The following is a 54,518-nucleotide window of genomic DNA, read 5'->3' on the forward strand; positions in this document are numbered from 1 at the left end:
TTCCGTTAAACACTTGGATCAAGGCTTCCAAAGCATTTACTCCTTTTTCAGGTGCTGCTGCTGCATGAGAAGCGACACCGTAAAATTTGATATCGACTGGATCATTTGCTAAAGATTCTGTCGTTTTCCCATAACGAAAAGCTGGATGGACACATAATGCTGCATCGACATCCTCAAAAAAACCTTCCCGAACGAAGCTTCCCTTAGCTGATCCATTTTCGCCTCCTTCTTCCCCCGGAGTACCATACACACGGATTTCTCCGCCAATCTCATCAATGAATTGTTTCACTATGCTGGCTGCTAATACGGAGTAAGTACCAAATAAATTATGTCCGCATGCATGACCAATACCTGGTAAAGCATCAAATTCTGCCAAAAAGGCAATTGTCGGACCTGGTTTATTGGAAATATAACGTGCATCAAAGCCTGTTCGGTGCCCAGCTACTTCTTTTTCTACCCAGAATCCTTCTTTTTCCAATTGTTTGATTAAAGCTGCTGAGGAATAAAATTCATAATTACTTACTTCAGGATGGTCGTGGATAGCTAGTGCAAGTGCTTGATATTCTGGTAAACGGTATTGAATCAGATCCTTCAATTGATTTGTTGAGAGTGTGGTTGTCATAAAAATTTCCTCCTATGCTAGTCGTTTTTTCTTATTTTCTCCCGAATGTTTCCCATGCAGGTACGCTTGAACCTTTTGATGTTTTTTCGATTACTTTGGCTGTTTCTTCTGTTTGATAGGCATCTACTATTTTTTGATACGTTTTATTGTCTTCATCTTCTTTTCTTGCAACGATGATATTGACATAAGGACGTGCATGCTCATCGACTGGTTCTAAGAAGATTGCATCAGAAGCGGGATTAAATCCAGCATCTACAGCTACACCGCTATTGATGACTGAAATATCTACATCTGACAAAGCACGTGCTGTTTGGGAAGCATCTAACTCAGAAATGTCTAGATTTTTTTTATTCTCGGTAATATCAGAAACGGTAGGCGCTTGGCCTTTTGCCTTGTCCACTTTGATCAATCCAGCAGTTTGCAATAACAGAAGAGCTCTGCCGCCATTCGTGACATCATTAGGGATTGCAACTTTTGCTCCATCTTTGATATCAGCCACATCTTTTAACGTATTGGAATAAATTCCCAACGGTGCATTAACCGTATTCCCAATCGATACTAAATCAGTTCCGTGTTCTTCATTGTAATTGTCTAAAAAGAATTGATGTTGGAAGGAATTCAAATCGATCGATCCATCTGCTAAAGCCGCATTTGGCTGATTGTAATCTGTAAATTTCACATATTCCAAATGGATGTTTTCCTTTTTCAAACGGTCTTTCACATCGTCCCATACATCTGTATCTTCCCCAATGATCCCTAGTTTTACGGTCGTTTCTTTTTTGTCAGTTGTAGCTGCTTTTCCTTGGCTGCATCCTGCCAACCAAATAATTGCTACAAATGTAATGACTGCAAAACGAATAATTTTTTTCATTTTTTCTCCTCCACTTTCAATGTGTGACTTTTTTAATCAGTTGATTACTGATAAATTGACTCAAAAAAACTAAGACCAGAATCAATAATGTAGCGACAATCGTTACATCTGTTTGGAATCGATTATATCCTCTCGATATAGCAAGATTCCCTAATCCTCCGGCACCTACTGCTCCAGCCATGGTAGTCAGTCCGATCACATTGATGATCGTCAACGCTGAGACCCGAATGATACCAGGTAACCCTTCTAACAAATAAACACGTAAAATGATGCCGATTGGGCTCGTGCCCATCGCTTCTGCTGCTTCGATCACCCCAGGATCAACTTCTAGCAGTGCATTCTCGATTTGACGGGCAAAAAACGGGACAACGCCAAAAATCAAAGGGACTAAAGCTGCTTTGGCACCAATCGTCGTTCCAACTAAGAAACGAGTAGTCAAAGCTAAAAGAGAAAGCAAGATAATGAAAGGGATGGAACGAATGATATTGATCAACTTATCAAGTATTTCGAACAGCAGCCTGTTAGCTAGTAATCCATTTGGACGTGTCACTACTAACGTCACACCTAAGATGATTCCGATGATCCCACCAATGAATGCCGTCCAAAAAGACATATATAGTGTTTGCTTTGTCGCTTCGATGAATTCATCCGGAATCAAATAGACATTCGGCAAATATGTTTTAAAAAATTCAGTCATTTTAGTTTCCTCCTTCGATTACTTTGATACGGTTATCTAATTCATTTTTTTGTAAAATAGTTACTTTTACACCAGATTTAATCAAATAATCCAATGCTTTTTGCCGCTGTTTGGTTTCTCCAGCTAAAGTAACGATCAAACTTCCTAAGGGTGTTTCTTGTAATAGCTCTACATTACCGTATAAGATATTCGCTGTTACTTGGTACTTGCTGTAAAGATGAGCGATTAGAGGTTCGTTCGTCTGGTTGCCGATATAACTTAATTCCACCAACCATTTATTTGCAATCTGATCGGCAAAAGCAGCATGGGCACTGATTGTTTCCAATGCTTGGTCAAGGTGTGTCGCTGTCCGAATAAAATCTTTAGTCAATTCTTCTTCAGGATGACTGAAAATCTGGATGCTGCTACCTTTTTCAATGATTTTCCCCGCTTCCATAACCGCTACCTTGTTGCAGATTTCTTTGACAACTTGCATCTCATGAGTGATCAGGACGATTGTTAGACCTAGCTGACGATTTAGTTTTTTTAACAGTGCAAGGATCTGAAGGGTCGTTTTCGGATCAAGTGCACTAGTTGCTTCATCGCATAACAACACTTTAGGTTCATTTGCCAGAGCTCGTGCGATTGCCACTCGTTGTTTTTGCCCCCCCGACAGTTGTTTAGGATACGCAGATGCTTTTTCTTCCAGACCGACAAGTTCCAGTAGTTCATTCACTTTTTGACGACGTTCCTGTTTTGATTTTCCAGAATACTTTAGAGAAAAATCTACGTTGTCAAAAATCGTTCGACTTTCCATTAGATTGAAATGCTGAAAGATCATACCGATGGCCTTTCTTTCTTTTCGCAATTCTTTTGGAGAGAGCTGGCTTAAATTCGTCTGATTGACGATGACTTCTCCTGCTGTTGGTTTCTGCAACAAATTCATCACGCGGACTAACGTACTCTTTCCTGCACCTGAGTAACCGACGATCCCATAAACATCCCCTTTTTCAATCGTTAAATCTACAGAATCTACTGCCTGTATCTCTTTTTCTTTTTGTTTGAAACATACAGAAATATCTCGCAATTCAATCATTAACATTCCTCCTTGTCTATAAAAAAAGCATCCTCAAGAAAATGAAAATAGTCATTTTCTTGAGGACGCCTTTTTGCGTGTTACCACCTCATGTTCAAGCTGTGTTCACACACAACTCCTCTTCAAGTACCATCATACTCTAGCAAGATATCGGTCGCAGCCGTCACCGCCTTACATCTATGCTCGGGATGAATTGCTCGATGGCCATTTTCCAATAGTCGTTCCTTGCTTCTTCTCAGCTACCGAAGCTCTCTGTCAAAGGTTCTTCTATCGTACTTACCATTTCAATGCAAATAATATTCAAAAAAAAAATCCTTTTACTAACATAAACTATGTCAGTAAAAGGACGACGTATCGTGGTACCACCTTTTTTCGGAAGTTTCCTTCCCTCAAGCCCAACATCTCAAAAAGAGAGATTGGCGTTCGTTTTAACGGTCGAACATTTCCGAATTTGCCTACTTATCGACAAATTATTCTCCAAGGCCATTTTTCAGCTTTTCTTACTTGACTCTTCTCACCAGCCAGAGCCTCTCTGCAAAGTTTCCAAGCTTACTTTCCTTCTCAACGAAATCAATATTTTGTTGTTGGGAATAATCTACAGGAGGAAAACTGAAAAGTCAAGCATGAAATCCAAATTATTTTTTCTATATTTATTTTTCTGTTTTTTTATCTAACATTTCAATAACAGTTCGAAGATCTTTTCCTTCCGCAAGAAGGTTCAATTTTTCCTTCTCTTCGACGCTATAATTTCGAACAAAACTGGAATCGGGAATCAAAACAACGCCTAGTCCTGCACGTGAAGCGGCTGTCGCTCCTACTAAAGAATCTTCCACTGCAAAAGCTGAAAGAGCTTCTAATCCTGTTCGTTCCAAAGCTGTCAGATAAGGGACTGGTGAAGGCTTGTTCTCCGATACTTCATCTCCGAACGTAAACGTATCAAAGTAATCGGCTAATTGAAAGTGATCCAAGATATCTGTTGCTCTTTTCGTAACAGTTGTCGTAGCAATCCCTAGTTTCATATGACGTTCTTTTAAGTCTGTCAATATTTCTTTTGCGTAGGGTTTCAATTGGATAGCTCCACTTGTCAGCTGTTGATAAAAATATTCTTCACGCTTTGCTCGGACTTCCTGCACTTTTTCAGGACTGCCTGCTGCCTGCACTAAAATATCAAAACTTTGTTTCCAGTTTTTTCCGCCCCAAGCGTCAACGATTTCTTTCGGGATATGAATATCAAATTGCTGGAATCCCCAAAGCCAACCATCCCGATACGTTCTTTCCGTATCCACTAACAAACCATCTAAATCAAATATTGCACCTTTCATCTATACATTAATCCTTTCCAAAACAATACACCTAGTTTAGCATGACTGATCCAAAATGAACAGAAGCATAGAGCCCAGCCGCATCACTTATAAGAGTTCTTGGAATCGACGGATATAGATTTTCTTCACAGCTGTCACAAGCGCCAGATAAGCGACGACTGTTATAAACAACCATAACCAGTAATTGCCAGGGAGCGGCATCAAGCCTAACTCAGCACCAAATCCTGTGAATGGAAGGACTGAACCGACAATGATTCCTAATGTAGTGATAACCAGCATGGCAAATGTTGCATTGCTTTGGATAAATGGTATTTTCGGTGTACGCAATGCATGGAGTACTAATGTTTGTGTCCACAGGGATTCGACAAACCATCCTGCATGGAATAATGCGATAAAAATCACTTGTTGTGAGCTATCCAATGTATGGAAACTTCCACCAACTACAGCAGGACAAATAACAAAATACATCAACAAGTAAGTAGTGATATCAAAAATCGAACTTGTTGGACCAAAATAAACCATGAATTTTCCAATACTAGATGCATTCCATTTCTTTGGCTCATCCAAATATTCTTTATCCATCCGATCCCATGGTAAGGAAATGCAAGAAACGTCATAGATCAGATTCAAAAATAGAAGTTGCAAAGGCAACATTGGTAAAAATGGTAAGAACGTACTGGCAATCAGTACGGAAAACATATTGCCAAAATTAGAACTTGCTGTTGCCTTGATATATTTCATGATGTTTCCAAAAGTTTCTCTTCCAGAAAGAAGGCCTCTTTCCAAAATCGTCAAATCTTTTTCTAAAAGGATCACGTCTGCTGATTCTTTTGCGATATCCACAGCTGTATCCACGGAAATACCGATATCAGCCACTTTCATTGCTGGAGCATCATTGATACCATCTCCTAAAAATCCGACAGTATGCCCATTTTTACGTAAAGCTGTCGTCAATCGTGCTTTTTGCTGAGGATTCAATTTTACGAATACTTCGTGTTCTTCAGCTACTTGCGCTAATTCATGATCATTCATTTCCGAGATTTTCTCACCAGTAATCAATTCATTGATTTCTAGGCCTACTTGACGGCACACAGACCGTGTGACTAATTCATTGTCCCCAGTCAGAACTTTTACAGCTACACCATGTTCTTTTAAAGCTTTCAACGCTTGTTTTGTTGTTTCTTTTGGTGGATCAAGGAAAGCAAGATAACCAATCAGAACCATGTCTGACTCATCTTTGACTGAAAATTCTCCAACAACGCTTGGATTGGTCTTTTGTGCGACACCAATCACTCGCAAGCCGTCTTCATTAAGTGATTGTACTTTTGCAAGCACCGCTTCTTTTCGTTCTTTTGTTAATGGTGCGACAGTACCACCAAGATCAATAAATTTAGAAATGTTCAACATTTCTTCAATCGCGCCTTTTGTGATCATCTGTGTTTTGCCAGCCGGATCAGCGACTACAACACTCATACGGCGACGTTCAAAATCAAAAGGAATTTCATCTACTTTTTGATAATTGATTGTATCTGTATCTAAAGTTTCTGCTGCTTCATCAATGATAGCCACATCTAACAAATTTTTCAGCCCTGTTTGATAGTAGCTGTTTAGATAAGCATGGCGCAAAACACGATCATCTTCATTTCCTTCACAATCCATATGATATTCAAGAATGATTTTGTCTTGTGTCAATGTTCCCGTTTTATCCGTACATAACACATCGATCGCACCAAAATTCTGGATAGCATTTAAATTTTTGATGACTGTTCCTTTTTTGGCCATCACACTTGCTCCTTTGACCAAATTCGTCGTAACGATCATTGGAAGCATTTCAGGCGTTAAACCAACTGCCACAGATAATCCAAAAAGAAAAGCTTCTAACCAATCTCCTTTTGTAAGCCCATTGATAACGATAACTGCTGGAGCCATCAATGACATAAATTTGATCAGCAGCATGGATGTTTTGTGGATGCCTAATTCAAAACTTGATTGGATGGGTTTTTCAGATAGCGTTTCTGCTACATGCCCAAATAGTGTGTCATTTCCGACAGAAACAATGATTCCTTCCGCGCTTCCACTGATGACATTGCTTCCCATAAAGACAAGATTTTCATAACTTGTTTCACTTTGCTGATCGTCTTCACATACTTTCGCATGCTTTTCTACTGGATAGCTTTCCCCTGTCAATGCTGCTTGAGAAATGAATAGATCCTTTGCGGACAATAAACGCATATCCGCTGGTATCATATCTCCTGCTGAAAGCCGAACAAGATCTCCACAGACGATTTCTTCCATAGGAATCTCTGTATACTCGCCATTTCGTTTGACAGCTGCCGTTACTTTCACAAGTGATTTCAGTTTTTCAGCTGCTTGATTAGAACGCACAGACTGGATTAACGTCATCGTCCCACTGACGATAACCATAGTGAAGATAATGGCTACACCAAAGAGATCTTTATCTCCTGGAGCGGCTAATACGTATTCCGTAATGAATGAAATAATTCCTAATGCAATCAACACTAATGTAAAGGGTGTGATGTATGCTTTCAATATTTCTATAATGAATGGTGTTTTTTTGCCATATGAAATCGCATTTTCACCATAAGTTTCTCTTGAACGCTCGATTTGTTCTTCTGACAATCCATTTGGTGATGCATGGAACAATTCAAATAATTCTTGCTTCGTTTTTCCAGCAAAAGCTGCATAGATTTTTTGTGTATCTTTCTTTTTTTCCATCTCGATCTCTCCTTTGTGTCCAAAAGACAGCTGTTCTCGCTGTTTTTGGTCTTTTGCTATTCATCGGATCGATAGAGAAAATGCTGAAAGGGGCTGAGAACAGATAGATAATAGCCCTGGCCTTTCCTCTAAATCCTTGTTTTTCGAATGACTGTCATCCATTTGTTCTCATCTCCTTTACTAAGTAATTTTAATTCATGACTTCCAATCATTTTTCGAATAGTTATTTTCCCAACTCGCTCACCTCCCTTTTTGTTTTTTCACCTATGGGATTTGCGGCAACAAAAAAACCTCTCGCCAAATACTCAGCGAAAGGTTTGAAAAAGCAAATCAAAAAAAGCTTCTCAGATCTCATCGTTGAGTTTTGACACTGTACAACGTAAAAAGCAAATATCTGCTTTTAGCTACCTTATGAAAAGCCTTATCTCGACAATTCCTGTTCTACCCATTGGCGTCTCTCGACGTTTTTGGGCAGTAGCCTATGTTTGTATAGGAGCCTCACCTAACAAATCCTATTCGGTTTTCCCTCGTTAATATAACAACTAAAAAAGAGGATGTCAAATCAATTTTCCATGTTTTTCATACTTTTTAAAATACACGCGTTATATTTCCTGTCTCACGCAGTTTTATTTGTCTCATTTTCCACCTCCCGCTATAATAGAATTATAGTAGGAAACGAGGTGCTGTTATGGAACGAACACTTGTTATTATCAAGCCAGACGGCGTAAGACGCCATTTGGTCGGAAGCATCATCCAACGTTTTGAAGCAAAGGGACTGGCCATTGCTGAAATGAAATTTGCAACGATGACACCTGAACTAGCAAAAGAACATTATCAGCACTTGACTGAACGTAGTTTTTTTGATGAGCTTATCGATTACATGACTTCTGGACCGGTCGTTTATCTTGTGCTGGTCGGCGAGGAAGTGATCGATATCGTCCGTAAGATGGTCGGAGCAACAAAAGCGGCGGATGCCGTTCCAGGTACGATCCGAGGAGATTATGCACTGCCGGGGACTGAAAACATCATCCATGCTTCTGATTCCCGTGATGCTGCAACAAAAGAGATCGCCCGCTTTTTCCCGCTATTCGATACAAACAAACCGTCTGAAAAAGCGGCGAAGTGATACAAATCCTAAACTGTTGGTCTAACTGCTGGGTTTAGCAATGGCCAGCAGTTTTTTCTCTAAAGAATTCCTTTGATTCTTCCCTAATGTATATTCGATCACTGCGAAAAACTCTTGGTGATTTTCCGATTTTTCTTCCCCTAAAGCAGCAGAAATCAGTCGTTGGTAATAATCCGCCATCAATGTTTCATAAATCACTGTACTTCTTTCTTTATGCGCTAAACTCCGTTTCATATCTTCATTCACGCTACGTGCCTTTTTTAAGCGACCATTTTCTATATAAAACAAAGTCAAGTTCGTCAAAAAAGTAAAGAGATACTGCTCGTGATTATTCAGTTGCGCGATCCGTCGCATTCTTTTTTTGATTTTCAAATAATTATTCTCAATAAAACGATCACTGAATATCCAAGGAAAATCTGCTAGAATAGATACTTCAAATTGCCCATACTCTGGTACTTGCATCAAATATTCTTCAATGATACGACATTCATAACGCAAAAATTCAAATTCCGTCTCAGATACTTCTGTTTTTTTGGACATGTGCAGATTCAAAACCAAATAGTACAGATCTTCTGTTTTCTTATAGTGCCTGCGGTTATTAGCAATTTCTTTGTAAGGATCAAAGCTGTCTTCTTGAATCCGATCTAGCATTCGTCTTTTTTTCTTTAATTTTTTTGGCTCATCAAGCTGATTTCGTATCCATTCATATTCGGCAAGTGTCATGTTCATTCGCTCTAAAAATGATTTCAATGTTCCAAACGATACTTTTTTCACTGAATTTGTCTCGATCCCGACTAGCGAAGTTTTAGAACAGATTCCTTCCGCTAATTGGGTCTGTGTCAGCTTTTTGTTGACTCGAAGCTTCTTAATCAATTCTCCATCATACATAATAGTTCTCCTTTTTTAATTGAAATTAACCTTTGGCTTTTCCAGAATGCTTGCCAATAAGAGGAATGATTATTTCAATTTAAATTTTCCGCATTCAATAAATAGATACGTTAAAAATAAAAAATACACGAAAAAAATAAAAAAATGTTTTTCTCATAAAAAATACCAACCTTCAAGCATGAGACTGCTGTCTAATCCCTGAAGGTTGGTTTGATTGTTTATTGATCATTTTTTTGCTGCTCCGCATTGGTTCCTGTTACTGGATATAGGATAGTCGTTGTTTTATTGCCGTTTTTTGAAAAGACACTGGTCGAATGTTCACCTTTTTGCTTTTCGATTGCTTCATTACGTTCCGCTTCGTTTTTATAGTCATATTTTTTCGGATCAATCGTCTCAAATCCGTTTGGCACATAAAACCGCAAGAGATTTTCCTGATTCAGCTTATCTGAAAGACTTAACGCAGTCTTGACTTTTTCCTGATCTTTGGAGATTTCCTCGTCGATTCCTGCTGCTTTCGTATCGATGATTTCTCCTGTCTGATTATTGTAAGCTTTTCCTCCTAGGACGGTGTATTTGGGCGTCACGAAGTTCCCATTTCGAAAAGCAACTACTTGATCGTGCTGAGAAGATAATAAGTCTGTACCAAAATGAAGATAATCTTTATCATCGATTCCCAATAGATGTAGTAATGTCGGCAAAACATCGATTTCTCCACCGTATTCATGATTGACTGTCCCTTTAGTGTAACCAGGCATATGGATCATCAATGGCACTCGTTGCATCTGTGCGTTGTCAAATTCATCCCATGTATCTGGATCTTTACCAAGAGCACTTGCTAAATCTTTATTATCTGTATTCGAGATCCCAAAATGATCCCCGTAAATCACAAAGATTGAATTTTGATAAATACCAGATTTTTTCAAATACGTAAAAAATTGTTCCAATGATTGATCCAGATAATGGGCCGTTCGAACATAATTATCTACTGTGCTATTGCCAGTATTCAAAGATGGAAAGTCGAAATTCTTGTCATCCGTATAATAAGGCGTGTGGTTGGTTACGGAAAGAAATTTCGTGTAAAACGGCTGTTGTAGATGTTCAAGATATTGGGCAGATTCTCTGAATAAATCTTTATCTAATATCCCATAACCTAACGTTTCATCGGATTCATCAAAATAAGATCGATCAAAGAAATTGTCATACCCTAAATTTTTATATACATGATCTCTATTCCAGAAACTAGCTACATTCCCATGGAAAACAGCGCTTGTATAGCCTTCTGTTTGACCAAGGATCGCTGGTGCTGCTTGAAAGACATTATCTGACCCAAGTTCTGTGAATAATGAGCCTTGAGGTAAACCAAATGTGCCAGTTTCCAACATGTTTTCAGCATCACTTGTCTTTCCCTGTCCTACTTCATGAAAGAAATTGTCAAAACTGATCGTTGCTTGATTCTGGAAAATACTATTTAAAAACGGCGTGACTTCTTGTCCGTCTACCTTCATATTGATCAAAAACTGTTGAAAACTTTCTAAATGAAGAACAATCACATTTTTTCCTTTAGCAATCCCAAATGTTTCAGGATTTGGCTCTGCATAATGTTTCTTTGTATAGTCTAAAACTTCATCAATTCCATTACTGCTTGCATGCGCGCGAACACTGCTAGTCATTCCTGTTTTGATTCCGTCATAAATAGTGTACGCATCGATTCCTAGATATTTGACAATATAGGAACGGTCAAATGTCCGCTGTAGCAATTGGGGACGGTTGGCTTCGCTCAACGCTAAATTTCCTGAAAAAATCAATCCTGAAAGACAGGTAACAGCGATAGCCATCGGTTTGCTGACAGGGTTGCTTTTGATAGGTATTTTCTTGACCTTCAACCAAACCAGTAGCCCAATGAACACAGCGATATCCAACCAATAGATGACATCATGGGGTTTCATCAAAGAAAAGGAGCTTCCAGACAACCCTTGTGACACTTTCGAAAAGCCTAATACAGATTTGACTGTAATGAAATCTGTGAATTCCCGATAAAAAATAATATTCAAGTACAACAAAAGCGTATTTAAAATATCAATGATCAAAAGAATGGCTAACGCTGGCTTTGGATTTTTAATGTACAAAGAAAGGCCAAAAAACAATAAGGTAGTCGCAATCGGGTTGATCCACAAGATAAAGTACTGGATCGTACCTTCCACACCTAATGAAAAATCTGCATAGTAGGCAATGATCGTCTTCAGCCAGAAAAAGAAAACAGCTGTCAAAACGATTGCTAAACGATTTTGGCACAATTTTTTAAGTTGTGTCACGTATATCACTTCTCTCTATTCACATTTTTTCTTATTTTGCTCCTGAAAAATGAAAATTTCCTAAAAAAGTTGTTATCTTAAGATTTTTTTATTCTTTCTAAAGATTATTCCATTCATTTTTCACAGCATAAAATTGCTATGTTGTAAGCGGTTAAACTAGTAAGGAGATAAAAATCTTGTGGTGACCGATTTACTCTATAGTATTCAAAAGTAGTTTCTCGGTATTCGTACAAAAAAAAGAGGCTGTGACAAAATTCTTGTCGCAGCTCCCTATTTCTTGATGCAGGACAGCTTTTTCACAACCTCTCCACTAAACGGTGTTCAATCAGCTGACCTTCGGTATTAGCTCAAAAAACGGCAAAATATGAGGAGCTATTTTCCCGTTTTTTTCTCTAATACTCAGGTCAAACCGCTGATTTCACAACCTCTGATTCACGGTGTTCCAGAAGTAGCTTCTTCGGAAATAAGCCGAAATTTTACAAAAACTTGAGAAGCACTTTTCGTAAATTTCTTCTTATTTCTTGAAGCTGACCACTTCTGTCACAACTTCTGTTTTTCATTGTCCATAGGTTTGATATTGTCCTTCTGATGACTCATTCGTAATGATTGAGGCTTGATTTTCTTCATTTCCCGTTATCGTTTGTCCACTGCCAGAATCTGAAGGGCTTAGTTCTGTCGACTCGTTTTTTTGAGAAGAAGCAGTTGTTTTCTTGACTTGTTCGTTGGTCTTTTTCCATTCCGCTAGTCGATCGGCCACCACTTTTTTGTCCACTTTTTCAGAATAAGCTGTAACCACTTTTCCATTTTTCAAACGTGCTACCTTGTCGCCATCATGAGTCAAAAGCAAAACGACCAAATGTTTGTCTTTGAATTGATATTGTCTGAGAGAAATCGCACTAAGTACGTCATCGATATTGATAAATTGATTTTCTTCTTTTCCTTTTGGCAAATAGATGTCCAATTCACCTTTTTCGTAATTGGCAGTTAATTTATATTCCTCCCACCAATAAGTTGAGAATTCTTTTTTGAAATTATCTACTGATTCTTTGCTTGCTACGATTTTTTCTGTTTCTTTCTGAGCAAGATCTGCTGTCATTTTTCCTGAAAATGCTGCGGATAAAATAAGCAGTAAGAAAAAACCGAATAACCAAAAGAGAAGAAACGGTCTTTTTTTCCTCATGCCTTCCTCCACTCCTATTTAATTTTGACTATTCTATTATATACAAAAAATGAAATAGAAAGACAAAAAAGTTGAAAAAGATCGTAAATAATTGAACTTCTTTTTCCTGAAGCGGTAAGAACGGGAATTTTCATACATTCTCTCTTGGCTATTCTTTAAGCTTCAAATCCATTTCTGTCTGATACATCTTTGAACCAATGACCCGATTTCTTGATCGTTCTTTTTCCATCTTGTGCTAAATCTACTGAAATAAAACCGTAACGATTCTTATAGGCATTGGTCCACGACCAGTTATCCATGCATGTCCACATATGATAACCTAAACAATTGGCACCTTCTTGAATGGCTTGATGGACATATTTCAGATGAGATTGAACAAATTCGATCCGATAATCATCGTGGATCATACCATCTTCCTTGATAAATCGTGCTTCATTTTCTACACCCATGCCGTTTTCAGAAATAAAACAGTCGATATTCCCATAATGATCTCGTACATTGATCAAAATATCATAGATTCCTTTTTCATAGATCTCCCATCCGCGATAAGGATTCATTTTACGACCAGGCATTTCATAATTGTCGAAGTAATCCTCAGGCATAGGACCGTTTTTAGTATCGATTGGTGTTTCTTTTGCTTTTATTCGGCGTGGTTGGTAATAATTAATTCCCAAAAGATCTACTGTATTTTCTTTAATGATCGTCAAATCATCTGGATGAATCTCCGGCATTAGATCGAGTTCTTTTATTCTCTCAATCAATTCACTGGGAAACTCGCCTTTTACAGCTGGATCAAGGAATGAACGATTGAAGAACGCATCTGCTATTCGTGCTGCTTTAACATCTTCGGGATTTGATTCGTCTCTTGGATAACTCGGTGTTAAATTTAAGATGATTCCGATCACACCGCTTTGATCCATTTCATGGTAAGCTTTGATGGCTAATGCTGAAGCCAACGCTTCATGATAACCAACTTGGATTGCCTTTTTCATATCTGATTCTTCCGGATAATGCCATCGATACAAATAGCCTGCCTCGACTGGAACGATTGGTTCATTATGGGTAAACCATTTTTTTACTTTCGAGCCAAACAATTGAAAACAACTTTTTGCGTATTTTTCATAGGCTTCAACCGTTTCTCGGTTCAACCATCCGCCTTTTTCTTGCAGATACATCGGCATATCGAAATGATACAGATTAACAAAGGGTTCGATACCGTTTTCAATCAACTCATCAAAATAGTGATGATAGAAACGAACGGCTTCTTCGTTGATTGTTCCAGATTCATCAGGTATCAAACGGCTCCATTGGATAGAGGTTCGAAATGAATTATGCCCAGTCTGTTTCATCAACTGTACATCCTCTTGATACTTCGTATAAACTTGCGAGGTTTTTTCAGGTCCTACTTGATCAAAGAACTTTTGCGGTTCATTTTTGTACCAATAATCAAAAATGTTCTCTCCTTTTCCATCGCCTGAAATTCTTCCTTCTGTTTGTGGACCACTTGCTGCAGAGCCCCACCAAAAATTTTTTGGAAATTGATATCTTTTCATCAAAGCACCTCTTTTTCTTTTTTAGTTGATTCCATGTATGATATTTTCCATCACAATCACTTTTTCATTTTCTTCCTCTTCTTTTTTGATTCGTTTCAACAGCTGTTCTGCTGCTCGTTCCCCGATTTTATCTGTTGGTGGCGTGATCGTGATTTTTGGAAGGATACTCAGATCGTTTTTATCTAAATAATCATAGTGACTGAACGCAATATCCTTCCCGATTCTGACACCTTCTTGATTGAAACATTCGATGGCACCAATCGACATGTTGTAATTGCTGACAAAAATAGCAGTTGCCCCTTTTTCTAATAATGCTTTTGCCCCGTAATAGCCGCTTTTTCTAGAATAGTCTCCTGTAAAGATCTCTAAATGGATAGACGGATCCTTTTGTACCGCTTCTTTGGCTCCAGCTAAACGTTCTCTTGCTACGTAATCTGTTTGAGCGGCAGCAATAAATCCTATTGTTTTATGTCCTTGTCCGCCATGATGAGCAATCACTTTTGCTACACTTTCTCGATCATTCACTACTATTGTATCAATACCTGCTGGCCCATCCGGACAATTCAATGCGACAACTGGGATACTCATTTTTGTCAGCATTTCAAATCCAGACCACTCTTCTTCTGATAAGAAGACGATCAATCCATCGATCGCATGCTTCATCAGGTATTCGATTTTTTGTTCGATTTTTTCTGGCTGATCGGCAAACCCGCTTAATAATAAGCTATACCCATTTTCTTCAGCTACTCTTTCGATCCCTGAAACAACCTCCGAACCAAATCGGCTAGATATCCCGTTTATCAACAGTCCAATAGAGAAACTTCGATTATTCTTCAATCCTTTAGCAATGATGTTTTCTTTATAGTCCAACGCTGAAATCGCTTCTGATATTTTTTCCATATTCTTTTCCTTCAGCTGCTGACCGTTTAAATAGCGGGAAACTGTTCCCACTGAAACACCAGCCATCTTAGCCACGTCACGGATCGATGCCATACATTTTCACTCCTGCCAGTTACATTTGATTTCTTTTTCTTGTTGTTCGACCATGATGACCGCTTTCTTTGCATAATGCCGCTTGTCATCAATATCCATATAACTAAAGTCTTCAGAAGTGAGTTCAAAAACAAGCAGTCTTTCCTCTTGAGACCGCAATTCATCTTTACGAAAAGCTTTCAATAATTTCGTTCTTTGGATGACAGCGCCGTCAATTAATCGGACATAGACAAGAGTACTTGTTTTACCTGAAACACTTCCTGTATTTTTAACTTTAATTGATATTATTACTTTGTCAATATCCGTTTTGACTTCCATCTGACTGTATTCAAATGTTGTATAGCTTAGACCATGTCCAAAAGGATAAAATGGACTTCCGCTTAAATCATAATAATTCTCTTGTTTAGAAGCAGCACGCTGATAGTAATAAACAGGTAGTTGCCGACTATTTCTAGGATAAGACAAACTCAATCGTCCGCTTGGGTTATTTCTTCCAGAAATCATCTGCGCAATGGCTTTTCCACCCTCCTGTCCAGGAAACCATGCTGTTGCAATGGCATTCGTAAATGACTCGATTTTCATCAAATCGTAGGGTCTTCCTTGCACAAGTATCGTGATGATTGGCTTGCCTAGTTGATACAATTGTTCAATCAGCTGTTCTTGGTATCCACCTAAAGAAAGAGAAGCAACATCTACATTTTCTCCAGAATCCATGTTGATCCCTTTCGATGAAACTGCCCCGTTACGAAGAAATTCCATATCAAAGTTCCGCGCACTTGATCCACCTAGAACTGCAATGATCACATCTGAGTTTTGAGCAAGGGTCACCGCTTCTAATAATTTTTCTTCCTGATCCTCCTGATTTCTTACTTCACATCCTTGTGCATAAGAAACCTTTGATTGGGGAAACTCTGTTTTTATCTCTTGTACTATCGTTTTTTTCAAACGGTCTTCTGTTTGTGGTGCAGAGTAGTCTCCCAACAAGTGGTAAACATCGTGAGCATTTGGACCTATAACTGCAATGTTTTTTACTTGTTGATCCAACGGCAATATACCGTCATTTTTTAGTAAAGTGATACTTTCTTTTGCTGTCTCTAAATTTAAGTGCTCTGATTCCTCCATGAGATGATCCCAATACTCCTTTGGATCGTTTGCAAATGGCTGTTCAAATAAACCTAATAAAAATTTGACAGATAAAACTCGGCGAACTGCTTGATCTAGTAGCTTTTCATCTACGACTTGATTATCAATGGCTTCTGCAATCTTGGTATAGGTCTCATCCCACAAACTGAGATCGATTCCTGCCGCTAATGCATATGCTGCAGCAGTCTTTTTATCTGTAAAAACATCGGATAAACGATCCAAAGCCACACCGTCTGCCATAACGATCCCTTGATAACCGATCTCTTTTCTTAATGTTTGCTCAAAAAGCGCTCGATTGATATGACAAGGTACCCCGTCGATGTCATTATAAGCAGCCATGACACCTACTGCATTTCTTGTACTCTTCAATAATGGTCCGTAAATATCGGAGAACTCTCTGCGTCCAATCGTTACTGTGCCTGAATTATGACCGCCTAAAGCTTCTCCTTGTGCGATACAGTGCTTTAACACAACACCGATCTGATCCTTCTTCTTATTGATTTCCTCTACTGTCTGATCAAGAAAAGAAACTTTTTCTGAAATAATCTCTCCTTGGAACCCTCGAACGACCGCTTCAGAAAAACGAGCTGAGAGAATCGGATCTTCCCCAAAGCACTCTTCTGTCCTTCCCCAACGAGGATCTTTTGCCAGATCCAAAGTCGACACCAGCGCTAAATGAACACCTTTAGCAGCCAGTTCTTTTGCCATCAATCGACTCGATTGTTCTAATAATGCTACATTGAAAGTATTTCCACGGCCGATATTCGTTGGATAAGAAATCCCATCCAAACCTTGATGACCATGTGGACATTCTTCTACAAGCAAAACTGGAATTTTCCATCGCGAATGCTGTAGTACATATTCTTGGACTAGGTTAGCCACCTTCCAGCTTTCTTTTGCAGGAATCCCATTCTTATAATCTGTTTTAGACCACGGATCAGAGCGAAACAGACCGTATAAGGCACCCAGACCGCCTCCCCATTTAACATGTTCTTTTAACTTTTCTGTTAATTCGATCTTGTCTCCGTTTTTTTCATAACATTCCCAACCATACAAATGCTGGTTTACCTGTCCTACTTTTTCAGCAATATTCATCCTCGAAAGTAAATCTTCTACTCTTTGGCGGATGGTTAACTTTGGGTTTTGATACGGGTAATCGTACACCTTAATATCCTCCTTCTGCCAATTTTGCCTTATTAGCGGCTAATACAAATGGCAGGAATAAAAATACATCTAGAATGATAAGTATTACTGTTAAGACTGCTGCTCGTATATCGCCTCCTGTAGCAATAAAAGATTGTATAACCGGTGGAGTGATCCAAGGTGCAGCAGCAACTGTTTTACTGATGATTCCAAGACTTGTGGCTGCGTAGGCAATAACCAAGTTAATAGATGGTATAATAGCGCATGGAATCATATATATTGGATTCATGACTACTGGTAATCCAAACATAATTGGTTCCGTAATATTAAATAAACAAGTAGTCAGACCAAATTTAGCGATTGATCGCTGTTCTTGACGTTTAGAAGCCCACAAGATAGCAATAACTAACGGTAAAATACACCCGCCACCTCCGATCAATCCAAATGCATTGGTAAAGGGCTCCGTAATAATATTAGGAATTTCTTTTCCTACTGAAAAAGCATCCATGTTTTCCTGAATAGACTGTAACAAAGGTGCTTGCCGTATAGGAGCCAAAATACTCGAACCATGCATACCAAACACCCATAAGAAATCAGAGAAAAACTGTAAAAATAAGATGCCTGGGACGGATAAAACAAAAGCTTTCAATGGTGTCTGAATCGCTAATTCAATTAATTGCGGAACATTCAAACCAGTCGTATGGTTTAAAGTAAAAACGACAACTGAAAAAAATAAAATGACAACTATTTCTGGTACTAAAGAATTAAATGACGTAGCTACTGCCGGTGGAACTCCTTCTGGCATCCTGATTTTAAAACTCTTCATTTTCGCTAATTTGATAAATAATTCTGTACTGACAAGGGCAGCAATCATCGCCGTTGCTAAGCCAGACGAAGAAGTCAGACTTTGTAAGAAAACCCCTGTAGCTTCTGCTGTATTTCCGTCCATCAAAGTGACTGTACTTGATAAAGGCATCAAAATAAACATTACGGCTGTACTTAGAATTCCTGCATGAACAGGACTAAATGATGGATCATCAATCACGCCTGTTTGGATATAGTGGGTTGCCAAATTCCAGCCGATATTGTAACACACGATAATAGCTAAAATACTCATCGTACCATTATTCACGATTGAAGCAAGTTCAGCCAATGGACTTAGATCAAGTATTCTTTGGACTGTTGCATTTGAAAAAATCAGAGCATTCAGCAAAACCATGACAGAAGCAGCCATTACTAACGGCATAGTAACGATAAAACTGTCTCGAATGGCCAGCAAGTGTCGCTGGCTACTCATCTTAGATACGATTGGTAGCATTTTTTCAGATAGTCTGTCTACGACTTTCATTATTTCATCTCCTAGATTCTAAAATTGAACCGGTTCATTTTTAATATAGCACTTTTTTTAAAGATTGCAACACATTTTTTAAAACGCTTTCTAAAGGTGGTGGATTTTTTATGACTTTTGAAAAATTATTCTATTTAATGGTATTTTGTGAATTTTTTCTCTTCCATCCGTTTGAAGTTTTACTTTCCAATGGTATAATTTCTTTATCCTATCAAATGGGGGAAGTATTTTGAAGAAATTAATCGTACTATTTATTTTGTCTGCGGGACTTTTGACATTGACTGGCTGTGATTTGTTTGGCGGCTCTGACCAATCCTCGGACGAAACAACCGATTCTTCTGTCTTAAAAGCGGAAAAAGCAGATATCACCAACAGTGTATATACGCTAAAAGTACGTAAAGATATGGATTTATCCGCGGGACAGTTGACATTTACAGATAAAAAAATGGAATGGACACGCACGTATCAGACACAAGGAGCTGATTCTTCTGAATCATCTGAAAAAAAAACAGTGCTGACAGATATCAAGATTACTACCAAAGATGACGAATATATTATTTCAGGAAAAGAAAATAAAAAAGAAGCAACAGTCACATTTACCAAAATCGGTAATTACCGTTTGAAGGATAAGGATGGCAACATCTACAGTCTATAGTGCCATCTGTTGGATCTTCTTTTGTTTCTCCCCTTCTTTTCTGCTATAGTAAAGAAGCAAGATGACTGTAAAGGAGACGAAATGGATGATCGATAGTCCTGATTATTGTACATGTAATAACAACAAAAATATCCATACAGAATTTAATGATCAAGGAAGTTTGAGTATATGCGACAATTGCCACAAACTAGTCAAAGATTCTTTTAAATCGTTTGAATCTTATCCTGTCAAAAATTATGTAAAAAACAAAAGAAGATAAGCAAAATCAAGCAAAACTCACTATGGCTGATTTTTATGAGCTTCAAACTCAGCTTCTTCCTTTGATCAAGCTTCAAAAACTGGAATCAGTAAAACAAACAGTGGATCATTTCAGTTCACAAATCAAAGAGTAACGTTTTATTTATTTCACATCTTTGAATATAAAATAACCAAACGATAGAAAGACTTATTCTACATCACGTAGTAATTTTTCTTTCCCGTCGTTTGGTTTTTTACTTTTAGCCTAATTCTTGACCTTTCGCATGCTGATTATCTGTAAAATATTTTCCAGCAGGCTTTCCTTCCAATTCAGCTAATTTTTCTTGGATCTGACGAATCACCTTTTTTGCATCTTCTGGATTTTCTACAAAATCGAATGTATCCCCATCCACTTGTATTTTAGGACATACATCAAAATCCTCATACCATTGATTATAGCGGGTGTTCAATGTTTCGTAATAGGTGTATAACGTTTCATCGCTTTCTAGCTGTTCATAGTCACGCCCGCGTTTTTTGATACGTTCTAGCATCGTGTCCAAAGAAACTTTGATATGGACCATCAAATCAGGACGTTTTTTTGGAGCAACATCATCTAACTCGTTTAGCATCGTATCTAATAAGCTATCGTACTGCTGTACTTCGATATCCGTTACCCGACCTAAATCAGCATTTAGATGGAACAACAGACTATCTTCGTAGATGGAGCGGTCTAGCACATTGTCATCGTTCACTAAAGCATTTTTCATTGCTAAAAATCGCTTATTCAAAAAGAAGATTTGCAATAAAAATGCGTACTGCTCAGGATTTGAATAAAAAAGCGGCAATACTTCGTTATCTTCGACATTTTCATAAAATGGTTTAGAATCAATCTCTTTTGCAAGCATATCCGTCAAACTGCTCTTACCTGCACCAATCGTTCCTGAAATCAAAATCACTGACATACAACCCTTCCTCTTCTATAAGTACTCGCCTACGTAAGTTTCAACAGGCAATTTTTCAAAATCATATTCACGTACAGCTTGGTCTGATTTTAAATACGTGTGAAGACTTTGTGTAATCATCAAGTTCGTAGGTACCGTCTCTTCTTGTACGATGATCATCGGTTTTTTCAACATAGTTGCCACACCTAATTCGTAAGCCGTTCCTGGATCGATTGTTTGATGCTCAAAGTCAAGGATAGCCACAACAAATTCTGCATTTGTCAACTCTTCCATATCTTTTTCGTATACTTCTTGCGCCCAACCAGCACTGAATAGTTCATAATTGCTTTCTTGGTGATGACGTGGAGAGTAGAAACTTGTAACTGTTTTGTTTTCCTCCAACGCTTTTTCGATACGACTTACTCGATCGATTTGCTCCTCTGAAAAAAATGGTCCTGCTAAATATATTTGACTCATTATTTTGCCTCCTTCAATAATAACTGATTTTTAATAGATACTGCTCGTAATTCATTGACCAGTTCCAATGGATTGTTGGAAAAGATCACTTGATCCAACCATTTTTTATCCATAAAATCCTCTTTTGCAAAAGTTTCTAATAATTGTTGCAAGCCGCTGTAATAACCGCCAATATTCAATATTCCGATTGGCTTATCAGGTGTCAGGCCGATCGCTATCCAAGAAAGAAGTTGCGAAAATTCCTCCAATGTACCTAGACCTCCAGGGAAAACGAGGACAGCATCTCCTTTTTCAAATAATAATACCTTTCTTTCATCAATTGTCTCTGTAGGAATAAATGTAGTAACATCTTTCCCAGGCAGCTCAGTTTCAAAAAGGCCATTTGGATAGATACCTGTGACTTTTCCGTTATTTTCCAGTACTGTTTTACTAATCACTCCCATAATCCCGGAGTATGAACCACCGTAAACCAGTTCGATTTCTTCTTGTGCCATATATTTTCCTAACGTTTGCGCAATAAATTTGTAGCTTTCTTTATTGCCAAAACGGGAACCGCAAAAAACAGTAAGTTTCATAAAAAAACACTCCCTAACTCAAAAGTCTATCTTCATTCTACACGTGTTTTTTTAAAATAAAAGACTAGATTTTGTAGTTTTTTAGTGGTATATAGATCAAGCACCACTATATATAGTATTTGCAAAAAATAATTTTTCAGCTATTTTACAGTAACCAAAAAAAATAAATAACTAGTAAATATAAAATTGAAACGACTTACTTATAGAAGAAATTGGGATTTCGTCCTGCATGTCAATAACACGCATTATTTAAATAGTCACACACTTGTTTCTCCTATTAATGAAAAATCCATTTTATTCTCGTGTTATATTTCACCAACGCCTGATGTTTCTCTAAATAAAAAAGCCGACGAACCAAATAATCGAAATTTGATCATTTTGGTTCATCAGCTTGTTCCCAAACCTTTGTATTAACGATAAATAGCTGGATTCGTAAAACTATCACTTGGATCATCACTGCTGGAAGAAAATTCGGTGATAACCGCGCCTGTTGCACCTGCCTGGAACCAGTGTTTAATATTTGGTTCGATCGTGTACTGGTCTCCAGCGTGAAGTATGATTTCTTTTTTTGCCGTATAGTAACGTTCTTGCCCCTTTGGAATAATACAGGAAAGTTTTTTTGTTTCTTTTCCTTCGACATAAAGATATACTAAGCCTTTTCGACAACGAAAGGTTTCCTTTTTTCCTTCATTCTCATCTCGAGGTGGGTGCCGATGCTCTGGACAAGTTTGATAAGGCAATAATACCAGTTCTTTCCCACAGTATCGCTCATTATTTTCATAAACAAATAAATTCAATCCTTCAGTCTCGATTGCTCCTAATCCAAAATCTGTATATTCGATTCTTTCTAATTCTGTTTCTTTCAATACTACTCCTGAATCTAGGAACATTTGTTGTACTCTTTTCTTGTAATCCATTCTGTTCCTCCTAACTGATTGTCAAGTCATCCCAAGATATCTCTTCTTCCTCTTTTTCTTCTTGGATGACTTCTGCATTTGGGTCAACTGGTTTTTTCAATAATAAAATAGTTATTCCCGTAGCAAAAGAACCAGCTAATAAAGCGCCAATGAATGACCATGGTCTAGTCATCGTAGCGACTGCAAACATTCCTGATGCCGGGATACGGCTATCTGCTCCCCATAGCATGCTCAATCCACCGCCGACTGCCCCACCAACACCTGTTGCTATGACATTACGTGCCAAGTCATTCAATACGATAGGAAAGCACCCCTCAGTGTTTTGACAAATCCCCATAGGAAAAGCTGTCTTCAATGTATCGATTTCTTGACGATTGAATATATTTTTACGAATGATTTTCCCTAAGAAATAAGCAATCGTCAAGCCGAATGGGGTGACCATTGAAGCTAAGATCAATACAGTGATTGGTTCATAGATTCCTTCTGAAAACAAAGCAAACACAAACGCAAATACGACTTTATTGATAGCTCCGCCGTAATCGATTGATGACAATACCCCAATTACTGCTCCGTATAAAAATAACGAAGAAGTATCCAAATCACTTAAATAACCTGTAAGCATTTCTGTAAGCCAATTGATGGGTGTTCCTATTACATAGTACATGATCAACCCGCCGATGAAAGAACTGAGGAATGGCAGAACCAGAGTTGGCATTAGACCATCCATCCATTTAGGTACTTTGATTCCTGCCGTTAATCCAATAACGACTAATCCAGATAAATATCCGCCAACCATCCCACCTAAAAAACCCGCTCCGATCCCACTAGCAGTCATCCCGACAATCAAACCAGGTGCAATACCAGGCTTATCTGCCATTGAATAAGCTATCGCACAGGAAACGATCATCGGTAATAAACCTAAACCATATCCACCCATCGTTGTCATCGTATCTGCAAAAGAAAAACCATCTGTGAAGGATTCGATCGTTGTACCATCCAACATATTTCCAATAGCCAACAAGAATCCAGAAGCAACGACGATAGGTAAAAAGAAAGAGATCGCCGTCATCAAATGTTTTTTGAAGCCGATTGATTTCAATTTCTCCATCTTATACTCCTTTCGTTCGTCCATCCAACATCTTTTCTAATTTTTCAATCAGTTTTCTCGGAGATTTGACAACTAGACTAGTTGGTACTTCGACTATTTTTTTTCCAAGAAACCGCTCTTTCCCATTCACCTTGATGTCTGCAGCGATAAGCACAACATCTGCATCCGCGATGCATGTTTGGCTCAGTAGATCTTGTGTCCCAGCAAGCCCCTGTGTCTCGATCCAGATCTCATGACCAAGACTCTCCGCTGCTTGAAGCAATTTTTCTTTTGCGATATACGTGTGTGCAATTCCCGCAGTACAAGCTGCGATCCCTACGATCTTCATTTTGCACTCCCCCTCACATATAATATTTTGCTTTATTGTCTGCTTTGAATAAATGAATTTTATCTAATGCAACTTGTTTAACAGCTTCCATACAAGGCGAAAACAGCACATTCGGTTCACGGATCTCTAAATCTCCCGAGTTCAAGATATCTCGGAGTTTTTCTGCGAATACTATTTTGATATCACTGGAAATATTGATTTTGTTTATTCCTAATTCAACTGCCTGACGTATCTCCTCATCTGGGTTGCTCGATCCTCCATGGAGGACTAAAGGAACAGTGGTCAATGATCGTATCGTTTCTAAAATATCGAGTCGTAGCTTAGGTTTGAGTTCCTTAGGATAGATTCCATGAGCTGTTCCAATAGCGATCGCCAAGCTATCGATCCCCGTCTCCTCAATAAATGCTTGTGCTGGTGACGGATCTGTATAAATAATCTCGCTGACACCCCCTTCTATGGTATTACCTGTGTCTCCAATCGTTCCCAGTTCAGCCTCTACAGAAATACCACTAGCGTGAGCAGCTTCTACTACTTTTTTAGATAACATAACGTTCGTTTCGTATGATAGGTGAGATGCATCGATCATGACCGAAGTAAAACCTAGGCGGATGGCATGAATAATTTGGTTAAAGTCAGCACCATGATCTAAATGGATACATATAGGGATATCTGTCTGCTCAGCCGCGTATTTTACTTGAGCAACGAAACTATCTGTCAAAAATTTCAGTTCTTCTGGATGGATCGCAATCATGACAGGAGCTTGTGCTTCTTCGCAAGCTTCTATCACTGCGTTCAATAATTGTCCAGAACCTGCATTGAAGGCAGGTACGGCAAAGCCTTTCTCATTTGCTACAGCTAGTATTTCTTTTCCTGTTACTAACATACGTTATCGTTCCTCCTAGTCATTTTGTGTCAATAATGTATACAATTCTTCGATTGAAGTAGCTTTTTTCAGTTCTTTGATAAACTTCTCTCTTGCCAAAAGTACAGCAATTTTTTGTAAAAGCTGAAGATGTCCTTTATTTTTATCTCCTTCTTGTACAGCAAATAAAATCACAATCTCTACAGGTCGTTCATCTAATGTTTCCCATGGGATTGGATCAGCTAAAGTAGCAGCCGCGATTACTGTCTGTCTGACGCTTGTTGACTTACCATGAGGGATAGCGATTCCTTGTCCGATTCCTGTTGCTCCTTCTGCTTCTCTTTGATAGACATCCTCTAAGAAACTCTCTGTATCGGATATTACGCCTTTATCCGTCATAAGTTGGGTTAATTCTTTTAAGATTTGACGTTTCGTTCGTGCACTCGAATGAATGATCAGCAACTCTTCATAAATGACTTGAGTCAATTCCAGTGATATTTCCTCCCTTCAAAAAAACAGGCTTGACGCATTCCGCTTCAGCGAAATGGGTCAAGCCTGTCGAACAGTGACTCCCCAAATTTTAGATTTTTTGATAGACACTTTCCACCTCTCTTTCATGGATTAAATCTCCGATCTTTCGTTTGAATCCGATTCCTTTTTTGATCAACACCCACTCTCCTTCGTTTGATTTCGCAATGATAGCATTGTGATTCAAAACAGCGACCACTTGCATCGGTTGCTCCTCTCCTTTCAGTGATAGAAAACAGCCAAATAAAATCTGCTTTCATAATATGATACGCAAAGGCTGGTTCTTTTGACGAAAAAAAGCATCTTTTTACACTGACCGGATCTGCTGGCTGTAGCTCTATTAAAAGAATATAAAATCTTCGAATAGAGCAGATTTATCTTCAGGTGTATGTTCAGATAAAAAAGGTATTGAACACAATGTCCAATACCTTTTGCTCAGCAAATAAAACGCATACAATTTGTTAAATTTTCTCCTCTAAAGGGTAGATTTCTCCTTTTAGATTCGATACAATAAACAAGGTTGATGTATTTACATTGACTATGGCAAACTTGGACGGTCACGTGTGATGACTTTTCAAGGCCTCTGTTTCTAGCTGCCACTAGAAGCAGAGGTGCCTTTTTTTATTTGGCTGTTTCTATCTGCCATTTATGATACTGATAGCGCCAACAGTAGTCAAGAAAAAACGAAAAAACACGAAAATGTGTACTGTTTTTCGGTCAGGTTTTTGTAAAAGCAACATTTCTTATTCTTTTATGCCCCATTTGCGAAATACACTTTTTTCGAGTGCCCCTTCTCTTCTTCTTTCTTCTAATAGTTTCAAGATGTGAGGTGAGGCGTTTGGTTCATTTAATGGTGGAGTAGCTTATCTTAGCTTCCATGAATTAAAAGCTTCCTTTAATCACTAGACTTCTATGAATGAGCAGATTTCCCTCATTTATAGAAGTCTAATTTTTTGGTTAATGCAGTTATTTATATGTTTAAAATATTTTGAAGTGTTAAAGTTATAGGGAAAGAATGCCTAAAGCGGAGCCAATGTGTGCACCTGCAAGTAACTGTTGTTTCGCTTGTCGTTGTAAACTCGTTTTTTCTGGATAGTCTTGTACATTAGCATCTACTCGTCCAAAGATCCATGGAACTCCGCTATCATCTTGTTCGTCCACCAAAATTTTTTCTTCATTCCCCTCTTCTTAAGTGTGTGGCTCAAATGATTAATTATCGTTTTTCGAATCTTTAATCATCTTCTTTATTGTACATCATTTGCAAGATCAGATGCTGTCACTACTTTGATTCGCTCAGCATCACGTTGTTCTTTTACATAATCACAAAGTGCCAAATTAATATATCAAAAACAACCACTTTATGTAAAAAAATAATACTTATGCTAAATATTTTGATTTCCATACTAAGTAAAAGAGTAACTTTGCTGTATCATATGGTTATAAAAAAATTCTATTCAGATTAGCTTTTAATTTTCATCTAATTCTCTCCAAACCAGAGAGATTTCTTAACCAAATATCCTTTTCCTCTTTATTATACAGGAGTACAATAAATAGAAAGAAAAACGTTATTTTATTTTCTTAGATAATTGGAGGTTAATTTCATGAAAAAAAGGAATTCATTTTACTCCCTCTCGTACTTCTGTTTGTTGGTTGTGAACAAAAAAACACTCGCCAGTCAACACCTCATTCGACTGTTATTGAAAACACTACTTCTCGTGAAGCAACAACTGACAGTAAAACGAATAACGAATCAAGCGCTACTGTCAAAAGCAGTAGTGAATCAGTTTCACAAACCACTAGTTCTTCCATCGTTGCATCAACTACTTCGTCGTCAACTGTACCGTCAACAAATAGTAGTGAGACTTATGCTTCTGTCAGTGAATCGATAGGTCCACAAGTCAGTAATTCAACTGATTTGTTAAGTAATTATTCTGATCTAGAAATAGAATACGCTAGAGTTTGGCTAGCTGTGATGGGCACACAATATAAACAATGGTTAGCTGATCCAAGTACTGGTTTTGAACTGCATGTTTCTAAGTCTCCAGCAGGAACTCCAATTGACCCTTATGACCAAGGAAGTGTCGCTTTTCCAGCTGAAACAGTCATACTCAGTGGGAATATAAGTTTCCAAGGTTTAGTAGTTTATTCTAGCAATCATGACGGTACAATAACTCAATATTCTGTTCCTTCTCACTGGCAACATGATGAAACTTCTGATCATCCTGAGCTAGTCAAAGAAAAGACTCAAAAAATACTAGATGAAGCTTCTACAATCAGTATCCCTACCAACACTCCTGAAGATATCAAACAGCTTATTGATGTCATGGTAATCGACAATTGAACGAAGACAACCAAAAACATCTATTTAACAACTTGGCTTTCTTCGACTGAGACAGGAATCATACGCATTTTCTAGAGAATCTAATGTTTTTGATTTCAATAAATCAGATAAACTTTTTCCTTCGTTCATTCACTTAAATAGCTTATTATTTTGATGTTTGCTTTTTTTCCAAACAACTCATGCGTTTTTCAAGAATCTCCATTTCTTTTTTCTGAGTAGATATCACTAAACTATTGGAAACAACTGCAATACTTAACAGTAAAATAGCTAGAATCAATCCGTTTTCAATAAAGATTATATGAAAAGCTGTGCGAATCCATTCCATTATATTCCTACTTTCAACGTTTTTTTCGTTAGTTGCGGCCGTGCATGTCGTTATCAAATTCGTTCATCTCAATAGTTTGTCTATCGCTTGTTTCTGCTGAATTTTGTATCGTGAAAGCAGAGACACTTGGACTGAAAGATACACCTAGCATACTTATACTAGTAAGAGTTAAAATTATTTTTTTCATTCTTTTCACCTCATTCTTTTGATAATTCTATTTTGCCTATTTTGTTCTTGACTGAATAGATAAAATCTTTTTACAATGAGTTAAATGAATGTAAAAGCGCTTTTACATAATGAGAGGAAGAGTATTTATGAGGGATTTTTTTCCAAAAAAATTAAAACAACTACGAAAAGAACATGGACATACGCAAGAAGAATTAGCAAAAAAGCTCGCGATTACTAGACAGACAGTCTCAAATTGGGAAAATGGCCGCTCGTTTCCAGATCACGAAAATGTTTATCGCTTAGCTAAATTATATGGTCAAACACTCTCTATATTTCTTCCTGATCTCCCTGAAGCTCCCATGAAAGCAGAGGAAATATCTTCGGAAAGAATACAATTGATTCGATTTTTCATCTGTTTACTCGTTGTTCTGTCTTTCCTGATCCCTTTTGTTTCTGTGATTACTCTATTTCTTTTCAACATGTGGAAAAAATACATTCATTCGCATTTTCTTCGCCTGTGTTATCCTCTCATATACTTTTTAGCTTTATGTAATTGTCTTGGTGTACTCCTTTTATTTTACTTTCAGCTACTTTAGCAAAAACAAGGCTAGGACAACAAACAATCCTAACCTGTTTTATCCCTGAATCTTTTTACCGGATCAAGTCTGTTTCAGGATCATTCAGCAGACGTTCGACTTGTTCTCTTGTCGTTAACGGAACATCTCCTTGGATCGAATGAGCTAGTCGAGCATTTCCTAAGGCAAAATAAACGGTCTTCTGTAAGGACCACTTTTCAGAGAAACCGAGTAAGATCCCTGCAGCAAATGCATCTCCTGCCCCGATTCGATCGAGTACATCCAAAGGATAAACAGTTGTTTTCTCTGCTTCTTGTTGTGTGATCAAATAACCACTTAACTGTTTTCTTCCATCTACACTTTCTCGCCTTGTCCCAGCAAACCATTGGATATCGTAGTGGTTCATAAAGGACTGGATGTAAGAAATAGGATCATGTTCGTTTTCTACATCGGCTGTTTCCTCCCACTGCACTAGCTCTGTCAGATCTCTGACTGAGCCAAACAAGATGTCGCAATAAGGTAACATTGTATGATAACGCTTCTTCATTTGTTCTTTTTTTCCATCTTCTTGATTCAAACTAGGACGATAATTGAAATCAAAACAAACTTTTTTCCCTGCTTTATGTGCTTGTTCTGCTAATTGGATAGCCGTTTCAGCTGTCTCATCAGACAAACTTAAACTGATCCCACAGATATGGATCAAGTCGATCTCATCAATAAACGCTACGCAGTCATAATCCTCCATCACAGATAAACCAAATGAGCTATGTTTTCGATTTTGATAAGTGACTTCTGTCGGGCGGACACCATACCCCATTTCTGCAAAATAAGTGCCGATGTGTTGATATTGATGGATCACATACTTCGTCTGGATACCTAGGCCCTTCAAATTAGTGAGTGCTGCTTTTCCTAGTCGATTGTCTGGCAGAGCCGTCAGTAAATAACTTTCAACGCCAAAATGGGCAAGATTCCCTACCAGATTTACGCCGGTCCCTGTATAAGCCATGCGTAAGGTATGGGTTTGTTCCAGCATCAAATGTTCAGGAGGAGTGAGTCGCAGCATGACTTCCCCAAATGCACCGATTTTCATTCTTCTCACCTTATTCCACGATTTTTTTCATCAATTGCAACAGTTGACGTACCTCTTCTGGGCGTGTATTCCCTGTATCCTTGTCGATAATCGCACTATATACATGAGGAATGACCTTTTTCACTCCTGCGTCTATTGCGATCCGTACGATTTCTTCCACATTATCAAGGTCGATCCCGCCAGTTGGCTCTAAATAAAAATCATTGGCAGCACAAGCTTCCGCTAAGGCTTTATATTCTTTGATATGGGAAAGTCCCTTCATAGGAAAATATTTGATCGAGCTGCCGCCCATATCTTTCAATAATCGAATAGCTGTTTCAAGTGTCACGACTCCTGCAGGTCCTTGTGAACTTAAAGGACCAGTTGCGATGTTTACGTACCCTTCTTTACCCGTGGGAGAAACCAAACCGTTGATGACCGTTTCTGTCTGTTTCAATACTGCTCTGGAAGCTCCTACTCCTGTAAATACTTGATTGACATGCTGAGGCTGCAATACTTCGGCTAAACGAGTGACCATCTGGCTCTGGTTTGGGTCTCCCGCGCCTAAACCGATGGACAAGGCGTTATTTGTTGCTTGCTGGTATTTTTTCATTTCTGCAATAGCTGTTTCGTCGTCAGAAAAGTTCTTTGAAAGTACACCTAAAACGATATGGCCTTCCGCTGCCTCATAGCATTCTTTTGCGTTTTCTACAGAATTTGCTAACACATTTAGACAGATCTTATCTTTTAAATAATTGGGACTTAATCTCATTCCTTTTTCTCTCCTAGTTCTTCAAGATTTCTTTTAAACGATCGATGATTTTTGCCATCTCCTGTTGACTGACAGAACGGATATCGAATTCGATGATGCCGTTGTTTGCCTGGTATTCTCTTGTATAGATGGCAGGATTTTTTTCTTTCAATGCTTTAATCACTTGTTTAGCTGATTGATTTCCTGAAACTTTCACACTTGCTCGATAGATTGCTCGACCTGCGCTATCTTGAACGATCTTAGCTTCTAAATGATTGATTTGATTAAGTTGTTCGATGAATGGCTGTAATCTTTCTTTCATTGCAGGGCCAGACTCACTGCCTTTGTTCAAATAGTCTTCCACTGCTTGGACAAAACCAAGGATATTTTCCTTTCCGATTTTCATGGAACGTCCAATTCCTTTTGATTGCATCCGGACCCATGAAACATACGTTTTTTTCCCAATGACCATTCCGGCACTTGGTCCTTCGATTGCTTTTGCCCCTGAATAAATAACCAAATCAGCGCCCATTTGCACATATTTTTTCAGATCTTCTTCTGCCGCGGCATCAACGATCAACGGAATCTGGTTCTTTTTGGCAATATGTGCTGCCTCTGACACGTCAAGCATACTTTTTTGTACCGTGTGATGACTTTTTATATAGAGAATCCCTGCTGTTTCTTCTGTGATCATCATTTCGATTTGTTCAGGCGTACACATATTGGCGTAACCTGCTTCGACTGCCTGACCGCCTCCTTGCTGTACCATGATTTCCACAGCCGTTCCGTAATCTACATTGTGTCCTTTCGGCAAAATGATTTGTCGTTTTTTGATGGATTCTGCATAAGGGTGATAAAGGGGATACAGTTCTCCTTTGCCTATAACAGCAGCTACCGATTGAGCAATTCCTGCAGAGGCGGATGAAACGATCTGGACATCTTCAACTTCTAGCAAATCGGCTAAATATTTTCCTGTTTGAATGCTTAATTCTTCCATCTCAAAAAAATGCTGACCGCCAAAACGTTGCGCGTCAAGAACTGTCTCTGAAAGGGTCGAGACGCCTAGAATCGTCATTCTTCCTGAAGCATTAATGACTTTCTTCAGCTGAAATTTCTCATGATTCGCATGCATAACTTTTTCCTCCGATGATTGTTTGTACTGGTTTGATTTGCTGATTTGACTGTCTTTTCTCTCCATTGGAATCGATTAGTTCCTTGGGTTGATTGATCAATTCAAAAACAGTAAAATCAGCGTCAAAGCCTTCTTTGACTTGTCCCTTTGTTTTCAAATGGAAATTCTGTGCAGGAACTTCCGTCACCTTTTCGATGATTTCTTCCCACGTATATCCGACAAGCTTCAATTTTTCCATCGTTGTAGCTAAGTCATAGACTGGACCGTTTTTGCGATTACGAATATAGATATCTGTACTGATCGTATCTGTTTTTATCCCTTGGTGATAGGCAGTTTCCGCAACTTGGAAATTAAAACTATCCGTCCCGTGTCCGATATCGAAGATGATTCCTCGATTTTTTGCTTCTACAGCTATTTGTTTGATTGTTTTCGTTTCTTGATCCAAGATGCCGTTTGTTTTCCCATTGAAACAATGAGTCATGATATCTCCTGATTCCAGTAAAGAGAGGATATCCGGCAATTCCGGCGGAGCAGAACCGATATGGACCATCAAAGGAAGCTGATGGTTTTCTTTTTGTATCCTTTTTGCCAGTTCTAGTGGAGTGATGCCGTTTTGACCAACTACGCTCTTGCTCATCCGTGCTTTGATTCCAATAATGAAATCTGGCAGTTCCTTGATTTTTTGCTTTACCATATCAACTTGAATCTTGTTTAGATCTGCTAGTTCATCTTGTGCAACGATTCCCCATTTTGAGATATTCAAAAGCGCATAGACATTTGTTTTTGCCTGTTTGGCATGTTCATAAAAATCAGCAATGTTTTCTGCCCCAGTTGTCCCTGCATCTATGACTGTTGTCACACCTTTATTCACACCGATCTGATCTGGATAATCATAATACAAAGTCATTTCCTCAAAACAATGAACATGATCGTCGATCCAACCAGCCGACAAATATTGCTGAGGGGTCAAGCTGATTTCCTGACGAGCTTTTTGTGTGATGAGAGGGGCGATTTCGCAGATCTTTCCTTTTTCTATCCCGATATCGAAGATCTTCCCGTTAAGCTCTCTTGCATTTTTAATGACTAAATCATACATAATCATTCCTACTTTTCTATAAATTTGAATTTAGACCATGGATGAATGAACGGTAGCAAGATCAATTCTTCTGGAGTAATATGTCCTACTTTATTCTTTCGCGGATCACTGTGTGGCTCCAATACGATCTGAAGTTCGTTTTTATATTTGCCAAAGCGGTCATTCCCAACGACAACATCTCCTACGACAAATTCAAACTCAGTATCATGTACTTTGTTTTCGTCTTTTTGGTATTTTTTTCGAACTTCCGTTGATCGGATCACTTGGTCTGTGATGTCCCCTCGACGTACATGTTGCTCTTCCAATACGATTTGCCGTTCCACCTCATTTACATTTGCAACAAATTCAATTCTAAAAACAGTCTGGTAACGATCCAAATGCCCTAATGACTTCAATTCTTCTTCACTTGCGTATGCGTTTCCAATAATTATATCATCAATTAGGTTTGTGGCAAACAAATGCTTGGCCGCTGTTTCGACAGAAAGATGGCGATGCATTTCTAAAGTAGGCAGTCCATCATTGATATCCCACGGCCCGATTGTACCTGATTGTGAAGTAATGAAGGCTGCCGTTCGAATACCGTTTTTTTTGAATCGTTCACTACTTGATTGGAAAAAATGATACGGCAAAGCCGTTCCTTCTTGCGGGTAAAAATTATGACAGCCATATAGAAAAGATGTATTTGCCTGATGCGTCAAGATATTTTCTAGATAAGCCACATCATTACTCATATTCAACTCGATGGCCAAGTGATAAGGATTAAAAGTCAAAAGTGCTTCTTTTCGCCCATCAAATCCTAAGTCCAAACGAATGCCATCTGCGCCTAATCTATGGAAAAAACCTAAATCATCATAAGAAATATTCAATTGTTCAAAGATAGCCGGCGAAACATCTACTATCGTTTCAAATCCCCTCTCTTTTGCAAAAAAGATTAATTGCTGAAATTTTTTCTGAACGACTTCCGGATCTTCCGTGACCTCAAGCATACTCATAAAAATTCTGCTGAATCCATACTGATGGGCTGTTTCGATATACTCACGATCTTTTTGAGGATCACTGTGGTCTAGGTAAAGGGAAATGCCTAATGAACGTTTCATGGTTTGTTCTCTTCTTTCTTTTCAATTATAGTCGTTCTTCGGTGACACCATCTGTCAGAGTGAGATCTGCTTGCTCTTTCGCTTGCTCCTCTGCTTCTCTAGCCAATTGCTGTTTTTCAAATACTTTGAAGAATGGATAATAAATAGCCAAAGTAATCAAGAAATTACCAATAACCAATAATCCTGCTGCAACGCTCCAGTTCGTGCTCATCCAAGCAGCAATCGGCGCAGGCATCGCAAACGGCAGACGCGCAACCATCATTGGCACGACACCGCTGACAGTGAGAACATAAGAAAGAGTGGTCGTCACAAGAGGGGCAAGAATAAATGGAATCCCCAAAACTGGGTTCATCACTACTGGTGCACCGAAGATCATCGGTTCATTGATATTGAACAAACCCGGTAAAATGGACAAACGTCCTAAGCTTTTTAAATACTTGGATTTAGAAAACATGAATAAGACAACCAACGCAAGAGTGGTTCCTGCTCCGCCGATCCAAACGAACCATTGTAGAAATTGTTCAGTAAAAATATTTGGCATGGCGTGAGCACTTGTCCCTGCATTAAATGCATCGATATTTTCAGCAATCGAAATATCCCAAAACGGACGAATAACTGGACCCATGATTGCCGGACCATGGATTCCTAATACCCAGAAGAAACAAATTAGAAAGACAGTCAAGAGACCGCCAAACAAGCTGTTACCCGCTAATACACCTTTCAAAGGCATAAGTAGTTGACTCAAAAATCCATTTAAATCGAATCCAAGCATATGGCGGATGATCCAAAAGAAAATCAAGATGACTGCTCCTGGTATCAATGCAACGAAAGAGTTTGTTACTTCTGGCGGCACACCATCTGGCATTCGGATAGTTATTTTTTTCTCGATAAAAAACCGGTAGATCTCTACTGAAATAATTGCCGTCACGATCGCCCCAAATAATGAGCCCGATCCTAGATTAGCGATGTTGATGTAACGTCCGGCTGTGATTTCTCCTACATCTTCTAAGATGCGTGTAGGAGGAGCTGCCACGATCAGAAAAGACATTAATGCCAAGATACCTGCCGTCAGTGAATCAAGCCGATAGCTTTTCGCTAAAGAAGAAGCAATCCCGAATGTCGCATAAAGAGCAAGGATACCAACTGTATAGCGAAAAGGAATATCTAATATCTCACGGTAAGGTTCAATGACTGCCGCAACTGATTCAATCGGGATATTCAGTAAAATCGTAAAAAATGAGCCTACGATCGTCAATGGCATAGTGGCAATGATTCCTTTTCTGATGGCAGTCATATGTCGCTGAGTACCGATACGATTGGCCACGGGCATGATTTTTTGTTCGATAATTCCTATAAATTTATCCATTTTCCTTCTCCTTTTATAACATTATAATGTTTACAATTGAATAATAACATACTTTACTATAATTTGTAAACGCTTTTCAAAAGATGCATCCCTCCTTTGTTCTTTTGGTTTTACAAAGAAAAGGAGGTGCAACAAAAGTCGTGTCACACCCCTTTATTCAGAATATATGGTCATCTAGAGTCAGCCTTGTATCTACGGTAATAAGTCCGACCAATTCAAAAACATGAGAAGCTGTTTTTTCGTTTTTTTCTCTAATACTCAGGTCAAACCGCTGATTTCACAACTTCTTTTTTATTTATGTTTCGTAATCAATATGGTAAGGATGCAGCTCCGTATGATAGATTGCTTCTGAATATTCAATCATTTTCCCCATTTGCGTAGACGATTGCCGTATCCGTTTGATGCCAATCTGTGTGTCTGTTTTCAGAATTTCTTGTTCTTCTTCTGTTAAAAATACTGCAGAGAAATCATCAGAAAATGAGTCAATGGTATACCCTTTTTTTGTCAGCAGACGATACAAAGATTCTTTGTCAAATTCTTCTCTGCTGAATTGCATCATTTCTTGTGGAAGATAGTGAACAAAATAAATATAAGGCTGATTGTTCAAATAATATAAGCGCTTAAAACAAACAGCTTGCTCACCGAAAAAGGAAAACAAAGGATCTTCCTTCTTTATATGGACCAATTGCAAAACTAGCGTTTCTTTCTGAACTTCATATTGGGAGTTCTTCAAGATCTGCGTAAAACTTGCCGCTTTGGATAATCGATTGTAAAGACGATTGCTTAGAACCGTCGTCCCACGACCACTTTTCTTTTCGACATATTCATCTGATGCCAGCAGCTCGATTGCCTTTCGGACAGTGATTTTGCTGACTTGAAACAGTTCTTCTAATTCACTTTCTGTCGGCAGCATCGAACCGACTGGATACTTTCCTGAGAAAATATCTTCTTTAATTTTATCTGCGACTTCCAAGTATAGTACACGTGTCCTTTTCATAACGTCACCCTTTGCTTTACTATTACTAAAAGAATAGCACATAAAAAATAAAAAAAGAACACAAATCACATGCGAGAAGTGTGTTCTTTTTCATTCCACTGTTTTAATTATAGATTTTCGCCATTTGAGGCAATTACTTCTTTATACCAATCAAAAGATTTTTTCTTCGATCGGTTCAATGTCCCGTTTCCTTCATCGTCTAGATCCACATAGATAAAGCCGTAACGTTTACTCATTTCTCCTGTCGATGCACTGACTAGATCGATACATCCCCAGGGGGTATAGCCCATCAAATCTACACCATCTGCAACTGCTTGGGACATTGCTTCGATATGACGATCTAGGTAATCGATCCGATAATCATCAATGATCGAGCCATCCTCTTCCACATGATCAATAGCACCAAGACCGTTTTCAACAATGAATAATGGTTTCTGGTAACGATTGTATAATTCATTCAATGCGATTCTCAACCCTTCTGGATCGATCTGCCAGCCCCATTCACTCGCCTCAAGAAACGGATTTTTTACGCCTCCTAGCAAGTTTCCTTCTGAAGTTGCGGCTTGCGGGTCAGTCTCATTGATTGCCGTAGACATATAGTAACTAAATCCGATGTAGTCAACTGGATATTCTTTTAGCAACTGGAAGTCTTCTTCCGTTTGCTCTAATTTTTCCGGATCGACTCCATATTTTTTATGGGTACGGGCTGTGTACGCAGGGTATTCTCCGCGTACTTGAACATCCGTGCAGAAAAAATTGAATTCTTGATTTTGGATCATGGTTGCTACCTGATTGACTGGATTGGCATCGATGCTATAAGTCGTTGCATAAATAATCATGCAACCGATTTGGATATCCGAACGCAATTCGTGGCCGATTTTTACAGCTTTGCTACTTGCTACGAACTGATTATGCCATGCTTGGAAAATATTTTGGTACTCTCCTGCTCCGTTGCTTTTTACTAATCCTTGACTTAAAGCTGGAAAATGAAAGGCCGAGTTGATTTCATTGAAAGTCATCCAATATTTGACTTTACTGTTGTATCTCTTTAATACTGTCTGAGCAAATCGTTCATAGAAGTCGATCAGTTTTCGATTTTTCCAGCCACCATATTCTTTTGCTAAATGAAGAGGCATCTCGTAATGAGAAATCGTGATCACAGGTTCAATATCGTATTTTAAGCACTCATCAATCAGCTGATCGTAAAATTCTAATCCCGCTTCATTCGGCGTGCTTTCGTCTCCGTTTGGAAAAATCCGTGTCCAGGCAATCGAAAAACGATAACATTTGAACCCCATTTCCGCAAATAAAGCAAGATCTTCTTTGAAACGATCGTAATGATCGATTCCGCGATGATTCGGGTAATTATATGTTTCTTGATCGATCGTCCAGTCAAATTCTTTACGACCGATGATTGCAAAACGCTGCTTACCTCCAGGCATAGCATCTGCAACGGATAACCCTTTTCCGTCTCGATCATAAGCTCCTTCTAATTGATTGGCAGCAGTTGCGCCACCCCATAAAAATTTTTCTGAAAAACGTGATTGCATCCTGATTTCCTCCTTATTTTACAATTGCTAGAACATCTTCATTTGCAATAATCTCTTTTTGGTCTAATTCAAGTATATCGGCAAATGCATCGGTATTTGTAATGACAACCGGTGTGATCACACTATAGCCGGCTGCTTTGATTGCTTCGATGTCAAAACGGATCAATAAATCTCCTGCTTTGACGAGGTCCCCTTGTTTGACTAAGATTTCATAACCATTCCCATTTAATTCTACCGTATCCATCCCGATATGAATCAAAATCTCCGCTCCGTCAGTCGTTGTGATCCCTACAGCATGTCCAGTTGGAAAAATAGTCGTGATCTCTCCATCTGCCGGGGCAACAAGTTCCCCTACTTCTGGATCAATAGCGATTCCTTTTCCCATCACGCCAGAAGAAAAAACTTTGTCTGGCACTTCACTTAGTGGCAGTACTTTACCCGTTAAAGGACTCTTTAAGGTATGCCGTGCTGAAGTAATCGGTTCTCCTACATTCGCATGTTTGTTTTCTAATTGATTGTCTTGTGTTTGTTCGTCAAATCCTAAAATCAGCGTACCTACAAATGCTAGAACAAAAGCGATTCCTGTAGCTATTACGGCTACTGTCACATTTGACTCTACACCATCTACCGTACTAATGAAGGTTGGAATCGTTAATAAGCTGACCAAACTGCTGGAGAAAGCTTTTACTCCAGAAAATCCGATAATAGCCCCTCCGATCCCTCCAGAAACACACGCTGCAATAAATGGTTTCTTCAACGGTAACGTCACACCATACACAGTTGGTTCAGTGATCCCAAATAACGAAGTCACTGTAGAAGAAATCCCTAATGCTCGAAGCTTTGTATCTTTTGTTCGTAACGATACAGCTAAAGCAGCGCCACCTTGTGCCAAGATGGCTGGAAGAAGCATTGGCATCAATACATCAAACCCATATTGCTCGATATTCAAAAACATGATCGGTACGAATCCCCAATGCATGCCGAACATCACGAATACTTGCCATAAACTTCCCATGATCAGACCTGCTACGATTGGACTAAATCCATAAATCGAGTTGAAGAGACCACCTAAAGCATTACCGGCCACCGTCCCGATTGGTCCTAAAGCAAGAAATGTCAACGGAACCATCACTACTAAAACGACAAGCGGAACTAAAATCATTTGCAGAAATTGCGGAATCACTTTTTTTACGAATGGCTCTAATTTACTTTGCACCCATACTGCTAGAATGATTGGTATGACAGAAGAAGTATAACCAGACGGCGAAAGAATCACTGGGATCCCAAAGAAACTGATAGCTTCTCCCGCACCAGCAACTGCTGTGATAGCTGGGTACACAAGTGCCATAGCAATTGCTACTGCTAAAAACTGGTTGGCTTTGAACTTTTTAGCTGCTGTAAAAGCAAGCATGACAGGTAAGAAGGTAAAGACACCATCTGCTGCAGCAAACAATATTTGATAAGTACCGCTATCAGCTGTCAGCCAGCCCATCACCGTTGCCAATGACAAGAATCCTTTCAATACCCCGGCGGCTGCCATCGCCCCTAGAAAAGGTGTAAATATACTAGAAATGATATCAATTAGACGATTCAAAATATTTTTGGACTCTTCTTTTCCATCCTCCGAAACTGCAAGACCTTCCTCACCCACGATCGATTGATAAACATCTGCTACATTACTGCCAATCACTACTTGATACTGACCGCCACTTTGGACGACTTGGATCACGTCTGGGTCTTCTTTTAACTTTTGCGTATCTGCTAAGGATTCATCTTTTAATCTGAACCGCAAACGCGTAGCACAATGTACTAAACTTTTGACATTCTTTTGTCCTCCTACCGCTTCCCATACACGACGACCAACTGCTTGATTATCCATTGTTTTTTCCTTCTTTCTTTTTTTATTTAAAAAATAAAAACCCAGATTGAAAAAAACAGTCACAAACATTCGTGAACCTATTTTTTCAATCCAGGTTTTGCCTGCCATACAGTAACAATCCTTATGATTGGATACTTTTTTTCTCACTTACTACTCTTTGAATATGAATCGTTAAATAAATCTGCTCTGCGATTCCCATTTCCTGTTTTTGCGTTTGTCGAAGATACTCATTGATCCGTTCGACACAATGAAACGCTTTTGGATACTTTCCTTGAACTAATGCGTAGAGAAATTCATCTTGTTCGTCAGATCCTTCCCCTTTGAGATAACGCTGGGCAAAAAACTGCAGATGAGTAATGATACGCTGATAATTCAAAGATTCTTCATCGAACATGATGCCGAAGAATTTACTGATGATACTCAGTATATCTCTTACCATTGTGGTAGCGGTCATCGTCACTTGCATGTCTTCGTTTCCTTGTTGGCTATTCACAAAATGAAAGGCAATAAAACCGGCTTCATCCTCAGAAAGTTCCACGCCAGTCTTTTGTTTCACGAACAAAAGAGCCTCTTTCGCTGCTTGATATTCTTTCGGATAAAATTTTTTTGTTTCAAATAATAATGGATTAGGCAGTTGGATATTTTCTTTTGCCCGTGTGATCGCATAATGAAGATGATCGGTCAATGTCAGATAAATATTAGGCGAAAATTCAACTTTTAGTGTATCTTCAGCCAGTTCGACTACTTGTTTGACCCATTCGATCTCCTCTGCCGGAATATCAGCCATCAGCTGTTGGAATTGGTTTTTAACAAAAGAATCTCTTAAAACAAATTCTTTTTGGACCGCTTCTGGCGAAATCTCGTCCCCAATCTTTTTTTGAAAAGCTAGGCCTTTTCCCATACAAACGACTTCTTCCCCGAATCCATTTTTCGAAATGACGACGTTGTTATTCAAAATTTTATCAATTTTCATTTTGCTTCGCCCTCTCAAGAAAAATAAAAAAACCTAGAATTCGCCTACTGTTTCTTAGCTGAATTCTGGTTTTGCCTGCCGTACAGTAACAATCCATTTCTTATTCAAAATCATCATACCATCGAATTTTTATTTATGCAAGCCTTTTCATATAAAAAATAAAGAAACTGGAACACAAGTCTATCTAGAAAACAACCAAATCAGAGATGCACCTCTTTGCGTTCCTCTTTTTTCAGCAAATCGGGTTTTCCTCATCGATTCATATCCTTTGGTTGTTTTTGATCTGTAATGACTTATGTCCCAGTATCCTAAAATGTTTTTGTCTCTAGATTGAAAGCAGTTCTCATGTCATCTGTCGCATCCTTCATCGGTGTGACACTTTCCAGTTCTCCTTGTACAACTAGTCGTGTGACGGCATCCATGTCGCCACATGTGATCAGCGTGACGATTTCTTTTCCCTCGACCTCGTTCAATAATTGTGTATCTGTAGGAGCAACTTTTTCTTTAAAAAATGTTTTATATGTATACACATTTTCTAAATCCGTCAAATAGATCTTGGCACCCATTTCCAAATTTTCCAGCGGTGTAAACAGCAATTCAGGATTTGTTGCACGATGGCTTGCTAAAGCATAGTTTCCCTTTCCCATCTCTTGATCTGGAGATAACGTTCCTGCACCGTAAAGCAGTGAAGTATTATCCAAGCCTTTGAAAATCGGTAAATTGATCGAAACAGAAGGTACTGCGATACTAGCAATCACTGGCAGATCTGTTCCGCTCATTTGTGACCTCATCACTCCTTCTGTTGTCATTGGTTCTACTGCGTCAAAGTCAAAACTGACATCTTTATCGTTATTCCTTTTCAAATCTTCTTTCGTTACATTCGCTATAGCATATCTGTCTCCTGTTAATCTGACAAGATAGTCTTTGATCTGTTCATTGAAAATCAAAGCTAGTCCTACTAATAACAAGAGGAACAAGAGGATATTGACTAGCCATCTTTTTGCTTTTCCTTTTTTCTTCATTTTCTCTCCCTCCAGTCTCATTTTACTGTTTTCCTTGTGCTCTTTCCAACAGCTGAATGACACATTTCTACAACTCTGTGTATTTTTTTCGTACCCCTGCGCTTTTTTCTACAGGATATTTCAAATTATTTTTGATCAATTTTTCTTCAATGATCTCATCTAGATCCAACTGAAGGTTGTCTGCCATCATGTATGAATAGATCAATACATCTGCCAGTTCTTCTTTGATTCGTTCTAATTGTGTTTCTTTTACTTCTTCCGGCGTTTTCCATTGAAAAAGTTCTAACAATTCAGATGCTTCCAAAGAAATAGAGATAGCCAAATCTTTTTCGTTATGAAACTGTCGCCAATTACGTTCATCTCTAAACTGGTTGACTTTTTCCATACTATTCATTTGCTTGCCTTCTTCCAATCATTTCTTACTTGATTAATCATACCATTTTTTTACATAAAAAATAGATGATGCTTTTTAAAAAACTCCTGTTTTCTTTTATTTAAAATAAATGTCATAAAAAATCAGTAATTTAGGTAGCCACCATGTGTATGTAGTAATGTGACTTCTTCCCCTGAGGCTTTTTGTTTTTCGATACGTTCTTCTCCCCAAACAGACATCGCTACTAGAATCTCTCTTAATGATTTTCCTTCTTCGGTGAGCGAGTACTCTACTTTAGGCGGGACTTGGTTATAGACTTTTCGATGGACAATGCCATCTTGTTCTAACTCTCTTAACTGCTGGGTCAGCATTTTTTGTGTGATCGTAGGGATTTTTTTCCGTAATTCACCCGGGCGAATGGGACCATTACCTAAATGACATAAAATAATCGGTTTCCATTTTCCTCCGATGACTTCCAATGTTGCTTCGACGCCAATATGATAGATTCTTTCCATTTTTATCTCTCCTAAAAAAAGATACGCATCGTATCATAGCATGCTCCTTTCATTTTGTGAACTAACAAAGTCTCTTCCTCTGCGTTTTTTATACTTTCGCCAAAAAAGGAACTATATTTTGAAAAAAATAAGAATTTTTTCAAACGCTGAAACGTTTGTAGGTTCACATTTGTTACCAAAAAGTGCCTATCATACAAAAAAGTCGGTACTTCACGAAGGAAGGATGAAGGTCTATATTCTCTATTTGTCAGAAAAATTTGAGGAGGAAATAAAATTGAATAAAAAAATTTCACCAGTTTTTACGCTTATGGCTTTGGTAATCAATGCCTTTGCTATTGGATCTACAGAATTTATCAGTGTAGGGCTTATGCCTTTGATCGTTGATAGTTTTCATGTCAGTTTGGCTCAAGCAGGGCTGACGGTTTTTCTTTACGCGATTGGTGTGACAGTAGGCGCACCTTTACTCACTATTTTAACAGGAAAATGGAATCGTAAAATGTTGATGGCAGCAATCATGGTGGTTTTCATCATTGGGAATCTGCTGGCTGCTTTTTCTGGGGTATTTGTTTTATTGCTAGCTGGAAGAATCGTATCCGCACTTGCTCATGGGATTTTTATGTCTGTATCAAGTGTCATTGCCGCTGAAGTCGTCTCTCCTGACAAACGTGCAAGTGCGATTGCTGTCATGTTTACAGGGCTAACGGTCGCAACCGTTACCGGTGTTCCTTTGGGGACATTCATCGGTCAGCAAACAAGCTGGCATATGACTTTTCTTTTTATTGCTTTCGTTGGAGCCATCGGTCTACTCGCCAATCTATTGCTCATTCCAAAAGATCTCCCAATACCAGGAGTTGTCGATCTAAGTGGGATTCTTCGGATAGCTAAAAATAAATTTTTAGTGGGCTCTTTTTTGATCACAGCTCTTGGATACGGAGGAACATTTGCTGCTTATACCTATTTGACTCCGATTCTTGAAGACAAAATCGGTTATTCATCAGAAGCTGTCGTTATTTTGTTGATTATCTACGGCGTAATGGTCGCTATTGGTAACACAATCGGGGGGCATTTTTCGAACCGACATCCATTAAAAGCTTTAGGTATCATGTTTGTCTTGTTATCCTTATCTTTAGTATTTTTATTTGGAACGATTCTTAGCGGGAACTTGTTCTTTGCTACAGCAGCTACCTTTGTTCTAGGGCTATTTTCTTTTATGAATGTTCCGGGTCTACAATTATATGTTGTACAATTAGCTGAAACGTATACACCGAAGGATATTACGCTTGCTTCTGCATTTAATATCTCTGCTTTCAACATTGGTATTGCATTCGGTTCTTTTGTTGGCGCACAAACGACTAAAACGGTTGGTGTCACTTATGCTCCTTTATTTGGTGCTGTTATCGTTTTACTTGCTGTGTTTTTAGTTTTCTGGTTACTGAATCAAGAAAAGAAAAATAAATAATCTTTCAAAATCAGTATGAAGGACTGTGACAAAAGTCTTGTCACAGCCTCTTTATAACTTTTCCATTTTTTTAGCGATCCGCTCATTCATTTTTCTTTTCAATTCATTGATTCTTGTCTTCGCTTGGATTTCATGTAACGTGTTTTCTGCAAATTGTCCTACGTCTTCTCCAACCAATTCTAAGACAGGAAGCCCATTTGAAGCACCTTCTTCAAAAAAATCAAGCAACTCATACATCGCTGACAACATATCCATCCCATCCCCTGCGGTAAATTCCCAAAGAAATTTTTGTATCTCATTGTAGACAATCTGATAGTCAGCAGGAAGTTTTTTCAGGCGAGCCATTTGTTCGCGATATTCTGCTTTGTCTTCCATCATTTTTTTGATATAGCCAACCAAATTTTTATTGCTCATTTTCTTTGTACTCCTTTAGTTTTTCGATTTGACCTGAAATAAAAGACCAGCGTTTCCAAAATAATTCTAATTCCTGCTTTCCAGCTTCGTTCAGATAATAAAATTTTCTCATGGGTCCTACAGAAGATTTTCTCTTCGTAACGGTAACTAATCCTTTCTTTTCCAATCTCAAAAGAATCGTATAGACAGTTCCTTCCACGATATCTTCAAACCCGTATTCCTGTAAATTTTTGGTAATTTCATATCCATAAGTCTCATGACGATCGATGATTTCCAGTATGATCCCTTCTAGGACCCCTTTTAACATTTCCGTAATTCCGTTCATTTTTTCACCTGTACTTTCGCTATACTCGCTTTCATCATATTTTGAAATCATTGACACGTCAATCATTTAAGCTGTTAATTTTGTTTTTTGCGGTAAACGAAAACCGACAACAATTGAAAAATTACGACACTCCCAATGCTCCAAGCAAAAGCCGTCCATAAATCATCAGGTACTTTTCCAGCAGTCATGAGTGAACGGAGTCCATTGATAATAGGAGTTATCGGCTGATAATCAGCAAACCCTTGTAAAGCATGCGGCAGCGTTTCTGTAGGTACAAAGCCGGAACTGATAAATAAAAGCCCCATCAGCAAATAAGAGAAGACGCTAGCTGTTTCATTGCTTTTAGCAATGAGCCCAAAGAATACAGCAATCCATGACATAGCTAAGGTTACAAGTAGTAAAAGCCCTAGTGCCAATAACCACTCGCCAATATCCGCTTTTGGTCGAAACCCAATCAAGACCCCACTGAATAAAACAAGAGCAACGGACAATAAATTAAACAGCATACTTGTGACAACATGACTGTTCAAAATAGCAGATTTAGCAATCGGCATAGAGTGGAATCGTTCAAAAATCCCAGTAGTCACATCATTATTTAAACGAAAAGCTGTGTAAGCCACACCGCTCATGACTGTCATTAGCAAGATGGCTGGGAGAATGAACCCTTTATAGCTAGCCACAGGTATGGTCATTGCTCCTCCTAATATATAAACAAACGCCAGCATGATCATGATTGGCATCACTACGACCGTAATAATCGTATCAGCGCTTCGCGTCATATGCTTCATCATTCTTCCTGTTAGTGTCATCGTGTCTTGGATCACGTTCATTTTTCTTCCTCCTTCGTCTGATTGATGATTGAGAAAAAGACATCATCTAATGTTGGTTGTTTTTGTGCAAATTCCAGAACTCCGATCTTGTTTTGCTGAAGTAAAGTAAGAATCTCTGTTACTTTTTGAACATCATTGTCAGTCGGGATCGATAAAGACAATAATGCTTCGTTCTTTTCTCCGCCTACCAGTCGATATGCGGCTTGGAATGTTTCTTCTTCTGCAAAAGTCAGTTCGATCGTTCCTTGCGGTAAATATTTTTTGACCTCAGCTACACTTCCTTGAAGCGCAATCTTTCCTTGATCCAAAATAGCGATTTGATCCGCCAATTGATCTGCTTCTTCTAAATATTGTGTCGTCAAAAAGACAGTCACACCGGCTTTTCTCAAATTCCTGATCGTTTCCCATAAAGAAGCTCTTGCTTGTGGGTCCAGACCTGTTGTCGGCTCATCTAAAAACAAAACGGTCGGATCCCCCAACAAACTCATCGCTAAGTCAAGTTTTCTTCTCATCCCTCCGGAATACGTATGCACTGGGCGATCAGCTGCTTCATGTAAGTCAAACGTGTGTAATAATTCATCAATCCGCTGCTTATGATCTTTCAAGTGGCGAAGCTTTCCAATAAGCACTAAATTTTCTTTACCAGTCAGCACATCATCTACTGCAGTAAATTGCCCCGTCAAACTAATCCGTTCACGGACTTGGATTCCTTGTTTTGCCACATCGAAATGAGCAATACGAATCTGTCCTTTATCCGGTGTAAGCAAAGTAACTAACATCTTGACGATCGTTGTTTTCCCCGCACCATTTGTACCTAGCAAAGCAAAAATACTGCCTTCGTCAACTGTAAAACTCACACCATCTATTACTTTTTTTCCTGAGAAAGACTTGTATAAATCTGTCACAGTAATCATCTTTTCCATTGTTTTCCCTCTTTTCTCCCTACCTACTTAGTATCACGAAGTATATGAATATAGTATTACTAAGTAGATAAAGTGTCAACTACTTTGTTTTACTAAATAGTAAAACAAACAGAAGGGTGACAACGGTCATCACGCTTCTGTTTGTTTATGCTTACTTTTTTAATAAACTGTGTTGTTGAACTCCCTTTATATTTAATCTTTGTTCAAGCTATTCTTTGTGATGTTAAGTCAGCAGACTGATTCACTGTGTCTGGCCGCCAGATACATTTCTACAAAGAAACAGTGATTCTGCTTTGAAAAATCGATTTTTAGTTCTGCATTTTCGTAAGCATCCAACATTTTTTTCGCACTGTATAGACCTAATCCGCCATTTTTTTTAGAGGTTTTTCCTCTTTGGACCATTTCCGCTAGCGTCAAATTCGTCGGATTTGCCTTGTTCGCTATACTAAAACGTAATCCCTCTTTTTCTTCCAGCAGATTGATCGTAATCGGACTCTGATCGGCTACACGATGATCGAATGCGTTAGAAATAAAAATAGATAAACAGCGAATAAAAACAACCAAATCAATCGGGATGGTTTTTACTTCGACAGGAATAACTACTTGGATCGGGATTTTCTCCGATTCTGCTTTTTCTAGAAACTCTAAAAAGACGCCCCTAACAACTGGCGATAAAATCTTTGTCAGCTGTTGTTTTTGCGGTTCTTCCAAAATAGCTGCAGAATGGTTTTCTAAGATTTCTAAAAATTTAAATGTTTCTTTTTTGTTTTCCTGAATAGTACTTTTTAATGAAAACAACAAACTCTTATAATCATGTTTGAATTCTTCTAGATGATGGTAATATTCTTCGTTTATTTGATACAGTTGAAGTGATTCCTGATGTTGTCTTTCTTTTACTTGAAAGCTGATTAACATAATAGAAAAAAGCAACGAAAAAAAGCTGATCACAATCGATAAAAGAGACAAAAGCAGATAATCAGAGGAACGAAAATGAACACTTCTCAATACCAAGAAAATCACGCCCCAACTTAATAAAATACACATACAGCCAAAATAATGCTCGGTTGGATAAGTAAAAAGCAAGTTGAGAAATTTCGTCCGTTTGTCTATACTTTTTACTAATAGGTAGAAAATGAATGCGACGAGCAGTGCAAGAAAACTTGCTGTTCCGAGATGTACTCTTCCTAAATAATTTACCAAGTCAAAAACCAGAAAAAAGCTTAACCCAGTGATAGCAAAAAAAAGATTACTGATCAAACAGCTGATAAATAGTTTTTTCGTAGTAGAATAAAAGAGAAACATTAATAATAAGCCAACTAAATAAGGAAAACTTACTTTAGGAATAGGAAGAAAAATTATCAGCGCCATCAAAGCTAAACAACCAAAGCTGGTTTTTACTAGCAGCTGTTTCGAAAAGAATAAATAAATACCTAAATCTAAAATCAAAGTAAAGGTCAAATAAAGTGTCACTGTTGCGAACATCTTATTCCTCCATTGTTTTGTTTCATCATGTACACATATTTTTTTGATAGGAGCCTGCATATGAAAAAGTTTTTTATCATAGAAGATAACCAGTTTCACAGCGAATGGATCATCAAAGAATTGGTCAATCATCATATCGAGAATATCGTGCAGCTCACTTCCATCTCCCAAATCAATCAGTTGATCCAGTTGGGCACTATTGATAATCACGATGTTTTCTTTATCGACATCGACTTGAAGCAATCACTTACAGGTATTGATGTCGCCGAACAAATACGTAAAAAAAACGCTCATAGCAATATCGTTTTTTTCACCGCCTATACGAACTTTGCAGTAGATATCATCAACCGGAAAATCCTTCCGATTGGATATATAAGAAAAGACAGGAATTTATCTGAACAAATTCATCAAGTGCTAGAACAGATCAATTGGAAAGAACAGCAGATCGTAAATGTCGATAAAATCTTCATTGATCAAAAAGGTGGGAGTCTCGTCCTATATCCTCGGGAAATTTTATATATTGAAAGTATCAAAGGATTGAAAAATCAAGTCATGGTCAAAACAACGACAGAAGATAAACTAGTAAGTACTTCATTAAAACAGTTGAAGATAGAGTTAGAAAAATACACTTACTTTTTACTTTTAAAATCCTACTGTATCAACTTATCACAATTGCAGAAAATCGATTCTGCTCATTATGTGTTAGAATTTTTCAACGGTGATTCCTTACTCGTTGGTCGGAAAATCTTTGAAAAGACAAAGGAACGTTTCCATGATTTCCAGCAAACTGCTTCGAGCTGATGAATGAGAGCTGCGAAGTAAGCAGAGCAGATTTCAGGGAGTGGAGCCAACTAAAGGCCCACTCCCTGAAATCGTTGATATGATTTTACGCTTCCTCTTCTGTAGGCGCATCTGTTAACGACCATGTAAATGTTGAAACGTAGTTGTCTACGGCATAATTGGATACAGGAACAAATAATTCCACTGATTGTCTCCCTTGTTCCGCATTTTCCCCTAGTGAATAAATCCATGTGCCAATCCCTTCATTTGCCCCTGCAGTTACTAGATCTACTGCCTGATCTGCTGGGATCTCGATTCCTTCAGCGCCAGTTCCAGAAATGGTAGATGGCGTTCCACTGATATTAGTTACGCTATTTCGAATCACGGCATTTTTGAATTTCACCTTTGAACCAGTTAGTTTATTCGTATCAGATGTTGTACCAATAAATTCTGTTCGTTTGACTGATAGTTTCCAACCGGCATAATTTCCGCTTTTATCCGTTACTTGTACGAAATTCTGTACTTGTGTTGGTGCCCCAGTACTGTCCGTTCCACTTTGTAATGCAGCATATACTGTTTTTGCTGTGCCTAACTTGATTGTTCCGAAATCAAGATCTGGCGCTTGGTCAATCGTCAGTAATCCGGATGTTCCCTGATTTGGTTCGTCAGGTGTAAACGGCGTATCGGGATCATTTGGATCAACGGGAGGAACCGGAACGACGTCTTCAGGATTTGCGGCATCTGGTTTTGTTACGGAAATCGTTCCTTCCGTAGTGGCTGAGCTCTTATTCTCAGCAAAAACAATTTGTGTACATAATAATAAACTTCCAGCTAGAACGGTACTTAATGCAATTGTTTTTTTCATTTCTTTTTCCTTCTTTCTTTTAAAATAAATAATCCAGCAAATAAGCCAATAAGAATGGCTCCAACAAGTATCAGCCATCGCCAGTCAAATCGTTCTGGCTGATTTTTTAAATCAATATCCTTTTCATTCAATTGGTCCGCTGCATCATCAGTTATTTCAAAATCAGTATGAAGATTCCAGCGTTTTTCTTTCCAAGTACCCTTCACAACCGCTTGATAATGTCCCGGAGCTAATTTTTTTCCTTCTAATGGGACAAGTAAATCAAAATTTGTATTGGGTGCTACATCTATTTTTTCTTTTTTTATTGAAAGATAAGGTTCTTTTGATTCTTTTTTGTAGATTTCAACCGATGTAGTCAAGCCGAACATATAAGAAGCATTTGGATTTTGAAGATTCACCTTAATCACATTTCTTCCATCGCTTTGATCCGCATAGGCTTTTTTTAATTTCAAATCTGGGGAAGACTCTTTTTCGCTATTTCGAATCAAGATCGCTTTCACTTGAGAAAACTGATTGACGACACCAACTGTACTTTTGTTAGAAACGTTCTCTTTTTTTTCTTGAAACGTGATCCCTCCTGCGACCACACCAGCCAGCTCTTTTTCTGGCGCTTTCAGTGAAAGTGTCTCAGTGATCGCACTTTGAGGAGGAACAGTTATTTCTCCCACTGTTTTTGCTAAGTTTTTCATATCATAACTTAATGTTTCATCTAATTTACTTTTTGATTCTCCATATTCGATCACACCGTTTGAATTCGTCGTAGCAGAATGGATCAATGTCTCAACTATTACTGGTTTATCTGTTCGGTTAAAAACCGTGTAGGGGATTTCCTGTGTTTTTCCAGGCTCCATCCTTACATTTATATATGTTTTGTTCTTATCGATCTGATTAGCTGGTAATTCGAAATCTACCGCAAAATTGAATTCGGAGGCATGGACAGGTGTCTGCCAAAGGATGAATCCAAGGAGAAGGATTAGAAGTAAAGAGCAGTTGTTTCGATGACTTTTATTCCATATTCGATTCATCAATCATCCTCCTTGATCTTTATTCTGTCGGCGCATCTGCTAATGTCCATGTCATCTCTGCTGAGTAATCACCAGCTATCTGATTTTCTTTGGTTAAGACAAGTTTAAACGCCCGACCGTTATTTAAATATTCTGAATAATCTGCTTGCGCATTCGTAGAATTTTGTCCTTCGACAATTTCCAGTTCTTCTTCATTCACTAATTGATACTCCTCGCCTTTCTTGAAATAAAGGACATCCTGCATAGAAAATCCTGAATCGTTTGTAAAGGGCTGAGATAGTTTTATTGTTAAGATCCATGGACTTTTTGTTTCTCGTTGGTCATAAATCCATAATTTTTCCTGCTCATCCATTTGGCCAAATGCTTCTTGCGTCAAACCAGTTGCTTTGATCTGTCCAAAATCGAGTTTGGAAGGGGCAAGAAATGAGAGGCCACCTTCTACTACGATCTTCGCAGCAGGCGCAAAAGGCGAAGCATCATGATAAACAACTGGCGTATCACTTGGATTGTGATTCCCGATTTCATCGTTGGTACTTGGCTTGTTCTGCACACCCTTAGCAGCAGCTTCTCCTGTTTGGTCGTTTAATACGATTTCTAATACGTCTCCTGCAAAAAGCTGATTTTCTGGGATAGAAAGAACAAATTTCCCTGTATCATCAATAGTGGTTTCTGATAAAACAGCTTGATTTTTTTTTAATGAAACCAAGGATCCTGCTTCGCCTGTACCTGTGATTGAGCGAGAAGCTGCATTGATCAATGTGGTACTTAATTTAGCAGGCTCAGGAGGAATGACATCGACTGTCGTTTTGGCAGAGTCCAGTTCTGTCACTTCTTGGCCGCCTCTTACTTTTTTAGCAGCAATAACTTGCACTTGATCCCCCGTTTTTAATCTCTCATCGTTGGGTACTTGAACTTCGAACAAGCCGCCTTGTTCGCCTTCTCCCCATGGGTTATATCCTGCCCCTTCGTTTTCATCTGTTTGTCCTTGCGTGAGAGCAGTAATTTCTACAGGTGTTTTCGTCGTATCTGCATAAGTAATACGTAAAGTCACTTCTACTTCGCCTGTCCAAGCATCTCTTGGCTTTGCCTCGACACCTTCGGGAACAACGACATGCCCATAGATTTTTTTATCTGCATTCGTTGGCACTCTTAAGGATTCAATTATCGGGAGCTGATTATTGGCACTGATTCGATTATAATTTTTCATTCCGGCACCTGTATGAGCAAATTCATTTGTTAAACCTGCACTAGTGCTTGATACGAAATTACCTAAGTCGGTCCCATTGATCGATAAGTCTGTCATATCAGAAAAATAATCCGGGTCTTTTTCAAAGTTATCGAATGTTGCGCCTGTTTTTCGCCATAAAGCGATTTCTGAATGGGCAATCTTCAAAGAAGAATCTCCATTTCCTTGGAATACCCAGCCGCCTATGCCATTGATCTCGCTTCCAATCCGTTTGTTTTGGAAATCAAAATAGGTAGGAGATTCTAAATCCACATTCAACACATCCCCACTGATGATGCCGGTCTTATCTTCCCCTGTTTTCCCGACCATGACTAAATAAGTTTTTTCACCTGCCGTAAAATTTAAATCAATATCTCCAGTTGTATCTACGGTTGCTCCGGAATCTGCGCGTATATCGATATTTGATTTTTCTCCAGTGACTGTAAAATCAGCTGAACCTGGACTTTCTAGAAAACCAGAAGCGTCATAAAATTGGATCGCTTGGTTTCCTTGATTGAGTCTGTTCACGTAAGATTTGCCATCCCCTGCATTTCTTACCCTCAATGAGCCTCCATTGGTTACTGTAAGCTTTTGTGTACCGTTCTCAAAACGAACTGCGCTGGAACGCCCACTTTGCTTATCGATGTCGATAACTGATCCGGCTCCTTCTACGATCAAAGAAAGGCCTTTTCCTACAAAACGCATCCCATTGTTCCCGGGTTGGTCGCCATCTCCAGCCATTTTGACCGAGATTTGACCACCACTTGATACATGGATTTGACTAGAATCTCCTTGCAGGCGAAATCCGCCAGTAGTTGCTGTATTGATGGTGATTTTTCCACCATTCGATACAGCGACTTTCGATCCTGAACCTCTCATTTGGATGATTCCGCGATTGTTGTCATTGGTAATATTGATCTTTGTATTTACCGAAAATTCGCTTCCCGAACCACTGACTTCAAACATGACATTACCAGGTAGCGTATCGACTGCCTCTCCTTCATCGCTGACGCCATCTGCCCGATCATAATCAAGAAAGACCTTTGAACCGCTTAAGATATGGATTCCTGGTGCTGTTTTTCCACTACCAGTCTCATCTCCTGAATCTAGAAAACCGTAGAATTTCCCTAGATATGGTCCATAAAGTTGACTACCATTGATCACATTCAATTGATAGCTTCTACAAAAATAGGCTTTACCCGGAGCAGCATTCAGTCCTTCCTTCACTGGTTGGACATCCAACACACCAGAAACACCATCTAATGTGACAGTTGCACGAGGAGCGTAAATCAGTCCTAATTTGGACCCATCATACAAATCAAGTGTCCCGGTAAATTTTATTTCTCCCGTAAAATGATATCTGCTCCCCCAAAAATCGGTCATATAAGCAATGATAATGGCATTTCCATCGATATTTGGTGTTAATCCACCTGGATGTGCAGCTGTTCCTTTAAAATTCTGGAAATCGATCGACTGAGGTATCTCATTGATATAAATATGGTGTGTGCCGAAATTGTGAGCGAACCCACCAAAATCAATAACGATATCTCGTTTGATTTCTAATTCCCTGTCTAAAGTCAAAGGCTTAGTCAGTCGGATTTTAGTTACTGATTCGTCTGCGAGAAGCTGCACCAATTCTTCTGTTGTGGCAGCTTCGCTGTACCCATCCGCTGAAACAACTCTAACCTGTACCGCTTCACTGCTATCAGACGTTTGTTCAGCTACTTCTGAGGTCTCACTTGTCTTATTTTCTTCTTGCCTTGTATTAGAAGTAGGCGCCTCACTTTGGGATTCTGTAGTTTCAGAAGTAATCGATTCTTCTGAAAAAGTAGTCTTGTCAAAACTTTGATTCTCTGATTGCGTTGATTCGTTTGTTTTCTCTACATCGGCAAAAACGGATGTCACCATCAAGAGAGGGAAGACAAACAAAATCGACGCAATCAGCTTTTTTACATATTGATTCATTCTCCACCATCCTCTCTGACGTTTTGACAATTTTATTTTATCGTTTTAATCTATTTCCAATTGTACTTTCATATTTAAAATATGTATTTTTATGGAAAAATTTTTCTATTAGATGAAAATTTCTTTTTTGTACAAAAACATACTAAGATTAGAGGGGAACATCATTGACGAATGATGTTCTCCTCTATTTTCTATTTTTAGATTATAGTGAAGAGTGAAAGAAAGTTCGAACAAAGCCTTGAGGACTACGAGTCCCTATCAAAAACCGAACTTCTTTACTGTCATTTTAGAATCAGGTTTACGTATGTTGGGGCCATGAGCCCGTGTATAGGAAATTGGAATCGAAATGAAGCAGTAAG

General features: G+C 38.6%; 50 protein-coding genes, 1 pseudogene, 1 riboswitch and 2 other annotated features (1 of these 54 cut by a window edge). Of the genes and pseudogenes, 6 read left to right on the plus strand and 45 right to left on the minus strand.

Annotation, left to right across the window (positions count from 1 at the left end; all coding sequences use genetic code 11):
• The 6 genes from AB3I27_RS07320 to mgtA form a co-directional block, all read right to left on the minus strand.
• Window positions 1–622: the 5' portion of a M20 family metallopeptidase gene (locus AB3I27_RS07320; RefSeq protein ID WP_002320010.1), read on the minus strand. 602 nt of this gene lie to the left of the window's left edge; 622 of the gene's 1,224 nt are visible here — the first part of the coding sequence; it begins with the start codon at window positions 620–622; the stop codon falls past the left edge of the window.
• 31 nt (window positions 623–653) lie between these two features.
• Window positions 654–1,493 (minus strand): MetQ/NlpA family ABC transporter substrate-binding protein, encoded by an 840-nt coding sequence (locus AB3I27_RS07325; protein ID WP_002313417.1) that lies wholly within the window; start codon window positions 1,491–1,493, stop codon window positions 654–656.
• A gap of 16 nt (window positions 1,494–1,509) precedes the next feature.
• The gene (locus tag AB3I27_RS07330) at window positions 1,510–2,190 is read right to left on the minus strand and encodes a methionine ABC transporter permease (RefSeq protein WP_002308335.1); all 681 of its coding nucleotides are present in this window, start codon (window positions 2,188–2,190) and stop codon (window positions 1,510–1,512) included.
• Window position 2,191: 1 nt separating this feature from the next.
• Complete coding sequence (locus AB3I27_RS07335) at window positions 2,192–3,265, minus strand: methionine ABC transporter ATP-binding protein (protein WP_002308334.1); 1,074 nt, start codon at window positions 3,263–3,265, stop codon at window positions 2,192–2,194.
• 58 nt (window positions 3,266–3,323) lie between these two features.
• Window positions 3,324–3,562, minus strand: a binding site (T-box leader).
• Between the two features lie 42 nt (window positions 3,563–3,604).
• Window positions 3,605–3,839 (minus strand) — a binding site (T-box leader).
• 76 nt (window positions 3,840–3,915) lie between these two features.
• On the minus strand, window positions 3,916–4,587 hold the full coding sequence (locus AB3I27_RS07340; RefSeq protein WP_002308332.1) for an HAD family phosphatase: 672 nt from the start codon (window positions 4,585–4,587) through the stop codon (window positions 3,916–3,918).
• An 87-nt stretch (window positions 4,588–4,674) separates the two neighbouring features.
• Window positions 4,675–7,323, minus strand: a complete 2,649-nt coding sequence (gene mgtA, locus AB3I27_RS07345; protein WP_002320011.1) for a magnesium-translocating P-type ATPase — start codon at window positions 7,321–7,323, stop codon at window positions 4,675–4,677.
• A 342-nt stretch (window positions 7,324–7,665) separates the two neighbouring features.
• A riboswitch (M-box (ykoK) riboswitch) is annotated at window positions 7,666–7,840 on the minus strand.
• Between the two features lie 171 nt (window positions 7,841–8,011).
• On the opposite strand from mgtA, the gene ndk reads away from it, so the two are divergent.
• On the plus strand, window positions 8,012–8,449 hold the full coding sequence (gene ndk, locus AB3I27_RS07350) for a nucleoside-diphosphate kinase (RefSeq protein ID WP_104760102.1): 438 nt from the start codon (window positions 8,012–8,014) through the stop codon (window positions 8,447–8,449).
• 21 nt (window positions 8,450–8,470) lie between these two features.
• Here the strand turns inward: ndk and AB3I27_RS07355 are convergent, their stop codons facing one another.
• From AB3I27_RS07355 to AB3I27_RS07385, 7 genes are all read right to left on the minus strand, one after another.
• Window positions 8,471–9,337 (minus strand): Rgg/GadR/MutR family transcriptional regulator, encoded by an 867-nt coding sequence (locus tag AB3I27_RS07355; RefSeq protein ID WP_002308327.1) that lies wholly within the window; start codon window positions 9,335–9,337, stop codon window positions 8,471–8,473.
• A 218-nt stretch (window positions 9,338–9,555) separates the two neighbouring features.
• Entirely contained in the window at window positions 9,556–11,649 is a 2,094-nt protein-coding gene (locus tag AB3I27_RS07360) for an LTA synthase family protein (protein ID WP_002346112.1), read from the minus strand.
• Window positions 11,650–12,205: 556 nt separating this feature from the next.
• Window positions 12,206–12,829: a hypothetical protein gene (locus AB3I27_RS07365; RefSeq protein ID WP_002308324.1), complete on the minus strand. Its 624-nt coding sequence runs from the start codon at window positions 12,827–12,829 to the stop codon at window positions 12,206–12,208.
• Window positions 12,830–12,984: 155 nt separating this feature from the next.
• The gene (locus tag AB3I27_RS07370) at window positions 12,985–14,382 is read right to left on the minus strand and encodes a glycoside hydrolase family 1 protein (RefSeq protein ID WP_002308322.1); all 1,398 of its coding nucleotides are present in this window, start codon (window positions 14,380–14,382) and stop codon (window positions 12,985–12,987) included.
• 21 nt (window positions 14,383–14,403) lie between these two features.
• Entirely contained in the window at window positions 14,404–15,375 is a 972-nt protein-coding gene (locus tag AB3I27_RS07375; RefSeq protein ID WP_002313410.1) for a LacI family DNA-binding transcriptional regulator, read from the minus strand.
• Window positions 15,376–15,381: 6 nt separating this feature from the next.
• Entirely contained in the window at window positions 15,382–17,682 is a 2,301-nt protein-coding gene (locus AB3I27_RS07380; RefSeq protein WP_002345320.1) for a glycoside hydrolase family 3 N-terminal domain-containing protein, read from the minus strand.
• A gap of 1 nt (window position 17,683) precedes the next feature.
• Entirely contained in the window at window positions 17,684–19,009 is a 1,326-nt protein-coding gene (locus AB3I27_RS07385) for a PTS sugar transporter subunit IIC (RefSeq protein ID WP_002312120.1), read from the minus strand.
• 229 nt (window positions 19,010–19,238) lie between these two features.
• Between AB3I27_RS07385 and AB3I27_RS07390 the strand changes: the two genes are divergently transcribed.
• Window positions 19,239–19,664, plus strand: coding sequence for a hypothetical protein (locus AB3I27_RS07390; protein WP_002308314.1), 426 nt, complete (start codon window positions 19,239–19,241; stop codon window positions 19,662–19,664).
• Between the two features lie 497 nt (window positions 19,665–20,161).
• Here the strand turns inward: AB3I27_RS07390 and AB3I27_RS07395 are convergent, their stop codons facing one another.
• The 10 genes and pseudogenes from AB3I27_RS07395 to AB3I27_RS07440 all read right to left on the minus strand — a co-directional run.
• Window positions 20,162–20,863, minus strand: coding sequence for a deoxynucleoside kinase (locus AB3I27_RS07395; protein ID WP_002293604.1), 702 nt, complete (start codon window positions 20,861–20,863; stop codon window positions 20,162–20,164).
• 15 nt (window positions 20,864–20,878) lie between these two features.
• A complete protein-coding gene (locus tag AB3I27_RS07400; RefSeq protein WP_002308312.1) occupies window positions 20,879–21,319 on the minus strand; it encodes a nucleoside 2-deoxyribosyltransferase in 441 nt (146 codons plus the stop codon).
• Window positions 21,319–21,894 (minus strand): TIGR00730 family Rossman fold protein, encoded by a 576-nt coding sequence (locus AB3I27_RS07405; protein ID WP_002293608.1) that lies wholly within the window; start codon window positions 21,892–21,894, stop codon window positions 21,319–21,321. The genes AB3I27_RS07400 and AB3I27_RS07405 overlap by 1 nt, the downstream gene beginning before the upstream one ends.
• Window positions 21,895–22,304: 410 nt before the next feature.
• Window positions 22,305–22,811 (minus strand): D-lyxose/D-mannose family sugar isomerase, encoded by a 507-nt coding sequence (locus AB3I27_RS07410; protein WP_002308311.1) that lies wholly within the window; start codon window positions 22,809–22,811, stop codon window positions 22,305–22,307.
• 10 nt (window positions 22,812–22,821) lie between these two features.
• The gene (locus AB3I27_RS07415; RefSeq protein ID WP_104760103.1) at window positions 22,822–23,919 is read right to left on the minus strand and encodes a PTS fructose transporter subunit IIC; all 1,098 of its coding nucleotides are present in this window, start codon (window positions 23,917–23,919) and stop codon (window positions 22,822–22,824) included.
• Between the two features lies 1 nt (window position 23,920).
• Window positions 23,921–24,247, minus strand: coding sequence for a PTS fructose transporter subunit IIB (locus AB3I27_RS07420; protein WP_104760104.1), 327 nt, complete (start codon window positions 24,245–24,247; stop codon window positions 23,921–23,923).
• 13 nt (window positions 24,248–24,260) lie between these two features.
• Window positions 24,261–25,130: a ketose-bisphosphate aldolase gene (locus AB3I27_RS07425; RefSeq protein WP_368022958.1), complete on the minus strand. Its 870-nt coding sequence runs from the start codon at window positions 25,128–25,130 to the stop codon at window positions 24,261–24,263.
• A gap of 15 nt (window positions 25,131–25,145) precedes the next feature.
• Window positions 25,146–25,595, minus strand: coding sequence for a PTS sugar transporter subunit IIA (locus AB3I27_RS07430; protein WP_002346117.1), 450 nt, complete (start codon window positions 25,593–25,595; stop codon window positions 25,146–25,148).
• Window positions 25,596–25,689: 94 nt separating this feature from the next.
• On the minus strand, window positions 25,690–25,842 hold the full coding sequence (locus tag AB3I27_RS07435) for a CAT RNA binding domain-containing protein (protein WP_002308304.1): 153 nt from the start codon (window positions 25,840–25,842) through the stop codon (window positions 25,690–25,692).
• 797 nt (window positions 25,843–26,639) lie between these two features.
• Window positions 26,640–26,798: pseudogene (locus AB3I27_RS07440) on the minus strand (hypothetical protein); the annotation flags it as partial.
• Window positions 26,799–27,276: 478 nt separating this feature from the next.
• Here AB3I27_RS07440 and AB3I27_RS07445 point away from each other — a divergent pair.
• Window positions 27,277–27,978, plus strand: a complete 702-nt coding sequence (locus tag AB3I27_RS07445; RefSeq protein ID WP_368022963.1) for a hypothetical protein — start codon at window positions 27,277–27,279, stop codon at window positions 27,976–27,978.
• Between the two features lie 145 nt (window positions 27,979–28,123).
• Here AB3I27_RS07445 and AB3I27_RS07450 read toward each other — a convergent pair whose 3' ends face one another.
• Window positions 28,124–28,303, minus strand: coding sequence for a hypothetical protein (locus tag AB3I27_RS07450; protein WP_002312114.1), 180 nt, complete (start codon window positions 28,301–28,303; stop codon window positions 28,124–28,126).
• 314 nt (window positions 28,304–28,617) lie between these two features.
• Between AB3I27_RS07450 and AB3I27_RS07455 the strand changes: the two genes are divergently transcribed.
• Window positions 28,618–29,067 carry a helix-turn-helix transcriptional regulator gene (locus tag AB3I27_RS07455; RefSeq protein WP_104760107.1) on the plus strand — a complete coding sequence of 150 codons (450 nt, stop codon included), beginning with the start codon at window positions 28,618–28,620 and terminating at the stop codon, window positions 29,065–29,067.
• A gap of 55 nt (window positions 29,068–29,122) precedes the next feature.
• On the opposite strand, the gene AB3I27_RS07460 is transcribed toward AB3I27_RS07455, so the two are convergent.
• From AB3I27_RS07460 to AB3I27_RS07520, 13 genes are all read right to left on the minus strand, one after another.
• A complete protein-coding gene (locus AB3I27_RS07460) occupies window positions 29,123–30,136 on the minus strand; it encodes a sugar kinase (RefSeq protein WP_002346120.1) in 1,014 nt (337 codons plus the stop codon).
• A 10-nt stretch (window positions 30,137–30,146) separates the two neighbouring features.
• Window positions 30,147–30,887 carry a KDGP aldolase family protein gene (locus tag AB3I27_RS07465; protein ID WP_002308297.1) on the minus strand — a complete coding sequence of 247 codons (741 nt, stop codon included), beginning with the start codon at window positions 30,885–30,887 and terminating at the stop codon, window positions 30,147–30,149.
• Between the two features lie 13 nt (window positions 30,888–30,900).
• Window positions 30,901–31,998 (minus strand): DgaE family pyridoxal phosphate-dependent ammonia lyase, encoded by a 1,098-nt coding sequence (locus tag AB3I27_RS07470; RefSeq protein ID WP_368022959.1) that lies wholly within the window; start codon window positions 31,996–31,998, stop codon window positions 30,901–30,903.
• On the minus strand, window positions 31,982–33,094 hold the full coding sequence (locus AB3I27_RS07475; protein ID WP_104760109.1) for an amidohydrolase/deacetylase family metallohydrolase: 1,113 nt from the start codon (window positions 33,092–33,094) through the stop codon (window positions 31,982–31,984). The genes AB3I27_RS07470 and AB3I27_RS07475 overlap by 17 nt, the downstream gene beginning before the upstream one ends.
• 8 nt (window positions 33,095–33,102) lie before the next feature.
• Window positions 33,103–34,191, minus strand: coding sequence for a DUF871 domain-containing protein (locus AB3I27_RS07480; RefSeq protein ID WP_104760110.1), 1,089 nt, complete (start codon window positions 34,189–34,191; stop codon window positions 33,103–33,105).
• A 25-nt stretch (window positions 34,192–34,216) separates the two neighbouring features.
• Window positions 34,217–35,557, minus strand: a complete 1,341-nt coding sequence (locus tag AB3I27_RS07485; RefSeq protein WP_002308290.1) for a PTS sugar transporter subunit IIC — start codon at window positions 35,555–35,557, stop codon at window positions 34,217–34,219.
• 295 nt (window positions 35,558–35,852) lie between these two features.
• Window positions 35,853–36,554: a GntR family transcriptional regulator gene (locus AB3I27_RS07490; protein ID WP_368022960.1), complete on the minus strand. Its 702-nt coding sequence runs from the start codon at window positions 36,552–36,554 to the stop codon at window positions 35,853–35,855.
• Between the two features lie 107 nt (window positions 36,555–36,661).
• Entirely contained in the window at window positions 36,662–38,104 is a 1,443-nt protein-coding gene (locus AB3I27_RS07495) for a glycoside hydrolase family 1 protein (protein ID WP_104760112.1), read from the minus strand.
• Window positions 38,105–38,117: 13 nt separating this feature from the next.
• On the minus strand, window positions 38,118–39,983 hold the full coding sequence (locus AB3I27_RS07500; protein ID WP_104760113.1) for a beta-glucoside-specific PTS transporter subunit IIABC: 1,866 nt from the start codon (window positions 39,981–39,983) through the stop codon (window positions 38,118–38,120).
• Between the two features lie 121 nt (window positions 39,984–40,104).
• Window positions 40,105–40,956 (minus strand): BglG family transcription antiterminator LicT, encoded by an 852-nt coding sequence (licT, locus tag AB3I27_RS07505; RefSeq protein WP_002345329.1) that lies wholly within the window; start codon window positions 40,954–40,956, stop codon window positions 40,105–40,107.
• Window positions 40,957–41,264: 308 nt separating this feature from the next.
• Window positions 41,265–41,978: a class A sortase gene (locus AB3I27_RS07510; RefSeq protein ID WP_002346126.1), complete on the minus strand. Its 714-nt coding sequence runs from the start codon at window positions 41,976–41,978 to the stop codon at window positions 41,265–41,267.
• A 67-nt stretch (window positions 41,979–42,045) separates the two neighbouring features.
• On the minus strand, window positions 42,046–42,372 hold the full coding sequence (locus tag AB3I27_RS07515; protein WP_002291148.1) for a nucleotide pyrophosphohydrolase: 327 nt from the start codon (window positions 42,370–42,372) through the stop codon (window positions 42,046–42,048).
• A 122-nt stretch (window positions 42,373–42,494) separates the two neighbouring features.
• Window positions 42,495–42,866 carry a helix-turn-helix domain-containing protein gene (locus tag AB3I27_RS07520; protein ID WP_002308281.1) on the minus strand — a complete coding sequence of 124 codons (372 nt, stop codon included), beginning with the start codon at window positions 42,864–42,866 and terminating at the stop codon, window positions 42,495–42,497.
• A gap of 274 nt (window positions 42,867–43,140) precedes the next feature.
• On the opposite strand from AB3I27_RS07520, the gene AB3I27_RS07525 reads away from it, so the two are divergent.
• Window positions 43,141–44,325 carry an MFS transporter gene (locus AB3I27_RS07525; protein WP_104760115.1) on the plus strand — a complete coding sequence of 395 codons (1,185 nt, stop codon included), beginning with the start codon at window positions 43,141–43,143 and terminating at the stop codon, window positions 44,323–44,325.
• A 51-nt stretch (window positions 44,326–44,376) separates the two neighbouring features.
• On the opposite strand, the gene AB3I27_RS07530 is transcribed toward AB3I27_RS07525, so the two are convergent.
• The 5 genes from AB3I27_RS07530 to AB3I27_RS07550 all read right to left on the minus strand — a co-directional run bounded on the left by AB3I27_RS07530 (window position 44,377) and on the right by AB3I27_RS07550 (window position 48,359).
• Entirely contained in the window at window positions 44,377–44,739 is a 363-nt protein-coding gene (locus AB3I27_RS07530; RefSeq protein WP_002339072.1) for a DUF1048 domain-containing protein, read from the minus strand.
• Window positions 44,729–45,064, minus strand: a complete 336-nt coding sequence (locus AB3I27_RS07535; protein WP_104760123.1) for a PadR family transcriptional regulator — start codon at window positions 45,062–45,064, stop codon at window positions 44,729–44,731. The genes AB3I27_RS07530 and AB3I27_RS07535 overlap by 11 nt, the downstream gene beginning before the upstream one ends.
• Window positions 45,065–45,138: 74 nt before the next feature.
• Window positions 45,139–45,894, minus strand: coding sequence for an ABC transporter permease (locus AB3I27_RS07540; protein WP_002345334.1), 756 nt, complete (start codon window positions 45,892–45,894; stop codon window positions 45,139–45,141).
• Complete coding sequence (locus AB3I27_RS07545) at window positions 45,891–46,817, minus strand: ATP-binding cassette domain-containing protein (RefSeq protein ID WP_104760116.1); 927 nt, start codon at window positions 46,815–46,817, stop codon at window positions 45,891–45,893. Before AB3I27_RS07545 ends, AB3I27_RS07540 begins: the two co-directional genes overlap by 4 nt.
• A 228-nt stretch (window positions 46,818–47,045) precedes the next feature.
• Window positions 47,046–48,359, minus strand: a complete 1,314-nt coding sequence (locus AB3I27_RS07550; protein ID WP_104760117.1) for a GHKL domain-containing protein — start codon at window positions 48,357–48,359, stop codon at window positions 47,046–47,048.
• Between AB3I27_RS07550 and AB3I27_RS07555 the strand changes: the two genes are divergently transcribed.
• Window positions 48,360–49,100 carry a LytTR family DNA-binding domain-containing protein gene (locus AB3I27_RS07555; RefSeq protein WP_104760118.1) on the plus strand — a complete coding sequence of 247 codons (741 nt, stop codon included), beginning with the start codon at window positions 48,360–48,362 and terminating at the stop codon, window positions 49,098–49,100.
• Between the two features lie 85 nt (window positions 49,101–49,185).
• Here the strand turns inward: AB3I27_RS07555 and AB3I27_RS07560 are convergent, their stop codons facing one another.
• Genes AB3I27_RS07560 through AB3I27_RS07570 form a run of 3 tightly spaced genes read right to left on the minus strand, consistent with a single transcriptional unit; the run spans window position 49,186 to window position 54,159 of the window.
• Window positions 49,186–49,944, minus strand: coding sequence for a WxL domain-containing protein (locus tag AB3I27_RS07560; protein ID WP_104760119.1), 759 nt, complete (start codon window positions 49,942–49,944; stop codon window positions 49,186–49,188).
• Window positions 49,941–50,969, minus strand: coding sequence for a DUF916 and DUF3324 domain-containing protein (locus tag AB3I27_RS07565; RefSeq protein WP_104760120.1), 1,029 nt, complete (start codon window positions 50,967–50,969; stop codon window positions 49,941–49,943). The genes AB3I27_RS07560 and AB3I27_RS07565 overlap by 4 nt, the downstream gene beginning before the upstream one ends.
• Window positions 50,970–50,988: 19 nt before the next feature.
• Complete coding sequence (locus AB3I27_RS07570; protein ID WP_104760121.1) at window positions 50,989–54,159, minus strand: Ig-like domain-containing protein; 3,171 nt, start codon at window positions 54,157–54,159, stop codon at window positions 50,989–50,991.
• Window positions 54,160–54,518 lie beyond the last annotated feature (359 nt).

This window comes from Enterococcus sp. C46, from assembly GCF_040887565.1.
Taxonomy (GTDB): domain Bacteria; phylum Bacillota; class Bacilli; order Lactobacillales; family Enterococcaceae; genus Enterococcus_B; species Enterococcus_B lactis.

What these genes read in the sequence shown, in the direction of transcription:
- AB3I27_RS07325 (WP_002313417.1), bottom strand. Translation starts at nt 1,493, where the DNA reads ATGAAAAAAATTATTCGTTTTGCAGTCATTACATTTGTAGCAATTATT.
- AB3I27_RS07330 (WP_002308335.1), bottom strand. Translation starts at nt 2,190, where the DNA reads ATGACTGAATTTTTTAAAACATATTTGCCGAATGTCTATTTGATTCCG.
- AB3I27_RS07335 (WP_002308334.1), bottom strand. Translation starts at nt 3,265, where the DNA reads ATGATTGAATTGCGAGATATTTCTGTATGTTTCAAACAAAAAGAAAAA.
- AB3I27_RS07340 (WP_002308332.1), bottom strand. Translation starts at nt 4,587, where the DNA reads ATGAAAGGTGCAATATTTGATTTAGATGGTTTGTTAGTGGATACGGAA.
- mgtA (WP_002320011.1), bottom strand. Translation starts at nt 7,323, where the DNA reads ATGGAAAAAAAGAAAGATACACAAAAAATCTATGCAGCTTTTGCTGGA.
- ndk (WP_104760102.1), top strand. Translation starts at nt 8,012, where the DNA reads ATGGAACGAACACTTGTTATTATCAAGCCAGACGGCGTAAGACGCCAT.
- AB3I27_RS07355 (WP_002308327.1), bottom strand. Translation starts at nt 9,337, where the DNA reads ATGTATGATGGAGAATTGATTAAGAAGCTTCGAGTCAACAAAAAGCTG.
- AB3I27_RS07365 (WP_002308324.1), bottom strand. Translation starts at nt 12,829, where the DNA reads ATGAGGAAAAAAAGACCGTTTCTTCTCTTTTGGTTATTCGGTTTTTTC.
- AB3I27_RS07370 (WP_002308322.1), bottom strand. Translation starts at nt 14,382, where the DNA reads ATGAAAAGATATCAATTTCCAAAAAATTTTTGGTGGGGCTCTGCAGCA.
- AB3I27_RS07375 (WP_002313410.1), bottom strand. Translation starts at nt 15,375, where the DNA reads ATGGCATCGATCCGTGACGTGGCTAAGATGGCTGGTGTTTCAGTGGGA.
- AB3I27_RS07385 (WP_002312120.1), bottom strand. Translation starts at nt 19,009, where the DNA reads ATGAAAGTCGTAGACAGACTATCTGAAAAAATGCTACCAATCGTATCT.
- AB3I27_RS07395 (WP_002293604.1), bottom strand. Translation starts at nt 20,863, where the DNA reads ATGTCAGTGATTTTGATTTCAGGAACGATTGGTGCAGGTAAGAGCAGT.
- AB3I27_RS07400 (WP_002308312.1), bottom strand. Translation starts at nt 21,319, where the DNA reads ATGAGTCAAATATATTTAGCAGGACCATTTTTTTCAGAGGAGCAAATC.
- AB3I27_RS07405 (WP_002293608.1), bottom strand. Translation starts at nt 21,894, where the DNA reads ATGAAACTTACTGTTTTTTGCGGTTCCCGTTTTGGCAATAAAGAAAGC.
- AB3I27_RS07410 (WP_002308311.1), bottom strand. Translation starts at nt 22,811, where the DNA reads ATGGATTACAAGAAAAGAGTACAACAAATGTTCCTAGATTCAGGAGTA.
- AB3I27_RS07415 (WP_104760103.1), bottom strand. Translation starts at nt 23,919, where the DNA reads ATGGAGAAATTGAAATCAATCGGCTTCAAAAAACATTTGATGACGGCG.
- AB3I27_RS07420 (WP_104760104.1), bottom strand. Translation starts at nt 24,247, where the DNA reads ATGAAGATCGTAGGGATCGCAGCTTGTACTGCGGGAATTGCACACACG.
- AB3I27_RS07425 (WP_368022958.1), bottom strand. Translation starts at nt 25,130, where the DNA reads ATGTTAGTAACAGGAAAAGAAATACTAGCTGTAGCAAATGAGAAAGGC.
- AB3I27_RS07435 (WP_002308304.1), bottom strand. Translation starts at nt 25,842, where the DNA reads ATGCAAGTGGTCGCTGTTTTGAATCACAATGCTATCATTGCGAAATCA.
- AB3I27_RS07450 (WP_002312114.1), bottom strand. Translation starts at nt 28,303, where the DNA reads ATGGAATGGATTCGCACAGCTTTTCATATAATCTTTATTGAAAACGGA.
- AB3I27_RS07455 (WP_104760107.1), top strand. Translation starts at nt 28,618, where the DNA reads ATGAGGGATTTTTTTCCAAAAAAATTAAAACAACTACGAAAAGAACAT.
- AB3I27_RS07460 (WP_002346120.1), bottom strand. Translation starts at nt 30,136, where the DNA reads ATGAAAATCGGTGCATTTGGGGAAGTCATGCTGCGACTCACTCCTCCT.
- AB3I27_RS07465 (WP_002308297.1), bottom strand. Translation starts at nt 30,887, where the DNA reads ATGAGATTAAGTCCCAATTATTTAAAAGATAAGATCTGTCTAAATGTG.
- AB3I27_RS07470 (WP_368022959.1), bottom strand. Translation starts at nt 31,998, where the DNA reads ATGCATGCGAATCATGAGAAATTTCAGCTGAAGAAAGTCATTAATGCT.
- AB3I27_RS07475 (WP_104760109.1), bottom strand. Translation starts at nt 33,094, where the DNA reads ATGTATGATTTAGTCATTAAAAATGCAAGAGAGCTTAACGGGAAGATC.
- AB3I27_RS07480 (WP_104760110.1), bottom strand. Translation starts at nt 34,191, where the DNA reads ATGAAACGTTCATTAGGCATTTCCCTTTACCTAGACCACAGTGATCCT.
- AB3I27_RS07485 (WP_002308290.1), bottom strand. Translation starts at nt 35,557, where the DNA reads ATGGATAAATTTATAGGAATTATCGAACAAAAAATCATGCCCGTGGCC.
- AB3I27_RS07490 (WP_368022960.1), bottom strand. Translation starts at nt 36,554, where the DNA reads ATGAAAAGGACACGTGTACTATACTTGGAAGTCGCAGATAAAATTAAA.
- AB3I27_RS07495 (WP_104760112.1), bottom strand. Translation starts at nt 38,104, where the DNA reads ATGCAATCACGTTTTTCAGAAAAATTTTTATGGGGTGGCGCAACTGCT.
- AB3I27_RS07500 (WP_104760113.1), bottom strand. Translation starts at nt 39,983, where the DNA reads ATGGATAATCAAGCAGTTGGTCGTCGTGTATGGGAAGCGGTAGGAGGA.
- licT (WP_002345329.1), bottom strand. Translation starts at nt 40,956, where the DNA reads ATGAAAATTGATAAAATTTTGAATAACAACGTCGTCATTTCGAAAAAT.
- AB3I27_RS07510 (WP_002346126.1), bottom strand. Translation starts at nt 41,978, where the DNA reads ATGAAGAAAAAAGGAAAAGCAAAAAGATGGCTAGTCAATATCCTCTTG.
- AB3I27_RS07515 (WP_002291148.1), bottom strand. Translation starts at nt 42,372, where the DNA reads ATGAATAGTATGGAAAAAGTCAACCAGTTTAGAGATGAACGTAATTGG.
- AB3I27_RS07520 (WP_002308281.1), bottom strand. Translation starts at nt 42,866, where the DNA reads ATGGAAAGAATCTATCATATTGGCGTCGAAGCAACATTGGAAGTCATC.
- AB3I27_RS07530 (WP_002339072.1), bottom strand. Translation starts at nt 44,739, where the DNA reads ATGAGCAATAAAAATTTGGTTGGCTATATCAAAAAAATGATGGAAGAC.
- AB3I27_RS07535 (WP_104760123.1), bottom strand. Translation starts at nt 45,064, where the DNA reads ATGAACGGAATTACGGAAATGTTAAAAGGGGTCCTAGAAGGGATCATA.
- AB3I27_RS07540 (WP_002345334.1), bottom strand. Translation starts at nt 45,894, where the DNA reads ATGAACGTGATCCAAGACACGATGACACTAACAGGAAGAATGATGAAG.
- AB3I27_RS07545 (WP_104760116.1), bottom strand. Translation starts at nt 46,817, where the DNA reads ATGGAAAAGATGATTACTGTGACAGATTTATACAAGTCTTTCTCAGGA.
- AB3I27_RS07550 (WP_104760117.1), bottom strand. Translation starts at nt 48,359, where the DNA reads ATGCAGGCTCCTATCAAAAAAATATGTGTACATGATGAAACAAAACAA.
- AB3I27_RS07555 (WP_104760118.1), top strand. Translation starts at nt 48,360, where the DNA reads ATGAAAAAGTTTTTTATCATAGAAGATAACCAGTTTCACAGCGAATGG.
- AB3I27_RS07560 (WP_104760119.1), bottom strand. Translation starts at nt 49,944, where the DNA reads ATGAAAAAAACAATTGCATTAAGTACCGTTCTAGCTGGAAGTTTATTA.
- AB3I27_RS07565 (WP_104760120.1), bottom strand. Translation starts at nt 50,969, where the DNA reads ATGAATCGAATATGGAATAAAAGTCATCGAAACAACTGCTCTTTACTT.
- AB3I27_RS07570 (WP_104760121.1), bottom strand. Translation starts at nt 54,159, where the DNA reads ATGAATCAATATGTAAAAAAGCTGATTGCGTCGATTTTGTTTGTCTTC.